Here is a 49,396-nt window from a genome sequence, read left to right as displayed (position 1 = left end):
AGGAGCTGATTAACAGTTAACAAAAATATAGAAATATGTAGATAATTATAGATAAAAATAATAATTAAGCTTATTTAGAAAGTTAAACATGGAAAATAAGCTTTGATCCAATGTTTACTTGTTTTGCTTCGTCTTCTTATATAAACTTATGTTTGTATTCAAGGAGGTGAAGCAATGATTAAAACACAAGTAGTAAAGCTAAAAGTTAATAAAACCATGCGAAAGCATCTTGATGCTTTGTGTGATTATCGCAGATATTGCTGGAATAAAGGCTTAGAAACTTGGCAATTGATGTATGAAGCTCATACATTAAATAAAAAGGATAATCCAAGCCCCAATGAGCGCCGAGTCCGTGATGAATTAGTCGCAAATAAAGCTGATTGGCAATATGCTTTGTCTGCTCGATGTTTGCAACTAGCTGTTAAAGACTTAGCTAATGCTTGGAAGAACTTCTTTGATAAGGCTCAGCCTGATTGGGGTATACCTAGTTTTAAATCTAAGAAAGATCCTAGACAAGGCTTTAAGACTGACAGAGCCAAGATTGTTAATGGCAAACTTCGGCTTGATAAGCCTAGAAGTGTCTCAAAGGAAAATTGGTTTGATTTAAAAAGCTATGAAGCTCTAAAGATGGATGAGGTCAAAGTAGTAAGTATCTTCAAAGAAAAAGGCAGCTATTACGCGGCTTTACCTTATGAAGAAGAGATTTCAGCTAAGGCTAAAACTCAACAAAAGACAGCAGTTGACGTCAATGTTGGTCACTTCAACTATACAGAAGGTCAAATCAATGTTTTGCCTGCTAAATTGCAAAAGCTTTACAAGCGCATCAAACATTATCAAAGAACGTTGGCAGTCAAAAGAAAGGTTAATGGTAAGTTAGCTATTAAAAGTAATAATTACTATGCAGTGAGAACCAAACTGCAAAGAGATTATCGTAAAGTAGCTAATATCCAAAACGATCTTTTACAGAAGTTTACTACGCAGCTAGTTAATGATTACGACCAAATTGTAATTGAAGACTTAGCTGTCAAAGAAATGATGATGACGCATGTTGCTTCAAAAGGTATGCAGAGATCAGTATTTAGTAAGTTTAGACAAATTCTGACTTACAAATGTGCTTGGTATGGCAAAGAATTGATCTTAGCTGATAAAACCTATCCATCAACACAAAGATGTGCTGAGTGTGGCTATGTCAAAAAAGGTGATGAAAAGATCACTTTGCAAGGCAACCAAAAGCATGGCACTAAACACAACGAGTATATCTGTTATCAGTGTGGATATACAAACGATCGAGATGAAAATGCAGTATTAAATCTTTTAGCTTTGGCAAAATAAAAAGAAAATAAACGGGGCTGGCTAGGTCCTTAAGCTGTAAGAGCTGGTCAATGTGATTACTCCCAGGTGGAATATCAGAATACTAGTGAAGACGACAGTAAATGAAACAAAGAAAGGAAAAATATATCTTTCTGATATGTAGGAAATGCGTATTCTTCTACATATTTCCATGTTTTATATAGCAGCATTTCCCTAGACATTTGATAATCTATTGATTTAATACCTTGATGATCGAATCATCGATTGAAACCTTTTCTTTTGAGGAGACTTTAGCTTTTAGATTTTTATCTTTAATCGAGATAGCAAAAGCTGCCCCTGCTTGAGAAATATTTGAAGCAAGCATACCTGGTCCAAGGATGTTTTCACTCTTGGCAGGTCCGGTAATTCCTAGTGTAGCAAGTGGTACCAAAGAAATATGCATCCCCACCATTACCAGTAATGGTATAAAAGCACCCATCAAAGTAGGTACAAGCCATGGGATGTTCTTATTTGAAAAATTGATAATTAAGTATAAAATATCGCCAAGCCATGAACCGATTGGTCCAATTACAATCAAGGCAAGTGGTGCCATGATTAGCAGAATCAGTAATGGCTTTAGCATTGTCTTAATTACATTAGGGGATACCTTTTCTACGAATTTCTCAACATAGCTCATGATCCAAACGATCAAAATAATCGGAATAACCGATCCACCGTAACTTACTAAAGAAAGAGGTGCTCCAAACAAATTAAGAGGTTGTTTAGCGACAATTAATGACTCCAAGTTGGGTGAAGCAAAACACCTGCTAAGGCCATCGCTAAAAACTCGTTAGTTTTGAACTTTCTAGCTGCCGAAACTGCTAGCATGAATGGCAAGAAGTAAAATACCGAATCACTCATAAAATTCAAAATCACATAGTTTTGGGATGTTTTATCAACTAATCCAGTAGCAGTTAAAAGAGAAACCACTACCTTGAACATACCACCACCAATTAGAGGCGTAATAATTGGAGCCATAATTCCAACAAGGGTATTGATTAGTCTCTTAAATGGATTTTTCTCAGTTGTCGCAGCTTGACCATCAGAATTTTCTTCAAGCTTATATGCCTTATTGATCGCTTGGAAGTATTCCCCAACCTTACCACCAATAATTACTTGTGATTCTTCACCTGATTGAATTGCCCCTAAAATTTCAGGTTGCGTCTTCAAAAAATCCAGATCGAACTTCGACTTGTCTTTCAAAGTAAAACGAAGTCGCGTTGCACAATGATATAAACCGGTGATGTTTTCTGAGCCACCGAGGTGTTTAACGATGAGTTCAGCCATTTCAGCATTAGATCTCATTTCATTCACTCCAATCTAACAATTAATAAGTTAAAACGCGATGGATATGGATAATCAGATATGCTAATTCTTCTTTAGTAATTTATTTTTCATACAAAGTGTAGATCGTTTTCTCAAGTTTCAAGCCAATCTGACTAGCTTCTTGGTAGGATTCAAATACATGTTCTAGGAGAGTCGGATCATCAGCTAGCATATTACCACTAATATATCGCTCACTAAAAAACTTGATGTGCGTTACGAATCGATCATAGTTGATACCTTCTTGCTTGATCTTGCCATGAGTTAAAACTCTTAAGGTCTGCAAAATATTGTCAACTAAGCTAGATACCTCAAGTACATTTGAATTATCTACACTATTTGATGCGTTGATAATGTGAAAAACAATATTTGCTGCTTCTTCTTTAGGCAATTCAATATCTAAGTTATTCTTGATAATCGATAAAGCATGTACTCCAATCTGGAACTCAGTCGGATAATATGTTTTCATTTTCCAAAAAACTCGATTACCCAAGGTCAAATTGGAATTATAGCGATCAATCGCAAAATTTAGATGATCTGCCAAAGAATAATAGATGTTTGCTTTCAACTTGGTATCTAAAATAACTTCTGCATATTCAACAATCTGTCTAGTCACTTCAAAGTATTCTGCAGGAATTCTTTCTAAACTGGCAATTAATTCACTTTGACCTACATTGCTAACCGGCGCATATATTTTTGATATTTCTTTTCGATCTATCATGGCGCCAGTTTTTTGATTATTGATATGGCGCAACATCAATTCCCTTATTCAAATGTATTAACACGTTTCGAATATTGCTGGAAATAATATCGTCATCGCTCTTTGGCTCCAGCCAAGCAGTTACTGCCAGCTTGGTAAACTCTGGCAACTTGTCAACATTAAACACATCGCCAAAATTATGATAGCCAGTCTTCTTCAAAGTAACCGTCAGAACTTTAATATCGGATAAATTATTATCAAACTTCTGATACAAATCTTTCTTAGCAAGAGCGTGCTGCTTGGTGTCATAAATATTAACCCCGCCATTTAAGACATCGACTAAAACTGAACCAAATTTGTTTTCAACTTTAAACATGCCATAGTTATCAAGCTTCTTGATCGTTAAACACTTGCTAGTAATATCATCTTGCACTGTATCGATTAGCTCAGAAAGACTATCTGCTCCCCTTGCTTTGCGGTAATTATCCTCTGAGTAACTCAGATATGCCATCAGCATTTCATCAGTAGTATCCAAGGCTGCTGGAGTTAATTTCTTTGAACTGCTCTTCTTACTTTCAACCGATGAACTTGTTGATGAATAAGATTGCTTATCTTTTGACTTATCAGTTTCGGTAATTCGATCAGCTACTTCTTGAACTCGTTTGTTTTCCTATAAGCGGTAGATTCCCACAGCTATAATAATTCCAGCTACCAAAATAACCGCCGCTCCGCCCCATAGCACCTTAATCTTGCTGCTAGTTTTTGACTTAACTGCTTGTAAATTATTGCCGCACTTTGGACAAAACTTATCGGTTCGCTCTACGCTTGTCCCACATCTGGGACACTTTTCTTACTCATGATTCTTACCTACATTTCCATTACTTCATTCTTTATGCTTTTCAAAAGATAAATTACGATAGATCAGATATCCCACCAAACAAGTTAATAGGTCACTCATTGCTTGGGCCCAAATAATTCCATGATAGCCAAAGATTTTTTCCAAAATCGTCAATGAAATAAAGTAAAAAATTCCCTGACGGGTGATGGCCATCAGCAAAGCGCCCCAGGCATTGCCGATCGATTGAAAGACAGTGGTGTAAACTAAGATAATTCCTACAACCGGCGTAGTTATCAAGATAGCAATCAACATATAGCTGCCGGCACTGACGATTTCTGCTTGATTCATAAACATCGCAGTAATCTGTCTTGAAAAAATCATCAACACTCCGCCACTGATCACGGCATAAACCACTTGAACCAACATATCAAAGCGCAAGATTGCCCGTAGACGCTCCCAGTTTTGGGAACCATAGTTATAGCCAATTAGCGGCTGAGATCCAAAGGCAAAACCAACGATCACCAAGATGACGATGCTATAGATCTTTTGCGTAATCCCCATCGCAGCCACTTGATTAGCCCCATACATGGCTAGCGAACTATTAAGCAAAGCCATGCTAAAAGTTTGGGCAAAATTGGTAATTGAACTTGGGATACCGATTGCAACAATTGATCTAATTGACTTACGATCAATTTTCATCAAGCGCGGATTAATGCTGAGGTACTTGGACTTCTTCCATAAGAAGTAAAATAGCAGAATATCTGTCAGCAAATAGCCCAAAATATTGGCAATTCCGACGCCAGTGGCGCCCATCTTTAATCCAAAAAGGAAAATCGGATCTAAAATAATGGCGAAAATCGTCCCACTAACCGTTGAAATCATCGCTTGCAGCGCTAAGCCTTCTGTCCTTAGAAGATTCTGCGGTATAAGCGAACAAATAATCGTAATCGCACCAAGAGCAATCACCCGATAAAAGTCGGCTGCATCGGCATAGGTGCCGGCTTTGGCTCCCATCATCAATAGGATGGGGCGTTCAAATGCCAAAAGCAAAACACTGGTGATTATACCAGAAATAATTCCCAAATAAATACAAAAACTACTTACCCGTTTACTTAGTTCATAATTATGCTCGCCGAAAAGACGCGAAATCAAGGTACTCCCACCTAGACCGAAGATATCGGCTAAGGCAATTAAAAACATCGAAAGCGGAGCCGAAATCGTAATCCCCGCCACCAAATTGGCATCTCCCGTTTTGGCAACAAAATACGTGTCTGCCAGATTGTAGATCATGGTGGTGATCATCCCCAGCACCACCGGCAAGGCTAATTGGAAATAGACCTTTTTGATCGGTGCTTTGGCAAATAATTCATTCATCTTCTCTTCCATCCTAATTAGTTCACTTTTTTATTCTTATAATTCTATTTTACTATAGAAAAATCCCACTTCCGTAAGAAAGTGAGATTGTTTTACTATTAAAAACTAGTTCAAAGAAGCGTTAGCTACCTTGATATATTGGTTGAGTCCAACTCGATAGAACTTCTTGCCTTTGATTGTGGTGATCTTGCCCTTGTCTAATAAAGTAATCTTCTTACCCTTCTTCAAAACAACATGCTTGATATCATTCTTCAAAGCCTTGCCTTTTCGACTGTAAATGAATGCATTATGTTTCAAAGTAACATGCTTTATAGTATTGGCCACTTTTACAAAGCCATTATCTGCAATTTGGTAGAACAATTTGCCGTTCATGCTATATTTCTTACCTTGGTTCAAAGCCTTAATCTTGCTGCCTTTAGTAATGAGTTGCTTATTTCCATTGATCATGGCCACAGTTACGCCATCCTTTAGGTAAACAAAGGCATTGTGGGTAAGTTCGAGTTCAAGATAATCCATATTTGCAAGAACATCTGGTTTGACTGCTACTTCTGTTTGTGCAACTTGATAATTATCAGGTCTATTTTCTTCAAGGTGGCTATCTGTTTCATCATCAGATTTGCTATTAGAAGATACTTCAACGATCAAAGTACTCAATGGAGCCAAGTTGGTAATCTTGCTCAAACTCATTTGATCGCTTGATAGCAAAACTTTGGCATTTGACAAGTCTACTTGCGTAAACTCGTTATTTTCATTCTTTACGTTGAAGATTACATAAAGCTACTTGCGATTTTCTTGATATTCAAAAGCAAATAGACCATTTGTACCATTTTCAACAACTTTGACATTTTTAGCAATTTCACCGTAGTTGCTTTGTCTGAAAGAAGAATGGTCCTTTCTAACTTGGAGAAGCTTCTTGAAGTAGTCAACTGTATCCTTGTTAGCAGCTACTCGATTCCAATCGATTTGGTTGATTTCAATTGGTTTGTTGTAACTGTTGTCATCCCCATTCTTAGTCCGCAATGCCTCTTGGCCAGAATGAATAAATGGTACGCCTTGTGCTAGCAAAGCCATTGAAGTTGCTAGTTTGTCTCTTTTAATGATATTTTCTTCTGACTCGTTTGGCATGAGCGTCTTGATCATATCGTATAAAGTGCGATTATCGTGACAAGCGACATAATTGATCGTTTGGTTTGGTGAAAGATATGGATGGTTTTCTAGTTTGCCATAGTCTGCCCCACCTAAAAATCCAGCAATGAACTTACTTGCATTATCGGCATAATTATCTTCTTGGCCATTGCCCTCAACAAGTCCCGGCTTCAAGCCACCAAACTCAGGTCCCTTGATCGCATTGCGAATACCATCTGAGAAAAAGCCAATCTTGTCATCTAACTTGTCAGCATTGTATTGAGCCGCCCCTTGATCATGGTTGGTCTTGCGCATATCCCAACCTTCGCCATAGATCAAGATGCTTGGATCGATCTTGTTTACTTCTGAACGAATTTCGTTCATTGTATCGACGTCAAGAATCCCCATCAAATCGAATCTAAAGCCATCGATATTGTAGTTTTTGACCCAGTACTTAATCGAATCGACGATATATTTGCGGGCCATCTTTCTTTCACTGGCTACATCATTGCCAACGCCAGTTCCATTGGTGGTATGACCTTCGTCATCATATTGGAAATAATAGCCTGGAACAGTCTTGTCCAAAGCTTGCTTATCTGGAGCAAAGACGTGATTATAAACCACATCCATAACAACTCTAATTCCAGCCTTGTGAAGTCGATTGATCATTTTCTTCATTTCAAGAATACGACTTTCAGGGGTGGCAGGGTCGGTCGCATATGAGCCTTCAGGAACATTGTAGTTCTTTGGATCATAACCCCAGTTATATTCTCCCTTGTTTGAGTTTTCATCTAAACTTGCAAAATCATAGCTAGGCATAATCTGAACATGAGTGATGCCAAGAGATTTTAAATAGTCTAATCCGGTTACTTGGCCAGTTTGAGTTTTGCCAGATTCGATCATGCCAAGGAACTTGCCTTTATGCTCAATACCAGAATTTGGATCACTGGTAAAATCGCGCACGCTTGTTTCGTAGATAATTGCATCCGTTGGCTTTGAGAATTCTGGAAGTCGGTCAAAGTTATCCGGCTTGATTGCGTCATAGTCCGCAATCACTGCACGTTCGCCATTGATGGTCACAGCCTTGGCATATGGATCAATTGAGACGGTTTCTTTGCCATTGCCAAAAAGCAAGGAGTAATCATAAGCCCAATTCCTGTAGTCGCCATCTAATTTAAGCGTCCAAACGCCTTTATCGCTTCTGGTCATGGCATAAGTTTTAGTAGCAGTTGCTGAATTATCCAAACTGTTATATAAGTTTAAAGTTACGTTCTTAGCAGTTGGCGCCCAGAGCTTAATTTGCGTACCATTAGCAGCGTATAAAGCACCTAAGTCATTGCCATCATAGTAGTACTTGTCATCAAATTCCTTTGAACGAACATAGTTTCCAATGTCAATGGACTTGTAATTGTCGTTTATTCCGACTTGATTGTCATTTAAAATATCTAAATCTTTTTCAGTAGTCAGCACAAACTTCTTGCTTTCTCCGTTTTCATCCGGATCAACAGCTTTCACATCAACGATTTCATTGTCCTTGAATTGTAATTTATCTTTGGCTTGTTCTTGGTTCAGCTTTTTTCCTGTTTCAATTTGGATAGTATTACCGTTTATCATTGAAGCGGAGGTCAAGCTATCTGAAGCCAGTGCAAAACTTGCTGTGTAGTAAGCAGTCTTATCATCATTAGTTAGATAAATTGAAGTCTTTCCACCAGGCAATGCCGTAAATTCTCTAGTTATACCATCACTACCTAAGAAGAAAATCTTAGAAAATTCCGCACCCGATAGATCCAATGAACCAGTGAATTCTTTATTTCCAGTTAAAGCAACTTCTTTCTTGGTGTCATCACCATCAGTCCAAACTTGACCAGTAATGCTGTTTTCTTTTTCTTCTTTATTGTAGTAGTGAACATCTAATTTAGTTGAATCATATTTAGCTTCTACTTTTTTGTGATTCATCAGTCTTTTCTTTGTAAAAAACTTCCGCCTTACCACTATCATCTACGGTGACAACGCGGTCATTGCCTTCGCCATCTTTATCCCAATTGGATGGATTCTTAATCAAAATACCAACTTCCTGTTCATTGCCAGAAACATTAATGTTGGCATAGCAGCCATTCTCGTCTTTGCCATCCCAGTTGTATTGGCTACCACTGCCGTTAGGCTTCTTGCCCCAGACATATGGTACCCACTTGGTTCCGTCGCCTTGATAGTGAATCACAACTTTTGTTGTATCTTCTACTTGATTGTTTTGAGTTTCTGGTTTATCTTTATTAAGATCTGTAACAGAATCAGTTAGTTTCACATCTTGGTTTGAAGTTTGAGCTGTCGTAATCTCGGATGCTTCAACTTTACTTGATGAATAATTTGCTTCTACACAAAAGGCCAAAATTGTAGCAGAGCAAATGAATGTTACTTTACTGAATTTGTTACAGTTTTTCTTTTTATACATGTTAATCCTCCTAAATTGGTATACTAACATTCTACTGTTAAGCGTTTTCAATAACAATATAAGTAAAAATGTTGTTAACGATAACAATTTGTAAGAAAAAATTACAAAATTGTGCTTTGATATAAGTGAGATAAATAGTATATATTTATATGTAAAATCACCACTATTTTTATAAATCGCTCAATATAGCAATTTTTACGCACGTTTAGGATATGGATAATCTAGCATTTAGATACTTCCAGTGCAGTAAGTTTTTCAATGCAATTAATAACTAGGTAAAAAACAAAAAGATAATTTCAGAATGCAAAATTAGCTTTTTTGATCGGTTTATATATATTAATTTATAGTCTTATATCATTAATTAGCAAAATCCACCGTTAGATCTAGGAAAAATTAAGTATTAGTTCCTAGTTATTTAAAATTGGTTAGCTTAGTAGGAAGATTTTGAAATAGGGAAAATAAAAAGGCCACTAATAGTGATATGAACCCCAAATTTAGGACATATTATTGATTAGCTTTGTTCAGAACCATATTCCGAAATTCTATCGGGGTATGTTTTTTTTAATACCGTTTTGATTCTATCATTATTGTAGTAATGAATGTAGTCTTTGATTGCTTCTTCTAGTTCATTCATATTCTCTTTCATCCTAATTTAGTTCACTTTTCATACTTGTAATTCTATTTTACTATAGAAACATTTTATCTTCGTAGCTAGTTAAAGTTTAACTTCTATGGAAGTAGGATGTTTTTATATGAGGTCGAAAATGGGATTAAAAATCGAATATATGAATTATTTTACATTGCTTAATTATTATCATGCCAACAACTAAAAATATTATAAATTGAATTATTATTAAAGTGTTTAAATTCACCGATTGTAAAATTAAATTGGACCATATCAAAATATTTTTAAAATTGCGATGCACAAAAATTCTGTTAAAAAATCCATTTGAGCTTGAAAAAAATACATAAATCAGTATAATTTAATATATTGGAGGGTCATTATGGAATTAATTAAAATACTTAATTATCAAGGAAATAAGGCTGCATTGATGCCATTTATCAGTACCAACCTTCGAAAATATGTTTCTCCAGGAGCAAAAATATGTGATATTTTTGCTGGATCTGGAAGCGTAGGAGCATATTTAAAAGACGATTATTCTGTAATTGCTAATGATGCTGAACTCTATTCATCCATCATCTCTTCCTCTTTGTTAAACATCCCATCAACTAATTCGCTACTTAAAACTAAAAAAATTTTTTTCAGAGGATATAAAACAAATTTTAAAGCACTTCTTTCACCTCATGAGATATCTGTTGCAAAGGAAAGAAATTTTCTTTTGTTAAATTCTACAACTGGTTTAATCTCGTTATACAAAAATTTTCCGACGATATGGAATGGAATAGATGCCCGCGTTAATTATAAATTACTCGCTGAGAATAACAAATACAATTTATTTCTATACTATTATTCAGGTACTTATTTTGGAATTGAGCAGTCAATTCAAATTGATTCTATAATAAAAACCATTCATGAAATTGATGATATTGAAATCCAAAATGTTTTATTCAGCTGTCTATTCTACGCCATGAGTGAGACTGTATTTTCGAAAGATGGGCATATGGCTCAACCTTTAAATATCACAAAAAATAGTTCTCGACACCTTAAGCAACGTAAAAAAGATATTTTCGAATACTTCAAAAATAAACTTGATGAATTTATAGAAAAAAGTACTAAATCATCTGATATTCAAAAAAGTACAGTATTTAACGAAGATATGTCAATTCTTCTAAAGGATGAGAAATTTAATCAACAACACGTGGATTTAATATACGCTGATCCTCCTTACACTGATATGCAGTACTCTAGATACTATCACTTATTGAATGTTGCGGCTAAATATAATTACCCTAAACCAACTATTTCAAGAGGTAAATTTACTAAAGGACTGTACACCGAGGGCAGAAATCAATCTGATTTAAGTAAAAAGAGTAAAGCAAAAAAACGCTTAGAGGAATTATTCAATTACTGTCACGAAAAAGGGATAGTTCTTGCTTTGAGCTACGCTTATCCAAAAGATGAAGCAAATCAAAAGACCGACAGATACACCATTTCAATTGAGGAATTAGTAGAAATGGCAAAAAAAATATTCGGTAACAAAAGAGTTCAAATTGAGTACAAAGATTATCAACACGCTAATAACCGAAATAGCTCAACAAAAGAAGTGCTTGAATATCTGATACTTTGCGGACAAGAAGTTCATAAGTCTCAATATAACCTAATCAAGTTAAAAAAAGAGATCAAATCACTTACTCCCACTTCTAGAAATCCTGTGTACAATACTCATTTATATTGGTCTCAAAAATCTTTCAATGTAATTGATTCTCTAATAACCCACTTATCTTCTAAAAATGACATAGTATTTGATCCATTTATGGGCTCAGGAGTTACTGTGCTTGAAGCAGTAAAAAATAATATGAACAGAATCGGTATTGGTTGTGACGTGAACGAAATGTCAAATTTTATCGCAAGTAGCATTTTGAAAAATATACCTAGCACAAATTTAGATATTTTGTTTAACAAATTTGAATGTAAATTAGATGATTTACTACAATACTATAAAACTGAATGTGATAACTGTAAAAACATTGGTATTATTTCAAAAGTCGTTTTTGACAAACCTGATAGAAATACAAATAATTTCGAGATTAAAGCCATTTCTTATACTTGTCCTAAGTGTGGAAAACGTGTTAAAGATCCAAATGTTGATGATTATTCGAGATTTATGACTGTTAAAAACAACAGATCAGTAAAAAATATACATCTTATACAAAATAGTAAAATTGCTGTAGGTGTCGATGACAAGATTAGCGATATTTTTACACCTCGTAATTTTTCTATCCTTAATGATATTGTTGAGTATATTCAAAACATTGATGATACTAATGACAAAAACGTTTTAAATTATTTGTTAATGTCTGTTCTTCATCTTGCAAAAATTACTGATACCCATTCAAATTCGCAATGGCCATTATGGATTCCTAAAAGTAACTGTGTTGAAAAAAACATCGTAGATCTATTGCATCGTCGTATGAAAAATCTAGCTAAAGCTCAAAATTATATTAAGCAACAATATTCCAATAGTGCTTTGGCTCACAATTTTTCTGAACTCAAAGAAAATAATGCATTAGTATTAACCAAAGGTAGCCAGTACATCACCAATAGAGAAATTCCTGATGATTCTGTATCACTTATAATTACAGATCCACCATACATGGATCAAGTACTCTATTCTGAATACATGCAATTATACAAACCGTTTATAGGTGTTAATTTCAACTTACAAGACGAGATTATCGTATCATCTGCTCCAGAAAGAGATAAGGGAAAAGACGAATATTTTTCACTTTTATACCAAGTCTTTGAAATGTGTAAAATGAAGCTAAAAGAGAACAACATAATGTGCTTATTTTTTCATGATAGTAATCTTGAAGTGTGGGTTAAATTAATACAGATTCTTGAACAAAATGGCTTTAAATTTATATCGCAAGAACATATAAAAAAATCTAAGACAGTAAAAAATATTCTCAGCCCCAAAAAATCATTAAATGGTGATGCTGTACTTTTTTTTGAAAATACTCGTCATAAGTTACCACAATCTATTACTTCGATATCTGTAAACGATATTGAAGATTCAGTTGTTAAAGAAGCAAAAAAGCTTCTTGAAAAATATGGTGATCTAAGCACTCCAGAACTATATGACATGGGAATTATGGAAATGTTGATTGAAAATGGGTGGCTAGAACAATTATCTAAAAAATATAAATCATTAGTCGAAATTTTCGAAAAGTATTTTATTTGGAAAAAAGCTTCAGCTAAATGGCACTTACAAGTTAAAGATGTCAACTTGCTATCTGAAATATAATAGCAATACTAAATAGCTACTGAATTAAGTTTATGACTTCAAAAATGAGTATATATTCTTAATTAGCTTCATTTGGAACTGTGCTTTGATATTTTATCGAAGTACAGTTTTTATTTATCTTTGGATATAACGTTTGATTGTTTGTTGAGCTCCTTCATATTTGAAAGGTCTTTAAAAACAAGGTGTTGACATGCTAATATTGATCAACCTATCCAAAATAAAATGTTTCCCGTATGCATCTTAAAACATATCTGTTGACTTGCCCTTGATTTTTATAATTGCTCTGCTTATGTGTAACTAATTATCTTAAGTATAACTTGTAGAACAGAGATAGTCACCTACCTCCAAGTGAAATTTCATACCGTATCAACACATATACTATTCGAATAACTCCCTGCCCCATATCAACTTTCTCAAGTCACCAAGTTGTCATCACTATCTTGATCCAACATATTATTGCTACAAAACAAACGAAAAAAAATAGGTTGTATCAGGACAAAACTAACAATTAGGTTGATTTTTATGATTTAACTAAATAGCCGCGTAAACTAGTTCTTCGATTTTTACTTTCTATTCTTTTAAATCTGATTATTATCATTTTTCATGGGTAGGCTTACGAGTAATATCATTATCTTACTTGACGTATTTGTAGTATTTGTAAATCTAATCATAAATAACATTCGGATATAGCAACCAGACTCTGATGAAACTTAGTATGTTAGCCATGATCGAAATGAATTCTCTTGAGAATTTTTATTAGAATGTATAATGCTAAATTTTACCAGAATCAACTGTACGTTTTGCTCCTGACTATCTAGATTATTTTCCTTGATATTTTTATTTTTTAATATAGTTGATGATAGATGATATAAGAAAACCTCGAAATTTTTGGCCAAATTTCGGGATTCACATCAGAGTAGGTTGTTATTTGCATATAAGTTATTTTGGCTGGCGATTTTATTAAGGAGTTATATTTACTCTAAATTAGAATTATAATATTTGCCTGGGAAATATTGATTTAACTTTATCAGTAATTCTTTGCCATCTACAAGTTCAACGTTTTGTAACTGTGCAATCTTTTTAGCATCCTTCGAATAACCAGATGTAGTATAACAAGCAATTTTATCAGCATCAAGACGTTCACGTTCAGAAATCAGTCTCTGTATTGGCGTCGCATCCACATTACTTACCCATCGTTTGCATTGCACTAACCAGGTTTCGCTAGTATTACCATTGAACCATTTTGCAACAATATCTACTCCCAAGTCACCGCTACCACCTTTACGATGGACATCAGCATAATTTTCATATTCCAACAGAGATTTACACAATTTTTCGAAATCATATGGATCCATTGTTGCTACATCAACCGCATCCTCATTAAAATCTTTTGGCACCTGTTTCTTAATGTAGTATTTTCCATCTGGGCTTCTATCCGCTTTATCAGCTATCAACTCATCTATTAGCTTAATATTATCATCGTTTAGTAAATCATATAGCGTTTGATTATTTCCGTCAGACAATTCATCGATTAATTCAACATATAAATCCTCAAGAACAAATTTTCCCTTCTTCTTCAATAATTTGCCAACATAAAAAGGAACCAACTCATAAATTTTTTTAAACAGGGTATCTTTATCTTCCTGATCTAAATAAAGTTTTGTTTTATCTAATTGAATATCCTGGCCATCAACATAAAAGTTGTCCTTGATTACCTTAACGATTGATCGTTGAATTTTTTCATCAAAATACACACCTTTAAGTTCCCTTTTAGCATCAGCTACAGCCATACTTAAAGTGTAAGGAGTATCTTTAGCTTTCTTCAACGCCTTATAAATATTATCAACTAATTTATTTTCATAATTTATATTATCTATGTATAAATATCTTTTATCTTCTGGAAGTTTTTCAAATCCAATAATAACCTCATTAATAAGAGTATTTTTATATGCTGATTGCTTTCGTAATGTCGGATCATTTTTTTCTACACCTACTCGAAAAGTATATTCGAACCCATTTTTTCGTGCATAATCAATAATATGTGCAAACACATTAAAGTATTTTTTCAAGCCTAGCTTGGTAAAAATAACAACAGGTGATCCCTCTTTTAGATGCTCAGAAAAAGTCTTAAACATCTTGTCCACATCATGGTAGTAATGATTTAAATCTTTTCCCTTTCTCTTAGTTGCATTAGTTACTACCATTTCATTATTTAACATTTTGTCGGTCAATTCAAAGTATCCATTATTATCGTCAAAATGGTTCAACCATATTCTAAACATCTGATTTCTTTCCAAATATGGTACTTGATCTGTATATGGAAAATCTGTAACAATAGCGTCGAATGTTAAATCTTTATTCTTTTGTAGATATTCATAATAATCGTCATTAACAACTTGATACTTAATTCCTTTGCCAAAGTCGTTCGTCAATGTTTTTTTGTATTTATTCTGGAATCTGATAAATTTTTTGTACCTGGTTTCAAATAAATACCATACATTCATATCCTGATCTTTTTCATTAACAACTTGGTATAAAATATCAGTAGAGCTGCCATACATCGCTATTCTCGCAAGGCTAAGTGAAGCCACTAATACCTGTTGCAGGAATTCTTTCTCTTTCGATGTTGGTAACTTAGAAATTTCATTCTGAACCATTAACAAAGCTACCTTATTACGATGAGAGAAGATTTCACCATACTTATCTGCTCCTGTTGATTTTGTGATATTTATGCGACTATTTTCGAAATAGACATCATTAGGAAAATCACTTGCATCCATTTCATTAACTTCTTGAATTTTATTCCAATCTAGTTCATCAAATTTTTTTGCTTCATTACCATTTGGAGATTTGTACATCAAAATAATATTGCAATCATTTTTAATTTCTCGATTTTTCTTTGGATTGAAATAACCATCCTTACCATTTTTACGGTCAAACAAAACTTTTTTAATATAGTTCTTTTCACCATCACATTCTGTCTCATAAAGATACATCACTTTATTCTTAACTCGATCTTGTATTTGTTGAAAATATTTATCTAATATTTTTGAATCAACTTTTTCAAATAGAGTTTTATCGACAGAATATGTATAATTATCTAGTTCTATACCTAAAAATTTACGATCAACCTTCTGGGAAGCAATTAGCGTCATACCACTACCTAAAAAAGGATCTAAAATATAAGCATTCCTGTCTGTCAAAGCCATGATCACTTTTGTCAAAATTTCAGGAGCTTTGCGGCCTTTGAAAGTATATGTTTCTTTGATAAATCGTGGAACAGAATTTTTAGTATCTGCCAATGCAGCATTAACTTTATTTGAAATGTCTAGAGTTTCAATTTTTTTCCTCATTTGCTTACCTGCTTTCTAATATCTGATATTCCAATAACTTTTTATCTTACTGCAAATTTTCCTCTACGCAATAATTTTTGTTCCGTCGGCTCATCTCTTTCTATGACTATTATTTTATGTCGCTAAGAATTTTAACGAAGATTGCTGACAATTATAAAATCAATTATAACCTTTTTTATTGATTATTTCGTACTTTTTCTGGTCTGTACTCTTTAACTCAAATGATTTAAGCTCTTCATTTAGGATAATATCCGCAACCTGCTCAATTGCTTCTTACGTTAGCAATTTTTTTCTAAATAGCACATTCCACGTCCTTATATCCTGAAATCGCTATTGGCTTGATCCCTGTCTGATGCAAAACTTTCGCAAAATTCCCTTCCACTCTCCACTTTATCTGTCAACCAGGCATAGAAAAAGGTTGCTATTATATTCTAGTATTCGATAATACATAATAAATAGCCCACATAAATCTGACGTTAGTTGTAATAATTATTGATTAAATATATTAGTCCGTCAATTATCAATACTAATTATACAGAAATTGATATATTAGATCATTTCAGCAAATTTTTTCAAAAAAGTCGTAGAGTGAATCCCAATTTTTTTCGCAGATACGGCATAATGAAGTTGTAAAGAAAAAGTTATTTGTATAAGGAGAATGATATGAAAGTTTTTTGTGTTTTAATAATTTTGCTATTGTTGCTCCAAACAAAAAACAGTCCCTTAACAAGGGACTGTTAAAGCACTACTATTAAATTCAATCGATAATCGTTATGCTGCTAAGATGATCATCACCTCATTATAACCATCTCTGCAACTTACTCATCACCATATACCATATTGTACAACTCGCTACCAAACACCATTTCAAAGTGGTCTTCTTTGAATAAATCCATCAGGATTCTCATAAGATGTTCTAACCAAACGCCATGTGTAGCCATGTTACGCCTGTTCAGATACTCAGGAATCTCTTCACCCTCTGCATTTGGTGATGGAATGTACCAGTTGTACGCATCGTGAAGACCGCCAGCTACTTTCAAATGCCAGCTCTCGTATTCCTCATCGTATAAAGCTTCGACAAGTCTTACTCCATTGTAGCTAACTAGCGAGTGGAATAAGTCCCCGTCTTTTTTGATAGTCTTGATGTTGTACTCAACACCGTAAATAGTGGCTTCGGCTTCTTCAGCCTTTTCGTTTTGTCTAATTGGCTTATATAATAACGGCATGATAAATCTAGCCATATCAAATCACTCCTTTTACGCTACATTCTTGCTTAAAGATTCTGCAAAGTCTGAGAACGTCATAAACTCATATACTTGGTAATCAACAAGCTCTTTGATTGTCTTGTCCAAGTCCCCCTTTTGTGTTTCTGAACCCTCCTACTTGCTGAAAGTAATTTCTGTCCATATTTGACGCAAATACATATGTAAGCTGAACGGCGGGAGGTAAAAAGTTCTCGTCTCCTTAAAACGGAGAAATAAATAGATCTGTTATCTGATAACTAATGGTGATTTTTTCCATATCTTTCTCCACACCGTACTATGTATTCATATCCATTATGAACTTTTGGCGTGCAATTTAATAGCATAAATTACAAAAATTCTTATATTGCCATTCGCTAATACTAATAGTAATGATTGATAACTTCTAATACGTGTTTGAAGTTTTTCTTTTGCAATAAAAAAGTCGCCGTACTTTCATACGGCAACTCAAAAAGGGATGTCTATTATTCTTTATTCCAAGCTCCAATCCATTCAGGACTTGTTCCGTCGACATTGAAGAATGAGAAGCCAACTGCATAATATTGTCTATCAGTCTGAGTTCCATTTGATCTACCAACAAAATAGCGAACACTTAACGCACCATATGCATGTTGCTCCTTATCACCTTCAAAGAAATAGTGCCAAATTGTATCACTCTCTTTGACAGTATTAAATATTGCATCTGCAACCTTAATAGGATTACGTTCTTGATTATTCAAATATGCTCCATTGACATCACTAAACAAACTTTTATGAATTAAACCCATGCTCATGTTCATACCCAATTTGACCAAACCTGGAGTATATTGACCAACAGTCTGAACATTTTGAGTCTCAAGACTTGCTCTCTTAGCCAATCTTTCCCATTCAGGCGTGCCTGGCAACAAAGAATTGTAAGCTAATTTATCCAACTCGGCATTTCTCTTATATCTTGGATAGCCCTTAGATACACGATAGTTTTGAATATCTTCCCAAAGTCGATCTTCAATTTGCTTAACTTGATCATCGGTAAAGTAGATATAACCCGCTTTACCATTTTTTCTTGCGTGCACTTCTTCAGTTGCTGTCAAGACAGGGGTATATTCTGAAGAAGTTCTAGTCAAATTATATCTTTTGCCATTAGTAGGCTTAGTTTCACCCGCCTTCTTACTATTAGAATCCGAATTGTTTGAGCTATCCGATTTGTTATTGCTTTTATTTGAATTCGAATTATTAGGGCTACTGTTGTCCTTTTTCGTTAAACCATACTTATCATCAAATCCAGCAACTGGAAAGCCTTGATGGCTATATAATCTTCCATTTTTAATAATATACTTTCCATCTGGAGTCAGCTGTGACGATCCACTTGTCAAAGACTTAGACTGATTGAAGTTAGCTGCCTTGACATACTTTCCATTGCCAATACGATAGATTTTTTGCCTGCAATCTTTTTAGTAGATAAGATCTTGATTCTTTTGCCTTTTAAAAGCTTTCTAGCCTTAAGCTTCTTGCCTTTAGCTGAGTAAACGTAGGCATTACGGGTTAGAGTTTTGTAGCTGCTTGCTTCTGCTAGTTGACCTTGAGTAGTTAAGCCAACTGTCAAAAGACTAGTTGCAGCAACTAACAATGCGAATTTTTTCATTTTTCTTCTCCTCATGGTGAACGATATTTTACTATCTATAGATATTTTAAAAAATCGCAGAATTATTTACAAATTGTCTTACTTATCGGTCATAGTGCATATGGCGTACTCTAACATATTCATAGTGCGTTCCATCAGCGTACGCTTTTAGGCCAAGCTAAGAAGATTGGAAAAGCCACGCTGAGGGAAGAAAATACTTTTAATTTCTTATATGATCCAACCATAGTTGCATCATTTTTAGCATGGCTTTTAACCTTTGCCTTTTTCATAAATAAAACTCCTTTGTATAAATTCAGATTTCAACCTGTCCTTAAATAATAATATAACTTTTTACATCAGTACTTATCCTCTAAATAATGAAAAAAACTCATTACTTCTAAATAAGAAATAAAGAGTTTTATCAAAATTTTTCCTTAATTACCATTACCAATAAAGATCTGCAACTAAGATTATTTGTTGGTGGCCTTTTACAAGAGCAAATCCAACAGATACTGCTATTTGCGTATATGGGTAGCTCTTGGAAAGAAGTGCATCCCTGTGTCTCCAATTAGCATGAGCGTCGTTGAAAATCATTCCATAGTAGCGTAATTGGGCAAAGTTTTCCGGAGACATAGACAAATGATTCCCTGTTGCATACCCTAAAACTTCTCCTGAATGATACTCACTTAACCCAAATTCAGGATATACAGTATAAAATTTGTTGCTCCCATTTCTGTTATGTAAATTCACCGATGTCGTTCCAGTTTCAAGAACCTTGTCTATAATTTCCGATAATCGTTTATCGGCAATATTCTGTAATTTTGAATTAGATGTCTGCAATGGTGCAAGACCACGTTTAATTCTTAAAGAATTTACTTTTTCAATAAATGATTTAGCAGCTTGCTGAGCCCATTCATTTTTTTCCGCTTTGCTATCTGATACAGATGCCGTTAGACCTTTTGCTTCAATAACATTAGTAGCAACTTCCAGTTCATCCCCGTCATCGCCTTCCTTCCAAAGCAAAAGACCATTTTCGTAATTTACATAGTTCCAAGGATTTTTAATAGCACCAATAATATCCCCTTTGTGGTAATAGCCTTTATCAGTATATTTGTTAAATTCAGCCTCGGTAATACCAGTTGCCTTCATAACTTTGCTCTTAAAGGAATCAGCTTTTGCATTTTGCGATTTACTGGTCTTAGTATTAGATCCATTTACAACTGCATTGGCATATCTAATGTAGCCTCCACCAACTAGCTTAAAGTACTTTTTGCCCTTAATCTTTTTGGTTCCATAGGCTGAGTAAACTTGGTCAGCAAATAACTCAAAGCCAGTCTTCTTCCCCTTCTTGTTGTACACGTATGAATTCTTCTTCAAATAGATTTTATATTTAGTAGCAGCTTGAACTTGAGTTGGTTGAACGGCTTCCTTTGTTAAAGGAGTAGCTAAGCCAACACCAAGAAGCAATGTTGATGCGAGTAATGCTTTAATAGATTTGTGTTTCATGATTAATACCTCACTTCTTTTATCTGTAACTTAATTATTGCATTAATAAGGACAAAATACCTTTTGCGCTCTACGACATTAAGATTCAATTACCAATATAAGTTTGCAACCAAGCAGGCCCATGTTCTCCCATTAACCTTTACAAAACCAACTGATACAGCAATTTCTGAATATGGGTGTGTTTTAGATAATAGATCATCCCTGTGGCCCCAATTTGAACCTGCATCATTAAACATCATGTTGTTATATCTAATTTGAGCAAAACTTTCTGGACTCATACTCTGTGGTGTCGCTGTTGTCATTCCTACTTCTTCTCCAGCGCGATACTTGCTTAAACTGTATTCCGGATAAATAGTATAATACCTCGATCCATTCGGTCTGGTATGGCCACTTAAATCGTCTAGTCTAGAAATTTGTTGTAGCTCTTCTTTCAATCTAGCATCAGCAATTCTTTGAAGTGCTGAATTCGAATTAGTTAGAGGAGCTAATCCTTTTTAACCCTTAAAGCATTAACCTTCTCAATAAACAACTCTGCCGCTTGTTTTTCCCATTCTGCTTGTGTAAGCTTTGGTTTTGAAACAACATTTTCACTGTCATCAACAGTATTTGACTTATTATTTACCACAGCTTTTTTCTTTGAAGCCAATTTAACTTTGCCTTTAACAGCATTAGTAGTCCTTACATATGCATAAAAAGGATAATTATATACAGCCATAGGATCTTTAATTACATAATACTTCTTGCCAGCAATAGTCTTGGTACCATAAAACTTAACAGAAATACCTTTTTTCCAGCTCACATTTAATCTGTGGCCCTTACTATTGTAATCATAGCTCTTTTTGATAAATGTTATGTAATTTGCTTTCTTAGCAGCTTCAACATTGTCAGGCCTGTTCACCGCAAACCCTAGCCCTAACAACAAAAACGTCGAAATAATAATTCCAATCTTTTTCATTCTTAATTCCTCCACTAAACTTCCACTTAATAATCAATCCTCACATCACTATTGTGAAGTATTGACAAATAATTGTCCATTCTCAACAAAACTGCTATAATAACTATAGAAAAAGGAGAGCTATTGGTGTAGCTCTCCTTGCACAGATCCGTTATAAACGGTGGTACAGTATTATTTAACAAAAAGTCGCACAACACTGGCCAAAGATATGAGCGGCTTTTTGTTTGCCTATTTTTCTCAAACCGCAAAAGCCACTGCATCTAATACCGGATGTGCAACTTCCGGCTATCCTGCTTAATTTGCCAAAACTCCGCAAAATAGTTCTTCATCCCTGGCAAATTTTTCACTAACAGCTGGTATGGCCGACTAGTTGCCAAATTTTCCTTTTCTTCCCGATTATAAAGCGACATTCCTACAAAATAGTTATAATTCATCTTAAACATAAATTCATGAACTGCTGGCACATCAGCTTGATCGAAGCGTTTAGTCGAATTTTGCGCATTGTCAGTTTCTCTAAAAACCTGGGTCAGATACTTGTTAAAGTTATCAATACCCAGGCTTTTTTTCTCACTATCAGTCAGATAATCTGTTATTTCTAACGTCTGGTACTGATAGTCTATCCCCTCATTTGAAAAAATCGCCTCGCCATAATTTGTTTCTGCCACGCTGTAGGCACCTGTAGCAATATCAACTGCCGGACAATCATTCATTGGACCAGCAATGTTTTGTGCGTGAATATGGCCAGTGAAAGCCAATTTAACCTGGTACTTGGCAAACAGTTCCTGCAATCTATCTGCATTATCAAGCACAAATCCGCGGTAAACCATCTTATGGTGAGCATATAAATTATGATGCATGAAATAAACTACCCTTTGATTCTGTCTTTGAGCATCAAGCAGTTCATCTTCAAGCCAGGCAAATTCAGCTTCGCTTAGGCGTCCATTAGTGTTGGGCGCCGAAGTCGACGCCTGCTCGCCATAAATGCAAGAATCCATCAAGATCAAACGGTAATTATCATTAAGCAAAACCGAATAGCTCAAGCTGCTGTCATCTTCATGATATGCCTTGTCATATGACGCTGAAAAAATCCTCTTCCAATCTTCTGGACTAATCTGCTTGGTAAGATATTGCCGCTCCTGTGAAAATTCCCTTGCCCAACCATCATTAATATCATGGTTGCCTGGAACCGGCAAAAGTGTAATTCCATGCTCAGTTAATGGCTGAAAAATCTCTGCTAGTCTTTCAGCCGACTTCAATTCCCCGTTAAAAGTCAAATCGCCAGTTATGACAATCGCATCAGGCTTGTCAACAATTGCCTTTCTGACTAAGGCAGTCAAAGCATATTCTTGATGATCCAAATCCTTGCCTGCAGCCGTATCCCTCATCTTTTGAAAGGCTGGTCCATCCAAATATAGGTCTTGGCTAATCAAGTGTGTATCTGAAATAACCCAAATCTTGGGCTTATCTGTCGAAGTTAGTTTCTTATCTATCATAATGTAATTTCCTTTAGATTTTATCTTGTATCAACCTTACTGCATCTTCAAGCAAAAGACCAACGATTTAACTAGTTATTAAAAATTTCCCTAAAAAGTAAAAGAACTAGGCGCACTCTATTACTGCCAGCTTAGACTGGCTAACTGAGTGCGCCTAGTTCACTAAAAAACTAGTATTTTGCATATTTCTATAAATCTTATCTTCAACTCAAAATTAATTATTACTTACAGGATTTCAACTATTTAATACTATGCAGCATTATCGTACAAGTTTTCCAAACTGTTAATGTCGAAAGCACTAATCAAACGGGGATTCTTGACATCAAGGCTTGGGTACATTACAGAACGGGTATTACTTGTGTGAGGTAAGCCCATTGCGTGTCCTAATTCGTGCTCCACCACGGATTGACGGACTGTATCATTGAAGTTCTTTAAGAAGTAATCATTCAACTTTACACGAGCTGAAACAATTTTTCCTCCTCTTCTAGTGATGACTGTTTCTCCAACCCAGTCAGTTTTACCATAGTCGTCATTTATGATGACAATCTTAGCAGCACTTTCACTTGAAACTAACGATAAGTCAGCAGCTCCAGTTCTGTTCCATGACTTAATACCATCTTCAGAAGCTTCGGTATCATACCTACGGGTAGTTCTGATGCATACGGAGAAAGCAGGTGCTCCACCACCATTAACTCCGCTTGATGGGTCAACCATTGCAGCTCCACCTGCTGATTGACTACCAAGTTTCACGGTAACTTTCTTAGCCTTAGCTCTCTTGGTGCTCCGAACCATTTGAGCAACTTCGACTTCTTCGTTAGTCTTGGCTGATGATGTGATAGATGCGCTACCAACCATGCCTGTAACAAAAAACAACACTACAACACTTTTCCACAATCTGTTTTTCGTTATCATTTTGCTTGCCTCTATTTCCAGTAGACAAAGCGTTGGTTATTTAATTTTTTATTTCAATGTACTCCCCTGTATCTTAATTACAGGGTGACTATTAAATAACCAACACTGAAATTACATGTGATACATTTCTAAACATCTTTACGGTCATTATTATAATCGCTTTCAAAAATCTTGTAAAATTCAATAACGCAGTGTTATTTTTGCGTAAGATCAACATTCTCTTGATTTAGGGGGATTTTAAATATTGAAAAAATATAAAATAACTCGATTTTTAAAATTCTGATATTTGCTTATGTCAAGCGAAAGCGCTTGATAATCGAATATTTCATTTATATATTTGTATATAAATGAAATATAAATCAACCGGTGTCATTTGGCTTCATAGGTCGTATTTATTTAATTAAATACGTATATTATTTTTAAATTTATTATTTACGTTCGTATTTATTTAGTGGTCTAGATAGCAGTTCTCTTTTCTTAGATGGAAAATAAAATCGTCCCCCTCTTTTAGATTTTTACTTTCTAAAAATCTATACTTTATGAAAGCGCTATTACGGTATTTTGGACACTTGCTTTTCACAATCAGGAAAGTCCTGTAGTACAAAAAGATATTAATGTCAAATAAAACGACTCAGAATAACGAACTTTCTTTCTATCTTATCTTTCAAACTGATTATCCAAACATCAGAGCGAGCTTATTCAAATAAACTAGTTTCAGGCATAAAAAAATAGAAATCTATTTTAACTAGATTTCTACCTTAATTTTCGACTTCAAATAAAATATAACCCGATTTATCATAGCGATCTCGAGTCTCAGATAACTCAAATGGACGACCATCTTTTAAATAAGCTAGCTGGTGAACTGACAAAACGGCATCTCCTGGCTGGCAATTCAAATATTCGATATCATAAGCATCCACCTTGTCAGCAGTAATGACCCGGTTAGCCTTGCCGATCTTGAGACCAAGCTTTTCTTGAATATAACTATAGATAGAATCGTGCAAAATCTCCTTCGTCAATCCCGGAATCACCTTAACTGGCATGATCGTGTATTCTAGCTTCTCAGGCTGGCCATTGATCAGGCGCTGGCGAATGATGTCATAGACCTGGTCGCTTTCTTTTAATTTGAGCTTTTCAGCTTCTTCAGGCTCAGGCAAACGAATATCAAAGGAAATAACATGACTTTGAATCTTCCCCTTGCCAGCCATACTATGGTAGAAACCGTCATGCAGATTCGACAGCTGGGGCATGCGCGTATTTTTATTTTTAAGATAGATGCCACTACCCGGCACTACTCTAACTAAATTCTTCATTGTCAGCAGTTTTAAGGCCTTTGAAATAACTACCCGGCTAGTCTGGTATTGCTTAGCTAATTCGGCCTCCTTAGGCAATTTATGGCCGTATTTTCTTTGTAAAATGGCCTGGGTCAAATCTTCAGCAATCTCAATATATTTGGTCATTTGTGCTCCTTTGTAAATATATATCTTTACAAATTGATTCTTGTGTTTTTATTTTAGCATACTCCCTGCTTATAATAGTAGTAAAGATAACGTTTTCAAAAACATAGGAGGCTTACATATGACTAAGTTTTATTGGGGCAATTCCGTTTCCAGCATGCAAACTGAAGGTGGCTGGGACGAAGGCGGCAAGAGTTTATCCGTTTATGATATTCGAAAGGCTACTGAAACTTTGAGCGACTGGCATTTTGCTAACGACAACTACCATGAATTCGATCAAGACCTAGACTTGATGCAGGATTTAGGAATGAACATGTATCGCTTCTCTGTTTCTTGGTCAAGAGTGATCAAGGATGGCGACGGCGAAGTTAATGAGGAAGGCTTAGCCTTTTACGACCGCTTAGTCGATGGACTCATAGCGCGCGGAATCGAGCCAATGATCTGCCTTTACCACTTCGATATGCCACTACATTTAGCTGAAGAATATGACGGCTTTTTAAGCAAAAAGGTCTGCGAAGACTTCATCAGATACGGCAAGATCTTAGTTGATCATTTTTCTGACCGAGTTAAGTACTGGATTACTTTCAACGAGCAAAATCTCTACTCACAATCCTTTGCCAATACTATCAGCGGCGTGATGAAAAAAGACTTTAGCTTGCAAGACCTTTACCAAATCACCCACAACGTAATGTACTGCCATGCAGCCTTTGCTAATTACGTTCACCAAAACACTGACTGCAAAGTTGGCGGTATGCTAGCATATGCTGAAGTCTACCCCGCAACTTCAAATCCAAGCAATATCTTGATGACCAATCGCTTTGAAGAATTCATGAACAACAACTTGCTTGATGTCTTCACTTACGGCAAGTATTCAGCTGCTTGGCTACACTTTATCAAGCACAATCACTTGAATGTTGAAATGACTGAGAATGAAATGCAAGAAATTAGTCGATGCCGCAGTGACTACCTTGCCTTTTCTTACTACCAATCAGCAGTCTTAGATTCAACCAAGGTTCCAGTTGGTACTGCACCTAACTATTATTTGGACAAAGGAGCCGCTCACAACCCATATCTGCGCGAAAATGAATGGCACTGGTCAATTGATCCACAAGGCTTTAGAGACATCTTAAACAAGCTCTATTTGCGTTATCACTTACCTGTTTTTCCAATTGAAAACGGATTGGGCTTACGCGAAGAATGGGATGGCGAACACGAAATTCAAGACGACGAACGTATCCGCTACATGCGCGCTCACATTGAACAAATGCAAGCTGCCATGAATGAAGATGGCGTTGAAGTACTAGGCTACCTAGGCTGGGGCTTGATCGATATCCTTTCATCTTCAGGCAACATGGATAAGCGTTACGGCGTTGTTTACGTCAACCGCACCAACCATGATTTGCGCGACATGAAGCGCGTGCCTAAGAAGAGCTACCACTGGCTCAAGCAAGTAATTCATTCAAATGGAAAAATGCTTTAAAAATTAACATCGAGAAAACGAATGGCGTGTTTTTGACTTAATTTAACCGTCATTCGTTTTTATTTGCAAAAACGCCAACATCTTTTTGTGGAAATTAATATTTTTAAGCATAAAATATTGACAAAGCGCTAACATATCCTAGAAAATTAACTTAAGAAACTTTCCTAGAAAAGTGGGGAATCTTATGACACTATCTTTTAGTAGTTTTATTCAAAGCTTGAGTAATCCTGCAATGCTCCTAACGGTAGTACTTACTTTGGGGGTTATTTTTGTAAACGGTTGGACTGATGCACCAAATGCCATTGCTACAACTGTAACAACTAGAGCAATGAGAACTAGACCAGCAATTATCATGTCGGCCTTTTTCAACTTCCTTGGTGTATTGGTTATGACCACCATCAACAGTTCGGTTGCCGAAACTATCTCCAATATGGTTGATTTCGGTGGTGACACTCATGCATCAATGATTGCCTTGAGTGCTGCCCTATTTTCAATTGTAGCTTACAGTGTTGGAGCGTCAGTTTTTGGTATTCCAACTAGTGAATCACACTCACTGATTGCCGGACTAACCGGTGCAGCGATTGCCATTCAAGGTGGTACCAAAGGGGTTAACTGGAACGAATGGATTAAAGTTTTATATGGTCTTGTACTCAGCCTGGTGCTTGGTTTTGTCTTAGGTTGGGTAATTTGTAAAATTGTGGTGTTTATTTGTCATGACATGGATCGACAAAAGACCAACAAATTCTTTACCAATGCTCAAATCGCCGGTGCAGCTGCTATGAGCTTCATGCACGGCGCTCAAGACGGTCAAAAGTTTATTGGTGTGCTCTTATTGGGGATGGCCTTTGTTAACGGACAAACTTCAGCTGGAAGCATCATCATTCCTGTTTGGTTAATGCTATTATGTTCTATCACTATGGGTGTTGGGACCAGTGTTGGCGGCGAAAAGATCATCAAGTCTGTTGGGATGGACATGGTTAAACTAGAGAAGTTCCAAGCTTTTTCATCAGACCTTTCTGGAGCAATCAGTATTTTGCTATCAACCTTATACGGTATTCCAATTTCAACCACGCACGCTAAGACCAGTGCCATCATGGGGGTTGGTGCATCTAAGCGCTTATCTGCGGTTAATTTTGGCGTTGTTAAGGACATGGTGCTTACCTGGATCTTTACCTTCCCAGGTTGTGGTCTAATCGCTTATCTGATGGCTAAATTGTTCTTGGCAGTATTTTAAAGGGGAAACAACATGAGTAGAAAATCCGACAAATTTTATTTTGATACTTTTATCGAATGTGGCGAATACGCAGTCAAAGGCGTTAAGTTATTGAACAAGACCTTTGACCACTATCACCCTAGTCGCTTGCATGACTTAATTGAGGAAATGCATACTTTGGAACACGAAGCTGACAGCTTGAAGCACAAGATGACTCAAGAATTGGCTCGAGCATTCGTTACTCCAATTGAACGTGAAGATATCGTTGAACTTGCTCACCACATCGACAACATGGTTGATAACATTGAAGATGTTATGATGCGTTTGTACTGCGATGATATTACTGAAATCAGAGAAGATGTTTATCCAGTAGTCAGCCTTTTGATGGACAACTATGATGAAACTTTGAAATTGATCAAAGAATTCGCAGACTACAAGCACTCAAAGAACTTGAAAGAACACATTATCAAGATCAATGGTATGGAAGGTGAAGCTGACTTAATGTTCATCGAGAACATGAGACGCTTGCACAAGGAAGTTAGCGACCCAATTCAAATCATTGTGTGGCGCGATATCTACACTTACCTTGAAAGATGCCACGATGACTGTGAAGACGTTGCAGCTAACATCGAAATGATCATTTTGAAAAATTCATAAAAAACACAGGGACGGAAAAACCGTCCCTGTTATTTTTCCTATCTTTCTAGTACATATTGATTAAAGTCATGCAATTGGCCATCGATTAACCGGCTATGTTTTTCAAGTTTTTGATCAAATTTAAAGCCAGCTCTTTTTGCTACATTGCAACTAGCAATATTTTCGACTGCTGCTAGGAGATAAATCTTCTCTAAGCCATATTCTTCAAAACCAATCTGGCAGATTTTTTCAACTGCTTGATGCATAAAACCTTTGCCTCTAGCATTAACAGCTAAAAAGTAGCCAATTTCTGCAGTCTTCTTTTCTGAATTGAGCTTATTGAAGCTGATCTTACCAACGATCGCATTCTTGTATCTAATAAGTAGATCAAGCCTCTTACCTTCTAAGTATGCTTGCTGACTCTCGTTCAAAAAATCAGCTAATTGTTCTTTGGTTTCAGAATAAGCCCAAATTAAATATCTAGCTAGATCTTGGCGATTTTCATCGATCAATTGATAAAGTTTATCCAAGTCCTTTTCTGGGTCCTGCAAAGTTAATTTTAAATTTGCGCTAATAGGATATTCTTTCATAATTACCCCTCCCTAAGTCGAAAATTTTAATCCTATTATAACAAAAAATCGGGATTAAATTCCCGATTTTTCCAACTATTTACGATTGCTATAAATATCATCGATAATTTCAAAGCCCTTATTTTTCAAAGCTTGTTCAACAAATGACCGATCTTCACCGCTGGTTTGGTTTTGATGAACGCGAGCTGCATCTTTTTGATCATAGGCTTGGGCTTTTGGCAACAAGTCTTCCGCATCTTCGCGTGGAATAACGACTACTCCATCTTCATCCCCAACAATAATATCGCCTGGATTAATGCTTCGATCGCCAACTGTTACTGGCACATTAACTTCGCCCGGACCTTCAGTATAAGGACCTTCTGGCGTAGTTCCAGTTGCATAGATTGGCATATCGAAATTCTTCAAGCTATCAATATCTCTGATTGGACCATCTATGACAATTCCGCCAAGTTGATCTTGATACTTAGCATACGTTAGCATAACTTCGCCAACAATCGCTCTTGAATAGTACTCACCATCTGTACTTACCACGATAATATCGCCAGATTTAGCATAATTCAAAGCAGCTTGCACAGCTAGGTTGTCACCACTTCTAGCCTTAACGGTCAAAGCTGGGCCGCACATAATCTTATTAGGTTTGCTCATCAACTTAATTCTGGCATTCATCCCGGCATTACGGCTCATACAGTCATCTATCGTAGCCGATGGCAACTTGCTGAAGCTTTCGATCAACTTCTTATCTGGCAATTCTCTTTGAAGAAAAATTCTCTTTCCTGTTGGCATTTTATCCCTCTTTTGAAAAAACTATTTTTGACTTCTTACAAAGGATATTGTACTACCTTTTTTAAAACATTTAAAATAATAGGTTTGTTTTTTAAATATTTAAAATTGCTAAACCTGGAAAACAAAAAAATCTCGAAATTTTTGAACTTCGAGATTTTTTAAGCTTAATTAGATATCAACATTAGCCATCTTGATGTAGCTATTTTCGCCAATTTGGTAGAAGCGTTTGCCGTTAACAGTGATTGGCTTCATTTCGTTCATCAAGAAAATGCTAGTTCCTGCCTTGATCTTGACTGGCTTCAAACCTTTTCTGATCGCCTTGCCTTGAGAGTTGTAAACATAGCTATTATGGCGAATCTTAGCCAGGATCATTGCATCCCCTACTTCGACATACTCGCTATTGTTGATTGCATAGTAAGTCTTGCCATTTTTGACAAATAAGCGATTATCGTGATTAATCTTGAATTCCTGACCACGATATGCCATCTTGCCGGTGGCTCTGCCTAAATTATCTAGAATTGGGCTAGCCTTGATCATCGCGATCACATTGTTGTGATCAGAAATTGTGTTTACTAACTTGATATACTTGCCAGCATCAATTTGATAGTATTGTTTGCCATCAAGGACAAAAATCGTAGTACCTGCTACTGGTTCAATCTTAGTGCCAGCAGGAAGCAATTTGCTACGGTCGGCTTTAAGTAAACCTTGTTCAAGCAAGTAAACATAGGTATTGTGGGTCAATTCAATTGTAGTTGTAGGCAAAGTTGGCGTTTCAACTGCTGGAACTACTACTGGATCAACAGAAGGCTGAACAACGTCATCAGACTTTGGTTGACCAGGTTTATCTGGAGTTACTGGTTGATCTGGTTTAACCGGCTTATCAGGCTTAACAGACTCTTCGATCTTGCTCCAATCAATCTGACTTGGTTCCTGATCCTTAACTGTTTCATACTGATTATTAGCACGATTATCGTTGTAGTAGCCTGTTTCAGTATTAGCAACTAAGTATAAGTCACTAAGCTTGCCTGGAGTTGGAGTAAATTCGCGTACAAGCGTATCAACGCCAACTGGAGCAATAAAGATCTTGCTAAAATTATCACCCTTAAGCTCAAGTGATCCAGTCTTAAATCCGTCTGTATCACTTAAATCAACAGTTTGCTTTTGATCGTTAGTATCAGTCCAAACATTTACCTGCTTAACTGCATCAAATCCCTTGTAGTTAATCTTAACAGAAGCTTGATCGTACTTAGCTGGCGTTTTTTGGTCGTTGTCATAGCCTTCTTTGAAGAAGACTTCAACTCGGCCATCTGGATCAACTTGGAACATTCTATTTTCGCCAGAACCATCTTTATCCCAAACGTTGAGCTTCTTGATCAAAATACCGACTTCTTTTAAGTCACCAGTTAATTCGATCGTGACAAAGTGACCATTTTCATCTTCACCATCCCAGTGGTATTGCTTACCTGGCTCTTCTGCTCCTTCACTCCAAACATAAGGCTCCCAAACTTGGCCATTTCCTTGGTAGTGGATTACTACTTGCGTCTTGTTCAATTCTTCTGGCGTCTTCATCCGCTGAACAACCAACGTACTTAATGGCTTCAAAGTAGTATTATTTGCTAAAATGGTATTGCCATCGCTATCGATTAACTTGCTTCCCTTGCTTAAATCAACATTTAGTTGTGCATCATTATTATTCAAGTTAAAGGCAACATACATCCATCTGTTGTCTAAGCGATATTCAAAGGCCAAGACTCCGTCTCTACCATCTCTGATTGTCTTGATGGTCTTGTTGATTTCGTCATAGTTTGTTTTGGCAAAAGCATCCGCGTTTGACTTACGTACGTTGACTAAATCCTTGAAATAATCGACTACTGCTTTGTTTGCCTTGATTCTATTCCAATCAATTTGGTTAATTTCAATTGAAGCATTGTAGCTATTTTCATTATCGTGCTTAGTTCTTAAGGCTTCTTGACCTGAATGGAACAATGGAATACCTTGAGCTAGCATTACCATTGAGGTAGCTAATTTATCACGCTTGATGATATTTTCTTCAGATTCGCCTGGCATAACGTGCTTAATGAGGTCATACAAGGTCCTGTTGTCGTGTACTGCAACATAGTTGACAGTCTGAGTTGGGGCCTTGTAGTGGTGGCGCAAGTTTTGACCGCCTAAAAAGGCATCAATAAACTTCTGAACATCGCTAGGGTTTCCTTCAACTAAGCCTCGAGTTACGCCACCGTAATCTGAACCCTTGATGGCATTTCGAATATCATCAGAGAAGTAGCCAATATTATTGTCCATTTCCCAAGCATTTCTTTGAGCAGCACTATTTCTTTCATGAACCTTGCGCATTTCCCAGCCTTCGCCGTAAACCAAGATGCCAGGGTCAATTTTATTAAGTTCAGATCTGTTCTTGATTATCGACTGAATTTGCGATAGAGTTATCTTGAACTATAGTAGACGAATCATATTTTGTATTCACTTGAGTTGAAGGCACATCTGTATTTGGTGATTCTGCTGCCTTAACTTGATCCGAAACACCTGCTCCAAGCCAAAGCCCTAAAATGGCTGAAGCATAAACGAATGCATACTGATACCGTTTATTATAGTTTTTTATTTTTACCATATTATCTTTCTTCCTCCGATTTTTTCTTTACTTCACAAGTCTATAATTAAGCGTTTTCAAAAGCAATGATATTTGTTTTTCTGTTAACGATAACAATTAAAGTATATGCTTTATATTCTCGCTTTCAGGCATAAAAAAATGGCGCTAGCTTCTTGTCAATGCTAGCGCCGGCGAATGTCGATTATTTATTTGGGGAAGCCTGGTTATTTTAAAAGAGCCAGTATAATTTGATCTATGTTGCGTGAAAAAGACTTGTCTTTAATAATATTTAACAGTAGAGTTTACAAAAAGTTTCATAGATCTGTAGGAATAAGACTTTGAAGAAATAAAAGCTCAAATAACCGAGGTAACGATGGGACAAATCGAACATTCTAAAGAGGTAAAAGATTGGGGATCAAATTTACCCCTCTATTATATATATACGCAAAAAATGCGAATTATTTTTTTTGAATTGCAAATTTTTTCAAAAAATTTTTTTGCAAGCAGAAAAATGCGGTAATATCGCTTAAAAATCACCCTCATCTGCTGGTGTAAAGCCTAATTCTTCAATGATTTCATCATCATAGGAATAGTCATTAACAGTTTCATTAGTGATTTCCCAGCTTCCATCTTCTCTGACCAAAAAACCCAATTCAACCGATCTAAGAATTTCATTTCCTGGTTCATATTCATCGTATTCAAAAGTAAGTGTCCCACCTGCTTCATGCAAGATTTTTTTAACTTGTTTTAGGGCATCTTTTTTGCTGTTAAGCACATCATAAATCGTATTCTGCATTTCCCATCTACCAGCGCCTTCAAACTCAGCCTCGCTTTCACTCTTAGACATAACATAGATGCCATATTCATCAAGTCGTCCAGCGTTTAACTCATCCCATAGTAGATCAAAGACCTTATGATGATTTTCGTATACTGCATCATCAACATAAATTCTTCCTTTTGCTTCAGCTATATTTGCCATTTTTTCACCTCTAGAATCTAACTCTTTATGTTATAAATTACTATCTAATTATAATTTTTCCATATCAAAAAAGCAGCCCCAATCTTTTAGTGAAAAAGAGCAAAAAAATAGCAGGTAACCCTACTTTAGAGTTATCTGCTATCTTGATTTTATATTTTATAAATTAGTCTCTCTTGCGCTTACCAGCGTAAAGACCAGTTGCTGCAAGCATTCCTAAACCAATTAAGCTTAACAAGCTGCTATCCTTTTCGCCAGTTTGTGGCAATTGTTGATCAGTAGACTTTTCACTTACTGTAGTTGCTGGAGTTTCGCCGTTTCCAGTGTTAGTAGTGGTGTTAGTGTTGTTGTCGCTTGGCGTGTTAGGAACATCAGTATCCTTGTTTGGAGTAACTGGCTTGTCTGGAGTGTAACCATCAATAGTTGGTGAAGTTTACTGCTTGGAAAGTTTGAGCTAGTGACCAGCTACCCCAAATTACAATACCAGTTGAGTCGTCTCTTACACCAGTTCTAGTGAAGATAAGTGGAACAGCTACAAAGTCATCGTGTGCCTTAGTACCATCTTCGTATACGTAGTGGATAGTTTCAGTCACTGTCTTGCTTTCGGTAACGATGCTGGTAGTTGATTCTGGAGTTGGAGTTGGAGTGTCAGTGTTACTTTTTGGCCGAGCTTTCAAGTAAATAACAGTATTGTTAGACATTGAAGCAATTGTTGGCATGTAGCCTGCAGCTGAAGTACTTGGGTTATATACAAGGTTGAATGTATCTTTGTTACCTAAATCGCCATTCTTTGGATCGTATCCGTGAGTCTTGATAAAGTTGTAGTAAGTCTTGTCGTCAATGTTAGCTGTATCAACGTCAGTGTACTTCAAGCCTTCCTTACCGTCAGTGCCCATGTGGTATTCATGGGTTACGTATACAACATCGTATTTATCATCACCGATTTGTACAGTCTTTAAAGGTAATCCATTGACCAATAGCTTTCCTTCTTTATATTCTGCAGAAATATTCAAACCCTTGAGAAAATCTTCTACAGTAGTGCTAAACTTTGGATCAAGATATTCAGTAGTACCCTTATCATTGTCTCGGGTATAAGCGTAATAAAAGCTTTGATCAACTTCAACCTTACCACTTTTAATTTCCTTAATATTTCCAGCATCATCAACTAACTTAAAATCAATATTGAAATTATGGTTGATATCTTGCCCCTTAGTTTTATCTACATTATTTGGATTTGTAGGCACATCGGTAGGATTTGAAGAATAGATAGTCTTATCATCCTTAGATGCTAACTTACGGTAAATATAAGTGATATTACCATCTTTGTCTGGAGCTTGTTCATCAGCTTCATAACCTTTTATAAATGGTGCTTCCTTAAATCCATCCAAATTTACTGACTTAGCTGCTTCTGTACCGTCTTCATACACAAAGTAAACCTTCTTTGTATCTGTACTTGGAGTAGTAGGAGTAGTGTCCTTCTTCTTGGTTACAGCAATAGTATCTAAAGTATCAGCTGAGATCATCTTAGTAGTTGATTCATATCCATCTGGAATTTGTGCAACAACAGTTGGATATTCAAATTTATCTGTACCCTTAATTTGTACACCGGTAATAGTTTGGCTATCTACTTCCTCACTACCATCCATAAACTTAACAGTCTTAGTAGGTGCAACATCGTAAGTTTGATCAGCCTTATTAGTCTTTTCAGCACCTTCTGCTGGAACAGTATTAGCATCTGTATCAGCTGCTTGAACTTGCTTGTTACCTGTTACACCTAAAATAGTAGTAGCAAGAGCAACGCTAGCTAGGCCCACACTTAATTTTCTAAAACCAAAAATTTGCTTTTTTTCTTTTATTTGAAAATATTCCTCTTAAATTAAAAATTAACGTTTATATATACATAATTTTATTGTAACATACTTATTTCTTCAAACGTTTACAATTCTTTTACTACGCCTAAATCGTTACTCTTTTCGATTTAATATTTAGTAACAAACTTATTCAAACCTATGATAGTAAAAATAACCACCAGGCACATCACCTGATGATTACAGCTATTATTCAATTACTAGCATTGACTTGATTGCTTCACGCTTATCCATCGCTTCATAAGCTGCTTGCACATCATCCAAACTAAAGCTCTTAGTAAAGACCTTACCTGGATTAATTTCACCATTCAAAACAGCATCCAATAAGCCATGGTCGCGATCGTGAGTAGTTACTGAAGCAAGTCCTCCGCGCAAGCCAACGTTCTTCCAGAATAAATTATTAGATTTTGGTTCAACTTCTGGAATACCTACACGGCTGATGATTGCGCCAGGTATTGCTAATTGACCAGCTTGTTCAATTGCACTAGTTGCACCAACACATTCTAAGACTGCATCAGCACCAACGCCATCAGTTAATTCCATTAACTTCTTCACAGCATCATCCCCGCGCTCACTAATGATATCAGTTGCGCCAAATTCTGTAGCAAGTTTTGCCCGATCTTCGTGGTGTGATAAAGCAATAATTCGCTTAGCACCAAGCAATTTAGCACCAATTACGCCGCATAAGCCAACTGCCCCGTCACCAATGACTGCAACAGTATAGCCTGGCTTGATTTCAGCGTTATATGCTGCATGGTAACCGGTCGCCATAACATCTGACAAAGTAAGCAAGGACTTCAATTGATCTTCGCTGTAGTCGCTTGGCTTACCTGGAACTTTTACCAAGGCCCAGTTAGCGTTAGTAAAGCGCAAGTATTCTCCCTGATAGCCACCGTTTGCACCAGATTCACGGTTTAAGCAATTGCCATCAAATCCTGCCTTGCAAGCAGCACAATAACCACAGCCGTGCGTAAATGGAGCAATTACAAAGTCGCCTGGCTTAACGTTGGTTACCTCGCTACCTACTTCTTCAACAATACCAATAGCTTCATGACCAGTGGTTGATCCAGCTTCACGTTTAGAAATTCCGCGGTACCACCAAAGGTCTGATCCACAAACACATGCTCTAACAACGTGGATAATGGCATCAGTCGGCTTTTCGATTACTGGTTTTGAAAATTCGCGAACTTCCATTTTCCCTGGTTCAACAAAAACTGCTGACTTCATAAAATTCCCCCTTCATCGGTAACTTACTATTACTACTAATTCAATTATAATTGCTTTTTAGATGATAGTACTAATTTGCGCTCTATTTTTCCAAATTATTACTCTTAAGCCAAGAGTCAACTCTACTGTCATTAGCTGTGATTCTCAAGCCTGTCTTAGTCTTTGCACCATCTGCTTTAGCTAGTTGGTTAATCTTAGTTTGTGAAGCTGACATTGGAGTTGACATACTAGTAGTAAACGGAATGATCGTCTTGCCACTAAAATTATAATCATCAAATAAAGTATCGATAATCATTGGTGGTTGACTCCACCAAGTAGGATATCCAATTAAAATAGTTTGGTACTTGTCAAAATTAGGAATTTTATCTTTAATAGCTGGATGAATATTATTGCGTCTTTCTTGGTCTCCTCGTTTAACGTATCCATCATAGTCGCTAGGATATGGATCTTTTGCTTTAAGCTCAAAGACATCAGCGCCTGTTTGGCTTTGAATATACTTAGCAGCCGCTCTAGTCGTGCCACTCATTGAGAAGTAGATAATCAGCACTCTATTATTCCCCTTCTTGTTTGTTACTTTCTTCTTTTTCTTAGTCTTTGTTCTCTTGCTACTACCCTTTTTAGTCTTCTTGGCCTTATTGACCTTAACAGTTCTACTTGATTTTGCGTAGCCTGAACTAGTTGAGGTATTGGCACAAGCTACCAATAAACCTAAAACTAAAGTTATGATTGTAAAAATTTTCAACTTTTTAGAAAGCACTTAAACCAGATCCTCCACCTGTAACGATCGCTACTTTTTGCTTTTCCATTAAATTGCCTTCTTTCATTTCAACTAATTAATAAACAGGTCTAGTAGCTCCTTGAGTGGCTGGATCTGCAAAACCGATACTTTCCTTATTGAAGAGATCAAAATCCTTAACAATTCTGACTACCACATCAGCTACGCTCTTTCTTGAAACTGAAACACCAATGTATTCTTCACCCTTATAAGTAACAGTATAATTAGTATCTGGATGATCATTCAACCAAGCTATTCTCATTACAGTGTAATCAAGATCAGAATTTTCAATCTCACGGTCTGAAACTACTGCTGGATTATCTTCTGTCACCTTGCCGCCAAAGCAAACTTCACGATTGTAGCGACCAAATTCACCAGGTACTTCATCGTAAATACCCAAGATATTTGATGAAATCAACCGCTTAACTCCTGCTTCGTCCATCAACCTAATCACATTCTTAGTTAAAGTTGCACCTGCACCGTGATCAACAAAAGAAACGTAAACTAAATCTTGTCCTTGGATTGCTTTCTTTAAATCTTCAAGATTTTTAGCATCTCCATCAATAATTCTTACTCGAGGATTGTCAGCTAAATTAGCCAAACGGTTTGAATTTCTCAATAATAAAGTTAGTTCTACATCAGTTTCAGCCAATAAGCGTTCTTCAACTAGATGAGCGATTTGACCGTTTGCACCAATAATTGCTACTTTTTTCATATTTTCTCCTATCTTAAAAAATTTCTACTTTCTCAAAGCTCTCAAACTTGAACCAAAGATTGATTCGATTGCATTAGGATCACGGTGGCTAAAGAATTGACTTTCATTCTTGTCAAGAGTTGCCATCAACTTCATGTCTTCATCGCTCAATTCAAAGTCAAAGATGTTGAAGTTTTCAGCCATTCTTTCCTTGTGAACTGACTTAGGAATAACTACGATTCCTCTTTGAAGTAGCCATCTCAAGATAACTTGACCGTTGGCCTTGCCATATTTCTTGCCGATTGAAGCAATTGTTTCATTAGTGAAAATGTCATGCTTTCCTTCCGCAAATGGAGCCCAAGCTTCAACTTGAACGCCTTCTTTTTGGTTGAAGTTTACGTCTAATTCTTCTTGGTACCAAGGTGAAACTTCGATTTGGTTAACAGCTGGCTTAACGTTGCTCATCAATTCCAAGTTCTTTAATTGATCTGGGTAGAAGTTAGAAACACCGATCGATTTAATCTTGCCTTCTGCTTGTGCTTCTTCCAAAGCTCTCCAAGCACCTGCAATATCACCGTAAGGTTGGTGAAGTAAGTAAAGATCCATGTAATCCATGTTGAGCTTTCTTAATGAGTCTTCAATACCTTCCTTAGCCTTTTCATAAGTGAAGTGATCTACCCAAAGTTTAGAAGTTACAAAGAATTCTTTGCGGTCAATTCCACTTTCATTAATTGCCTTGCCAACTGCTTCTTCGTTGCCATAAGCTGCTGCTGTGTCAAATAAACGGTAGCCAACTTCGATTGCATCCTTGACTGCTTGTTCAGCTTGAGCTAAATCCCTAACTTGAAAAACACCGAAACCAAGTTGGGGCATCTTTTTCCCATCGTTTAAAGTTATGTATTGCATATGTGTTACCTCTTTTTTCTAATCTTAACTTGTTGAATTTAGTTTAAAACTTAATAAAGCTAGTTAAAATTACTTCTTAAACATGCTAGTATACATATAGTGCATAGTAAGGAGGGAGTCTTATGCTTGATCTTGAATTGCTCAGTCAATTAGTAGCCTTTAACAAATACAAAACTATTAGCGAAACAGCTGAGCACCTATTAATTACTCAGCCTAGCGTTTCAAGAAACTTGAAAAAACTTGAAGAACAACTAGGTGTTAAACTCTTTAATCGGAGTGTTAATCGCATTAGCCTAACCGAAACCGGAAAGTTGGCTGCTAAAGAAGCAGAAGCCCTGCTAGAAGCTAGCGATAATTTTTTGACAACTGTTCAAAATTTTGATCAGAGAAACAATCAATTAGCTATTTCTACTGTCCTTCCAGGTCCTCTGCTTTGGCTTATGCGTCATTATCAAACACTGGACTGCAACTATAATTTTAGTTTTCACGAGCAACTACTTGAACCTGAACAAATTGTCCAAGAGCTGCTTACTTTGAAGAGCAAGATCGTGATTACCACTGAAGAAGTAAATGACGATCGACTTGAGTCCTTTTATTTAGGGGCGGAAAAAATATTAGTCAGAATCGATCAGTTTAATCCTTTAGCCAGCAAAACCTCAGTCACCTTCAAAGAGTTGGAGAGACTTAGTTTTTTGGTTTATCAAGATATCGGTCCTTGGCGACAACTAACAGAAAAACAAATTCCTAATGCTAAGTTTTTATATCAAAAGGATATCGAATCTCTTGATGAATTAACTAAGTACTCGAACTTTCCAGTCTTCAGATCTAATTTGACCATTGCCAGTCAAGCACATGAAGAAAAAGATGACCGCGTTCCAGTTGCTATTGATGATCCCAATAATCGAATCGATTTTTATGCTACATATCTAAAAGAAAAATCAAAAAGCCTGCGACCTCTGCTTAAACAGATTTCACAAGCTTTTAGTAAGTTATAAATATTTGCTGGCTTCGCGTTTACTTAAGGGGCTTAATTCTGGATGAGTTTCAATAAACTGACTAACCCAATCTGGATTAATCTTGGAATAATCTCTTAAAGCCCAGCCGATTGCTTTATTGATAAAAAATTCTTGACTGCCAAGATTATTGATAATAATTTGACTAAGTAAATCTGGCTTAGTCTGATCCTTTAAAGTCAATTGATGTTCAATTGCTGCTCGTCTCACCCAGAAATTATCATCTTTAGACCAAGCCAGCATTTCATTGCTTAGATCAATTTGTGTGCTAAGCATTCCGATCGGCTTAATCAAGGAGTCAATCGTATCCCACCATGATTTAGCCACGATTAACTTTTTGATCTTAGCTAAGTCTGACAACTCGATTCCCTTTGCCCTTAAATAATCGCAAGCAAAATATTGAAACTCCCGATGCCCATCGCTCCAGGCCAGATCAACCAGCTCCCAATCAAGAGGAGCTTTTTTTAATATTTTCAATTCTTCTTTATAGTAAGCCTTTCTTGCTTGAGACTGAATACCATAAAAGGCAAACTGATTGCGCAGATATTTAGACATCAATGGTGCTTTAACCAGATCGGCCTCTTTTTCAAAAGCTGCCTTTACTTGATCAAAAATTTCTTGGGTATTGATTTCGTTCATTTAAACTGCCTTTACAAAAAATTCCTTCTTGCTGGTTTCTAGTAGCATCCTGCTCAAACGCTTGACGCCATCATCGATCTGCTGATAACTAGGACCTGTAAAATTAATTCGCATTCCATTCTTGCAGTCGCGATTTGCATAAAAGTTCTCTGATGGCACGTAAACCAGATGCTCTTTTGGTACTGAATTTTCCCATAACAATTTAGTAGTGTCAATACCTTCATCAAGCTCCAGCCATAGGAAAAATCCCCCTTCAGGATAGCTAACTTTAACACCTGGCAAATAGCGATTAAGTGCCGTCGTCATTTCTTCCATCTTGCCTTGATACAAATCTCGCAGGCTTTGGATATGTTCATCTAGATCATTGTTTTTTAGATAATATTCAATTGTAGCCGATGGCAAATAAGGTACTTCTAAGTCTTCTGCTAGCTTTAGTTTAGTCAGCGCTTGAACGACTACTGGACTTGCAACTAGCCAGCCGATTCTAAAGGCAGGAGTCAAAATCTTAGAAAAACTCGACAAAAAGATCACTCTGCCTTCAGTATCAAATGACTTCACGCTAGGCAAACTTTGACCCAGATAGCGTAAATCTCGATAAGGCGTATCTTCAAGAATAATGAAGTCATATTTATTTGCAAGTTCAACTAAGTGCTTGCGCTTGGCAATCGACATGGTAATCCCTGTCGGATTGTGAAAATCAGGCACCGTGTAGAAGAGTTTGATTTCAGGATGAACTTGTAAAAGCTGCTCGAATTGCTCAAGATCGGCTCCATCATCTTGCATAGAGACATTGTAGTAAGTTGGTTCATAATTATCAAAAGCAGCTAAGGCTCCAACATAAGTTGGTGCTTCAACTGCCATAGCATCCCCTTTGTTGAGCAACATTTTAGCCACCAGCTCGATTCCCTGCTGTCCGCCAGCTGTCAGCATCAGTTGACTATCATCAACGTTTTTTATTCCAACTAAGTCTTTTGCTCGCTTAAGCAAAAACTGTCTTAAATATTCTGGTCCGCGAATATCATGATACTGGAAAGCATGTGCCCCTTCTTTTTGAACGGCAGCTTGATAAGCTTCTTTCAACTCTGCAACTGGAAATAGTCTTTCTTCTGGTGCACCACCACCAAAAGAAATATTGTCTATGTAATGCGTTTCTGGGAATAACCCAACTAATCTTGATTTTCCATCTAACTTTACTCGACTTGAAAATAAATTTTCTAACATATCTAAGCCCCTTTTCTCTCTTGCTAAAAAATATTATAATTCCAAGAGTAGATATAATAAAATTCAACTTTTTCTTTTTAAATTGAAAAAAATTCATCTAAAGGAGCTCTTATGTTACCCTTTCCTTATTTAGTATTCACCACTGTCCTTGAACAAGGCACTTTTTATAAAGCTGCTAGCGTCTTGAATGTGACCCCTTCAGCTATCAGTCACTCAATCAACCAGCTTGAACAAGAATTGGGCTTTTCGGTTTTCAACCGCTCAAGAACAGGTGTTAGCCTAACTCCAAATGGCGAAAAAATTCTGCCCCTAGTCCAGCAAATTATCAATACTCAAGCTAGAATTACCCAGCTATCGCAACAAATTCAAGGTCTAGATATCGGAATCATCCGGATTGGTGCCTTTTCATCAGCCTGCATCAATTGGCTGCCGCCGGTTATTCAAGCCTTCAAAAAAATATATCCGCAAGTGGAAATCACCGTTAAACAAGCCGGCTTTTCAGAAATTACTCGCGACGTAAAAAACGGCAACTTGGATTTAGGAATTACCATGCTCCCAACTAAAGAACCCGGCGTCATCAGCCAAAAACTAATCGAAGATGAAATCTACTGCATCGCACCAAGTGATTTTAAGATTCAAAACGGCCAAAGCGTTAGCCAGCAAGATTTGGAAAATTACAATTTCATTTTGCAAAAAGGCGACTACGACTGGGATACCAAGGCAGCCTTGGACCACTACCATATCTCGCCAACTGCCATTCAATTCTCAATTGATGACCAGTCGATTATTGCCATGGTGGAAGCTGGTCTGGGTCTAGGAATCCTGCCTGCACTAGCTTTGCAGAAAAATACCGGCAAGGTGCAGATTATTCCGTTTGAAGATGCTTTTTACCGGAAAATCGGTTTAGTAACAACTAACTCTGCTAGTTTAACACCATCAACTAAAGCCATGATTAAAGAACTGCAAACTTTCATTGCTGAAAAATACCCTAGTCGCTTGTTAACGATCTAGATGGTCTCAAACTTTTCAATTTGGAAGCCGCACCAAGCAATCAAGATCGCCAAGAATAAACAGATCAAAATCACGCTCTGCCAAGTTCCAGTCATAGTATAAAGCCGGCCAAAAATCACCGGACCTAGACTAGCTAACAAGTAGCCTAAGGTTTGAGCAATTCCAGATACTGCCACAGTTTCCCTACTACTGGCAGTTTTTTGCGTGAAAAAGATTACCGCCAAGTTAAAAGAAAAGCCAGAAGCTACTCCCACTAGCAGAGCAAGGATAATTCCAACGATTAAATTGTTGCTGCCCAAACATAAACCTACTACGCCAAGACCAAAGCCTACGCCAATAACTGAGATCAAGAAGCGCTTGCCTAGGCTATTTCTAGCAAAAATTGGCGTTAAAAGTGCACAAAATAGGCAGCTTAGCTGCAAGATAGTCATCAACAAGGCTTCTTCTTTAGTTGAAAAGCGATCCAACTTGAGCAATATCTGTCCATACCAAGTAGTCAAAGAATAGTAAAGCAAAGCCTGAAGGCCAAAAAAGAGCGAAATTAGCCAAACCAATTTATTCCTCAATAAAGCTGGCAAGTTAATTGCTTCAGTTGCAGTTTTAATGGTATTTTCTTTTAATAATAAACTACCCACGATCGAAAGAAGCGAGAAAACAAATAAGCCCTTCATGGTTGTTGCTAGTGAGAATTTCATCGCCAAGCCAGCTAAAAATGCCGTACCTAGGGAACTAGTCAAGATCATTGATGTAGTATAAAGACTAACGCCGAGTAAAACTTGCTTTGGCAATTTTGCTTTAATTATAGCTGGCAACAAAACATTGCCCCCATCAATTCCAAGGCCAATCAACATCGTTCCCAATAATAGCAGCCCAGGCCTGAGACTCATTCGTAATAAAGTACCTAAGCTTAAAATGAATAAATTGATTTTTTATTTTTGCCATTGACATTCATCACCCTTACTAAAGCAAGTTGATAGTTGCCTTCGTGAGCTAACTTGGACATCGTGGAAAAAACTTATTTTTTAGTATTTTTATGTTGATCTGAATTTATTTGAATAGCTATGGTAGATTCGGGGATAGTTTCATCGTCATATTCTTTGATAATATGACAAGCGAAACTGCGGCAATTAAAATTATAAGTATATTTTTACTTGAACGAAACATTTTTCTCTCCGAAATATTGACTTAATATTGGTTATATAACTTATCGTCACCTATCAACATAATAATCCTAAAAAATAGATACAGCCATAAAAATTCGAAATTTCGAAATTAAATTGGAAATTTATCTACTATATTCTGCAAGCCACTTCTAATCAAAATAGCACGCAAATCTTTCGCATATTCGACATTTCCTTCAGCTATATCCTCTAAATACTTAGCAATTATTTTTTAAATGCAAATATTTCATTAGCCGGCAAATCCTTTATCAATTGTAAGGCCCCATCAATATAATCCTTTTCTTTTCTGATAAGAATAACATCGTAAAGATAATTGATACACAAGTTGGATATTCTAATCTGAACGCCTTTTGGAAAGGTATTTATATTCTTATATCCACGTATCAATTGATCCATTCTTAAAATCATGGTATTTTTATCGAACATCGGAATAGAATTTCCAAAAATCACTAACATTTCTGTGTTATCTACCCACTTAGCTGACTGATAAAGATATTTATCAATTTTACTTTTGATCATCGGATCCAAAGTCATCATATTATCTTTAAAATCAGCCGCAATTAAGATGGATGAGTAATATAAACTTTTAGGAGCATATGGCAATTGCTGTACCTGTTTTCTAATCTGCTCAGCCTTAGTATAATTTGCCTCATTAAATGCTTTATATAATTCTCTTGAAAGAAATTCGATTTTTTCTTCTTTTTCATCTACTATGTATGCATCCTTTACTGAATCAAAAAAATCACCCAAATTCACATGATTTGACTTAAGAAGTAAAATTAAATCTTCACTGTCAATGTCTGAACTTTTACCATTATGCTTATAACCTGACTCAATCTCAGAATAATGAGAAACTGACATATCTATTTTTTTAATCCATTGTGCCTGAGTCTTATGTTGTGCTTTTCTCTCTTCTTAAAGCTTCCCCTATTGTCATTCAAATCCCCTCTTTACATCCCTAGCATAATATAAAATAATCCTCTGTCACGTTTACAACATCACTTAAATATTACCCTTTTTTACTAAAAACTGCTATAACAGCAATAGAAATGAAAAAGGAGAGCTACGCCAATAGCTCTCCTTGCACAGATCCGTTATAAACGGTGGTACATATTGATGACAAAAAGTCGCTCAATCCTGTCCAAAGTTATGAGCGGCTATTTGTTTGCTTATTTTTTCCAACGAAAAAAGCTTACCCACTTTATTGTGAGTAAGCCTTTTATTTGCCATATTTAATTACCGCTTTTTCTTAGGGTCATATAGCATCCCTGCAAGTAGGCTCAATCCTAGCCATGCCAAGATAGTGCCTAATACACCTGATGTTTTCTTTTCACCAGTTTGTGGCAAAATGTGATTAGTAGTATTTTGGTTAGTGTTTGTAGCAGTTAGTTTAGTTGCTTTATTGTTTGTAGATTGGTTGTTCTTCAAAACAAGATGTTTAACAGAAGTGGTGGTCTTACTATGTACCTTCTTAGGCAAAGGCTTGTAGCCAGAGATAATTGTCGTCTTTTCAACATCAGTTGTTTGACCAGGGTTAACATCTGGCAAGTCAGTGATAGGTTCCTTTGGTAGTGGAGCTAGAGGATTATCGGAAGGATCATCTTGACTTGGCACGACTGGTGTTGAAGGTTTTTTGTCATCAGGTTTTTTGTCATCAGGTTTTTTGTCATCAGGTTTTTTGTCATCAGGTTTTTTGCCTGGAGCTAGAGGATTATCGGAAGGATCATCTTGACTTGGCACGACTGGTGTCCATGGAATAGATGGATTACTGCTATCTGCCAAATCCCATTCATGGTTTTCAGCTGCAATTGTTACTTCCTTAGCGATAATATTTCCATCAATATTCTTGCCGACAAACAACTTGGCATCAGTTGCCAAAACGCTACCCATAATCTTGTCATTATTGATGCTCAATTTCTTGACGTTGCTACCGAAATTCCAAATAACGTGGTTTTGGTGAGGATGAGTTTCAGCTGCACCCATTGATTGACCACCGTAATTGAATTCACATTTAGCCATTACATCAAGTTGATCGCCTGAAGATTGAACATTCAAGATAACAGTAGTCTTCTTGCCGTCCAATGATTCTAAACGATTCAGCTTCAAAACAGCATTACCGTTCTTAATGACACTTTCTGGAACGGTAACATAAATATGGTTGTCGCTGTCAGCAGTCATTTCATTAATATTGATATCGATGCCGTTCATAGCATTTGTATCAATTTTTAAGCCTTGCTTTTCTTGCCAAGCAACAGACTTCTTAGATAAATCGTCTAAAACGCCGGTAACATCAAGATAAGCACCGTCTTCTTTTTCGGTTTCAAGCTTGTTGCCATCTTTACCATTATGGAAATCGTTCATACGAGTTTCATGTTCTTGGTCAAAAATTACCACAGCATTTTCGTCTGTACGAGTTTGCTTGATCTTAGTATCTTTTCCAAAAACAATATGTTCGCCGTGAACGCCATTAGCTTGACCCATTTGGCAAAAACTGTAATCTGATAAGGTTGCATGACGAATGTAGTTAACGTCGCTAGTGGCATTGTTGTTAACTTCCTTACCGCGAGTTCCAAAGCGATAGCTAGAATTAGTATCTAGTTCATTAGTTGCAATACTTGAGTTAACATCAGCACGTTCGGTTACCGTTACCTTTTCAGCAAAAACGCCAAAACCACTAGCAATGCCAAGATCATTTTCGTTATTTAATTTCTTAGCCCATTCACCAGTAGTGGTCTTGTTGCCTTGACCATCAGTAATTTCTGTTGGATCTTCAGACAAGCCCTTGAAATGTTCTGTTGATGAAACACCACTTTGGTTTTGATCTGAACTTTCAGCTTTGCCGCTAGTTTGAACAGTTTCAGAAAGTTCACTATTTGTTTCAGTAGCATAAGCCGGTGTGACTAATAATTGGCCCAAAATTGCAGCTGAAACAGTAGCAGTGGCAGTCTTAGCCATTAATTTTCTAAACGAAGTATTCGTCATTTTATCCCTCTTAATTACACAATTCGATATCCAAAAATATTTACGTATATTTTAGCATGCATTTTCTGAAAAATATATACTTTTAAAAGTAAAAATAATTAACTTTTATTTTTAACATAAAAATTTTTCTTCGCTGAATCAGTGTCCTTAGTATAACACTTAAAAATTAACTAATGCAATAATAACTTTTTATCTATGGAATTTTAGTATTAATCAAGCTCGATATTACCACATTCTTGAAGGTAAAAATTTTTTGGTCTAATATGTCATACGTTTGACATTTGTGAAGTTAATTAAAGACTGTTTCCGCATTCAATCCACTTATAATAATAGATTTTTTATTCTTCACTGCAGAATTTTATATAACATACTTAAACTTCCCACTTGCAAAAGTGGGCTTGTACCTTGAAAATTCAATAGTTTAGCCAATAAAAAAGCACAAGGCCTTTGTTCGCTTGATATAATTTAGTCAACCACAACATCATCAATATCAAACGAAAGGCTTGTGCTATGTCTAGTTTACCATCATTCGATACTGAAAATGAACCTAAAATCGCCCGTTCTGTTGAAAAGTTCTTCAAGGACTACAAAGTTATGGAGCTTCTCCGTAGATGTGGGCTCCGCAAGTCAAAAGGAATCCCTCTTTGGTCGATCCTTTCATACATCTTCAGTAATGTGTTTCGAGACAGAAGCATGTACATGCAACAGAAGTCTGGCAAGTGTACTGCTGGCTTCTCCAAAAACACCTACTATCGATTCATGCAGAACCCACATATCAACTGGCTCCGCTTCACTATTCTGCTAGCTGAGAAGATCGTCAATGGGCATCTGAAAGATCTGACCTCTGACCAACGTGCGGATTGCTTCGTCTTTGACGATTCGCTCTACTCCAGAACTGGATACAAGAAGACTGAGCTGGCTGCCAAAGTATTCGACCACGTTTCGATGACCTACAAGAAGGGCTTTCGGATGATGACCATGGGTTGGACTGATGGATCCTCCTTCGTCCCAATCGCTTCATCTCTCTTGTCCTCAAAGAATGATCAGAATGTCATCGGGACAACCAAGAAGATCGACAAGCGCACAATCGCGGCCAAAAGACGAATTATGGCCCAATCAAAGGGGACCGATGTAGTTATCCAGCTACTCGATCAAGCTTTGAAAGCAGGGCTTACTGCTAAGTACGTCATGTTTGACACTTGGTTCTCCAATCCTCATCAGATCGTCCAGATCAAGCAACGTGACCTAAACGTAATTGCCATGGTGAAGAAGAGTTCCAAGATCACATACGAGTTCGATGGTAAGCGGATGAACGTCAAGCAGATCTTCAGCGCATGCAAGAAGCGGCGAGGTCGTTCAAGATATCTCTTGTCCGTCCCTGTAAAGGTTGGAGATCCTGCCAAGGATGGTGCCCAGGTTGATGCCAGAATAGTCTGCGTAAGAAATCGCTCCAACCGCAAAGATTGGATCGCTCTTATTTGCACGGACATGATGATCGATGAAAATGAGATCATCAGAATTTACGGCAAAAGATGGGACATCGAAGTCTTCTTCAAGACCTGCAAGAGTTTCTTGAAACTTGGTACTGAATACCACGGCCTCTCATATGATGCATTGACTGCCCATACGGCTTTCGTCTTTCTGCGCTACATGTTCATGTCAGTTGAGAAGCGAGATGATGAAGATGATAGGACAATAGGCGAGCTCTTTTACTGCATGATAGACGAGCTTGCGGACATTACTTTCCATCACTCCCTTCAGATCCTGGTGGAAGCCATGTTCGAGAGCGTGAAAGAGATCTTCCAACTGACAGAAGAGCAGATGGAAAGGTTCACCAAAGCTTTCATTTCCCGCCTCCCGAAGTACATGCAAGAGGCTATATCGCCATCACTAGCAGCATAATTGAATATTTACTGGTTAAACTATTGAGTTTTCAAGGCTTCATAGTTCTTTTTGGTGTGGGAAGTTTAAGT

At 36.6% G+C, this 49,396-nt stretch carries 43 protein-coding genes and 2 pseudogenes; 8 read left to right on the top strand and 37 right to left on the bottom strand.

Going from position 1 to position 49,396, the window contains the following annotated elements; genetic code table 11:
- Positions 1 to 174: 174 nt before the first annotated feature.
- A complete protein-coding gene (locus BN53_RS02680) occupies positions 175 to 1,332 on the top strand; it encodes an RNA-guided endonuclease InsQ/TnpB family protein (RefSeq protein ID WP_009558961.1) in 1,158 nt (385 codons plus the stop codon).
- 208 nt (positions 1,333 to 1,540) lie between these two features.
- On the opposite strand, the gene BN53_RS10080 is transcribed toward BN53_RS02680, so the two are convergent.
- The 10 genes and pseudogenes from BN53_RS10080 to BN53_RS09380 form a co-directional block, all read right to left on the bottom strand.
- Positions 1,541 to 2,059, bottom strand: coding sequence for a PTS transporter subunit EIIC (locus BN53_RS10080; protein WP_009559370.1), 519 nt, complete (start codon positions 2,057 to 2,059; stop codon positions 1,541 to 1,543).
- Positions 2,060 to 2,082: 23 nt separating this feature from the next.
- Positions 2,083 to 2,655, bottom strand: a complete 573-nt coding sequence (locus BN53_RS10075) for a PTS transporter subunit EIIB (RefSeq protein WP_009559369.1) — start codon at positions 2,653 to 2,655, stop codon at positions 2,083 to 2,085.
- An 82-nt stretch (positions 2,656 to 2,737) separates the two neighbouring features.
- Positions 2,738 to 3,430 carry a PRD domain-containing protein gene (locus BN53_RS02670; protein WP_133286411.1) on the bottom strand — a complete coding sequence of 231 codons (693 nt, stop codon included), beginning with the start codon at positions 3,428 to 3,430 and terminating at the stop codon, positions 2,738 to 2,740.
- Positions 3,411 to 3,884, bottom strand: a complete 474-nt coding sequence (locus BN53_RS02665) for a hypothetical protein (protein ID WP_133286410.1) — start codon at positions 3,882 to 3,884, stop codon at positions 3,411 to 3,413. The genes BN53_RS02670 and BN53_RS02665 overlap by 20 nt, the downstream gene beginning before the upstream one ends.
- A 159-nt stretch (positions 3,885 to 4,043) precedes the next feature.
- Positions 4,044 to 4,214, bottom strand: a pseudogene (locus tag BN53_RS10070) (zinc-ribbon domain-containing protein); the annotation flags it as partial.
- Positions 4,215 to 4,256: 42 nt separating this feature from the next.
- Entirely contained in the window at positions 4,257 to 5,585 is a 1,329-nt protein-coding gene (locus tag BN53_RS02660; protein WP_009559366.1) for an MATE family efflux transporter, read from the bottom strand.
- Between the two features lie 105 nt (positions 5,586 to 5,690).
- Positions 5,691 to 6,308 (bottom strand): SLAP domain-containing protein, encoded by a 618-nt coding sequence (locus tag BN53_RS09875; RefSeq protein ID WP_009559365.1) that lies wholly within the window; start codon positions 6,306 to 6,308, stop codon positions 5,691 to 5,693.
- 54 nt (positions 6,309 to 6,362) lie between these two features.
- On the bottom strand, positions 6,363 to 8,666 hold the full coding sequence (pulA, locus tag BN53_RS02655; RefSeq protein WP_009559364.1) for a type I pullulanase: 2,304 nt from the start codon (positions 8,664 to 8,666) through the stop codon (positions 6,363 to 6,365).
- On the bottom strand, positions 8,641 to 9,159 hold the full coding sequence (locus BN53_RS09870; RefSeq protein ID WP_009559363.1) for a pullulanase-associated domain-containing protein: 519 nt from the start codon (positions 9,157 to 9,159) through the stop codon (positions 8,641 to 8,643). The genes pulA and BN53_RS09870 overlap by 26 nt, the downstream gene beginning before the upstream one ends.
- A gap of 504 nt (positions 9,160 to 9,663) precedes the next feature.
- Positions 9,664 to 9,799, bottom strand: a pseudogene (locus BN53_RS09380) (IS3 family transposase); the annotation flags it as partial.
- A 364-nt stretch (positions 9,800 to 10,163) separates the two neighbouring features.
- Here BN53_RS09380 and BN53_RS02650 point away from each other — a divergent pair.
- Positions 10,164 to 13,085: a DNA methyltransferase gene (locus BN53_RS02650; protein WP_009559361.1), complete on the top strand. Its 2,922-nt coding sequence runs from the start codon at positions 10,164 to 10,166 to the stop codon at positions 13,083 to 13,085.
- A 974-nt stretch (positions 13,086 to 14,059) separates the two neighbouring features.
- On the opposite strand, the gene BN53_RS02645 is transcribed toward BN53_RS02650, so the two are convergent.
- The 11 genes from BN53_RS02645 to BN53_RS02600 form a co-directional block, all read right to left on the bottom strand.
- A complete protein-coding gene (locus BN53_RS02645; protein WP_009559360.1) occupies positions 14,060 to 16,438 on the bottom strand; it encodes a restriction endonuclease in 2,379 nt (792 codons plus the stop codon).
- An 818-nt stretch (positions 16,439 to 17,256) separates the two neighbouring features.
- Entirely contained in the window at positions 17,257 to 17,679 is a 423-nt protein-coding gene (locus BN53_RS02640; protein ID WP_009559359.1) for a hypothetical protein, read from the bottom strand.
- A 485-nt stretch (positions 17,680 to 18,164) separates the two neighbouring features.
- Positions 18,165 to 19,052 carry a hypothetical protein gene (locus BN53_RS02635; RefSeq protein ID WP_009559358.1) on the bottom strand — a complete coding sequence of 296 codons (888 nt, stop codon included), beginning with the start codon at positions 19,050 to 19,052 and terminating at the stop codon, positions 18,165 to 18,167.
- Positions 19,049 to 19,321: an SLAP domain-containing protein gene (locus tag BN53_RS02630; RefSeq protein WP_009559357.1), complete on the bottom strand. Its 273-nt coding sequence runs from the start codon at positions 19,319 to 19,321 to the stop codon at positions 19,049 to 19,051. Before BN53_RS02630 ends, BN53_RS02635 begins: the two co-directional genes overlap by 4 nt.
- Positions 19,322 to 19,455: 134 nt before the next feature.
- Entirely contained in the window at positions 19,456 to 19,590 is a 135-nt protein-coding gene (locus BN53_RS09975) for a hypothetical protein (protein ID WP_009559356.1), read from the bottom strand.
- Between the two features lie 154 nt (positions 19,591 to 19,744).
- Positions 19,745 to 20,806, bottom strand: a complete 1,062-nt coding sequence (locus tag BN53_RS09225; protein WP_009559355.1) for an SLAP domain-containing protein — start codon at positions 20,804 to 20,806, stop codon at positions 19,745 to 19,747.
- Between the two features lie 89 nt (positions 20,807 to 20,895).
- Positions 20,896 to 21,240 carry a hypothetical protein gene (locus BN53_RS09560; RefSeq protein ID WP_009559354.1) on the bottom strand — a complete coding sequence of 115 codons (345 nt, stop codon included), beginning with the start codon at positions 21,238 to 21,240 and terminating at the stop codon, positions 20,896 to 20,898.
- Between the two features lie 50 nt (positions 21,241 to 21,290).
- Positions 21,291 to 21,761: an SLAP domain-containing protein gene (locus BN53_RS02615; RefSeq protein ID WP_009559353.1), complete on the bottom strand. Its 471-nt coding sequence runs from the start codon at positions 21,759 to 21,761 to the stop codon at positions 21,291 to 21,293.
- Positions 21,762 to 22,021: 260 nt separating this feature from the next.
- Positions 22,022 to 23,254, bottom strand: coding sequence for a metallophosphoesterase family protein (locus tag BN53_RS02610; protein ID WP_009559352.1), 1,233 nt, complete (start codon positions 23,252 to 23,254; stop codon positions 22,022 to 22,024).
- A gap of 249 nt (positions 23,255 to 23,503) precedes the next feature.
- A complete protein-coding gene (locus tag BN53_RS09220; RefSeq protein ID WP_009559351.1) occupies positions 23,504 to 24,166 on the bottom strand; it encodes a matrixin family metalloprotease in 663 nt (220 codons plus the stop codon).
- Positions 24,167 to 24,924: 758 nt separating this feature from the next.
- Positions 24,925 to 25,626 carry a GntR family transcriptional regulator gene (locus tag BN53_RS02600; protein WP_009559350.1) on the bottom strand — a complete coding sequence of 234 codons (702 nt, stop codon included), beginning with the start codon at positions 25,624 to 25,626 and terminating at the stop codon, positions 24,925 to 24,927.
- A 118-nt stretch (positions 25,627 to 25,744) separates the two neighbouring features.
- Here BN53_RS02600 and BN53_RS02595 point away from each other — a divergent pair, with 118 nt between their 5' ends.
- From BN53_RS02595 to BN53_RS02585, 3 genes are all read left to right on the top strand, one after another.
- On the top strand, positions 25,745 to 27,103 hold the full coding sequence (locus tag BN53_RS02595; protein ID WP_009559349.1) for a glycoside hydrolase family 1 protein: 1,359 nt from the start codon (positions 25,745 to 25,747) through the stop codon (positions 27,101 to 27,103).
- Positions 27,104 to 27,287: 184 nt separating this feature from the next.
- Positions 27,288 to 28,337: an inorganic phosphate transporter gene (locus tag BN53_RS02590; RefSeq protein WP_009559348.1), complete on the top strand. Its 1,050-nt coding sequence runs from the start codon at positions 27,288 to 27,290 to the stop codon at positions 28,335 to 28,337.
- Positions 28,338 to 28,349: 12 nt separating this feature from the next.
- Positions 28,350 to 28,973 (top strand): DUF47 domain-containing protein, encoded by a 624-nt coding sequence (locus tag BN53_RS02585; protein WP_009559347.1) that lies wholly within the window; start codon positions 28,350 to 28,352, stop codon positions 28,971 to 28,973.
- 38 nt (positions 28,974 to 29,011) lie between these two features.
- Here BN53_RS02585 and BN53_RS02580 read toward each other — a convergent pair whose 3' ends face one another.
- From BN53_RS02580 to BN53_RS02535, 11 genes are all read right to left on the bottom strand, one after another.
- A complete protein-coding gene (locus BN53_RS02580) occupies positions 29,012 to 29,542 on the bottom strand; it encodes a GNAT family N-acetyltransferase (RefSeq protein ID WP_009559346.1) in 531 nt (176 codons plus the stop codon).
- A gap of 75 nt (positions 29,543 to 29,617) precedes the next feature.
- A complete protein-coding gene (locus BN53_RS02575) occupies positions 29,618 to 30,325 on the bottom strand; it encodes an RraA family protein (RefSeq protein WP_009559345.1) in 708 nt (235 codons plus the stop codon).
- 168 nt (positions 30,326 to 30,493) lie between these two features.
- Positions 30,494 to 32,677: an SLAP domain-containing protein gene (locus tag BN53_RS02570; RefSeq protein ID WP_040537277.1), complete on the bottom strand. Its 2,184-nt coding sequence runs from the start codon at positions 32,675 to 32,677 to the stop codon at positions 30,494 to 30,496.
- Positions 32,678 to 32,726: 49 nt separating this feature from the next.
- Positions 32,727 to 32,951, bottom strand: a complete 225-nt coding sequence (locus tag BN53_RS02565) for a hypothetical protein (protein ID WP_009559343.1) — start codon at positions 32,949 to 32,951, stop codon at positions 32,727 to 32,729.
- A 505-nt stretch (positions 32,952 to 33,456) separates the two neighbouring features.
- Positions 33,457 to 33,909, bottom strand: coding sequence for a hypothetical protein (locus BN53_RS02560; protein ID WP_009559342.1), 453 nt, complete (start codon positions 33,907 to 33,909; stop codon positions 33,457 to 33,459).
- Positions 33,910 to 34,072: 163 nt separating this feature from the next.
- Entirely contained in the window at positions 34,073 to 34,327 is a 255-nt protein-coding gene (locus tag BN53_RS09970) for an LPXTG cell wall anchor domain-containing protein (RefSeq protein WP_081495915.1), read from the bottom strand.
- On the bottom strand, positions 34,323 to 35,762 hold the full coding sequence (locus tag BN53_RS02555) for a mucin-binding protein (RefSeq protein WP_081495914.1): 1,440 nt from the start codon (positions 35,760 to 35,762) through the stop codon (positions 34,323 to 34,325). Before BN53_RS02555 ends, BN53_RS09970 begins: the two co-directional genes overlap by 5 nt.
- Before the next feature lie 201 nt (positions 35,763 to 35,963).
- Entirely contained in the window at positions 35,964 to 37,001 is a 1,038-nt protein-coding gene (locus tag BN53_RS02550) for a zinc-dependent alcohol dehydrogenase family protein (RefSeq protein WP_009559339.1), read from the bottom strand.
- A gap of 82 nt (positions 37,002 to 37,083) precedes the next feature.
- Entirely contained in the window at positions 37,084 to 37,758 is a 675-nt protein-coding gene (locus tag BN53_RS02545; RefSeq protein ID WP_133286407.1) for a flavodoxin, read from the bottom strand.
- A 76-nt stretch (positions 37,759 to 37,834) separates the two neighbouring features.
- The gene (locus BN53_RS02540; protein ID WP_009559337.1) at positions 37,835 to 38,491 is read right to left on the bottom strand and encodes an NAD(P)H-binding protein; all 657 of its coding nucleotides are present in this window, start codon (positions 38,489 to 38,491) and stop codon (positions 37,835 to 37,837) included.
- 24 nt (positions 38,492 to 38,515) lie between these two features.
- Positions 38,516 to 39,376, bottom strand: coding sequence for an aldo/keto reductase (locus tag BN53_RS02535; protein ID WP_009559336.1), 861 nt, complete (start codon positions 39,374 to 39,376; stop codon positions 38,516 to 38,518).
- A 122-nt stretch (positions 39,377 to 39,498) separates the two neighbouring features.
- On the opposite strand from BN53_RS02535, the gene BN53_RS02530 reads away from it, so the two are divergent.
- Positions 39,499 to 40,371 (top strand): LysR family transcriptional regulator, encoded by an 873-nt coding sequence (locus tag BN53_RS02530; protein WP_009559335.1) that lies wholly within the window; start codon positions 39,499 to 39,501, stop codon positions 40,369 to 40,371.
- Here the strand turns inward: BN53_RS02530 and BN53_RS02525 are convergent.
- Together BN53_RS02525 and BN53_RS02520 are read right to left on the bottom strand one after the other, a co-directional pair.
- Positions 40,366 to 41,028 carry a DNA alkylation repair protein gene (locus tag BN53_RS02525; protein WP_009559334.1) on the bottom strand — a complete coding sequence of 221 codons (663 nt, stop codon included), beginning with the start codon at positions 41,026 to 41,028 and terminating at the stop codon, positions 40,366 to 40,368. The genes BN53_RS02530 and BN53_RS02525 overlap by 6 nt on opposite strands.
- Entirely contained in the window at positions 41,029 to 42,249 is a 1,221-nt protein-coding gene (locus tag BN53_RS02520) for an aminotransferase-like domain-containing protein (protein WP_009559333.1), read from the bottom strand. It abuts the gene before it with no gap.
- A 111-nt stretch (positions 42,250 to 42,360) separates the two neighbouring features.
- Here BN53_RS02520 and BN53_RS02515 point away from each other — a divergent pair, with 111 nt between their 5' ends.
- Complete coding sequence (locus BN53_RS02515) at positions 42,361 to 43,260, top strand: LysR family transcriptional regulator (protein WP_009559332.1); 900 nt, start codon at positions 42,361 to 42,363, stop codon at positions 43,258 to 43,260.
- Here the strand turns inward: BN53_RS02515 and BN53_RS02510 are convergent.
- From BN53_RS02510 to BN53_RS02500, 3 genes are all read right to left on the bottom strand, one after another.
- On the bottom strand, positions 43,257 to 44,174 hold the full coding sequence (locus BN53_RS02510) for an MFS transporter (protein ID WP_269082233.1): 918 nt from the start codon (positions 44,172 to 44,174) through the stop codon (positions 43,257 to 43,259). The genes BN53_RS02515 and BN53_RS02510 overlap by 4 nt on opposite strands.
- Before the next feature lie 471 nt (positions 44,175 to 44,645).
- Entirely contained in the window at positions 44,646 to 45,302 is a 657-nt protein-coding gene (locus tag BN53_RS02505) for a hypothetical protein (protein ID WP_009559330.1), read from the bottom strand.
- A gap of 375 nt (positions 45,303 to 45,677) precedes the next feature.
- On the bottom strand, positions 45,678 to 47,423 hold the full coding sequence (locus BN53_RS02500) for a hypothetical protein (protein ID WP_009559329.1): 1,746 nt from the start codon (positions 47,421 to 47,423) through the stop codon (positions 45,678 to 45,680).
- Between the two features lie 510 nt (positions 47,424 to 47,933).
- On the opposite strand from BN53_RS02500, the gene BN53_RS02495 reads away from it, so the two are divergent.
- Complete coding sequence (locus tag BN53_RS02495; protein WP_009558959.1) at positions 47,934 to 49,325, top strand: IS4 family transposase; 1,392 nt, start codon at positions 47,934 to 47,936, stop codon at positions 49,323 to 49,325.
- The last annotated feature ends 71 nt before the right edge of the window (positions 49,326 to 49,396 follow it).

The sequence above is a fragment of the Lactobacillus pasteurii DSM 23907 = CRBIP 24.76 genome, assembly GCF_000297025.1.
Taxonomy (GTDB): Bacteria; Bacillota; Bacilli; order Lactobacillales; family Lactobacillaceae; genus Lactobacillus; species Lactobacillus pasteurii.
The sequence above is the reverse complement of the archived record's forward strand: the minus strand, read 5'-3'. Positions and strand labels throughout refer to the sequence as shown.

Excerpts from the sequence above, each read along its gene's own strand:
- BN53_RS02680 (WP_009558961.1), top strand. The coding sequence starts at position 175 with ATGATTAAAACACAAGTAGTAAAGCTAAAAGTTAATAAAACCATGCGA.
- BN53_RS10075 (WP_009559369.1), bottom strand. The coding sequence starts at position 2,655 with ATGAGATCTAATGCTGAAATGGCTGAACTCATCGTTAAACACCTCGGT.
- BN53_RS02670 (WP_133286411.1), bottom strand. The coding sequence starts at position 3,430 with ATGTTGCGCCATATCAATAATCAAAAAACTGGCGCCATGATAGATCGA.
- BN53_RS02665 (WP_133286410.1), bottom strand. The coding sequence starts at position 3,884 with ATGGCATATCTGAGTTACTCAGAGGATAATTACCGCAAAGCAAGGGGA.
- BN53_RS02660 (WP_009559366.1), bottom strand. The coding sequence starts at position 5,585 with ATGAATGAATTATTTGCCAAAGCACCGATCAAAAAGGTCTATTTCCAA.
- pulA (WP_009559364.1), bottom strand. The coding sequence starts at position 8,666 with ATGAATCACAAAAAAGTAGAAGCTAAATATGATTCAACTAAATTAGAT.
- BN53_RS09870 (WP_009559363.1), bottom strand. The coding sequence starts at position 9,159 with ATGTATAAAAAGAAAAACTGTAACAAATTCAGTAAAGTAACATTCATT.
- BN53_RS02650 (WP_009559361.1), top strand. The coding sequence starts at position 10,164 with ATGGAATTAATTAAAATACTTAATTATCAAGGAAATAAGGCTGCATTG.
- BN53_RS02645 (WP_009559360.1), bottom strand. The coding sequence starts at position 16,438 with ATGAGGAAAAAAATTGAAACTCTAGACATTTCAAATAAAGTTAATGCT.
- BN53_RS02640 (WP_009559359.1), bottom strand. The coding sequence starts at position 17,679 with ATGGCTAGATTTATCATGCCGTTATTATATAAGCCAATTAGACAAAAC.
- BN53_RS02630 (WP_009559357.1), bottom strand. The coding sequence starts at position 19,321 with ATGAAAAAATTCGCATTGTTAGTTGCTGCAACTAGTCTTTTGACAGTT.
- BN53_RS09975 (WP_009559356.1), bottom strand. The coding sequence starts at position 19,590 with ATGAAAAAGGCAAAGGTTAAAAGCCATGCTAAAAATGATGCAACTATG.
- BN53_RS09225 (WP_009559355.1), bottom strand. The coding sequence starts at position 20,806 with ATGAAACACAAATCTATTAAAGCATTACTCGCATCAACATTGCTTCTT.
- BN53_RS02615 (WP_009559353.1), bottom strand. The coding sequence starts at position 21,761 with ATGAAAAAGATTGGAATTATTATTTCGACGTTTTTGTTGTTAGGGCTA.
- BN53_RS02610 (WP_009559352.1), bottom strand. The coding sequence starts at position 23,254 with ATGATAGATAAGAAACTAACTTCGACAGATAAGCCCAAGATTTGGGTT.
- BN53_RS09220 (WP_009559351.1), bottom strand. The coding sequence starts at position 24,166 with ATGATAACGAAAAACAGATTGTGGAAAAGTGTTGTAGTGTTGTTTTTT.
- BN53_RS02600 (WP_009559350.1), bottom strand. The coding sequence starts at position 25,626 with ATGACCAAATATATTGAGATTGCTGAAGATTTGACCCAGGCCATTTTA.
- BN53_RS02595 (WP_009559349.1), top strand. The coding sequence starts at position 25,745 with ATGACTAAGTTTTATTGGGGCAATTCCGTTTCCAGCATGCAAACTGAA.
- BN53_RS02590 (WP_009559348.1), top strand. The coding sequence starts at position 27,288 with ATGACACTATCTTTTAGTAGTTTTATTCAAAGCTTGAGTAATCCTGCA.
- BN53_RS02585 (WP_009559347.1), top strand. The coding sequence starts at position 28,350 with ATGAGTAGAAAATCCGACAAATTTTATTTTGATACTTTTATCGAATGT.
- BN53_RS02580 (WP_009559346.1), bottom strand. The coding sequence starts at position 29,542 with ATGAAAGAATATCCTATTAGCGCAAATTTAAAATTAACTTTGCAGGAC.
- BN53_RS02575 (WP_009559345.1), bottom strand. The coding sequence starts at position 30,325 with ATGCCAACAGGAAAGAGAATTTTTCTTCAAAGAGAATTGCCAGATAAG.
- BN53_RS02570 (WP_040537277.1), bottom strand. The coding sequence starts at position 32,677 with ATGCGCAAGGTTCATGAAAGAAATAGTGCTGCTCAAAGAAATGCTTGG.
- BN53_RS02565 (WP_009559343.1), bottom strand. The coding sequence starts at position 32,951 with ATGGTAAAAATAAAAAACTATAATAAACGGTATCAGTATGCATTCGTT.
- BN53_RS02560 (WP_009559342.1), bottom strand. The coding sequence starts at position 33,909 with ATGGCAAATATAGCTGAAGCAAAAGGAAGAATTTATGTTGATGATGCA.
- BN53_RS02550 (WP_009559339.1), bottom strand. The coding sequence starts at position 37,001 with ATGAAGTCAGCAGTTTTTGTTGAACCAGGGAAAATGGAAGTTCGCGAA.
- BN53_RS02540 (WP_009559337.1), bottom strand. The coding sequence starts at position 38,491 with ATGAAAAAAGTAGCAATTATTGGTGCAAACGGTCAAATCGCTCATCTA.
- BN53_RS02535 (WP_009559336.1), bottom strand. The coding sequence starts at position 39,376 with ATGCAATACATAACTTTAAACGATGGGAAAAAGATGCCCCAACTTGGT.
- BN53_RS02530 (WP_009559335.1), top strand. The coding sequence starts at position 39,499 with ATGCTTGATCTTGAATTGCTCAGTCAATTAGTAGCCTTTAACAAATAC.
- BN53_RS02525 (WP_009559334.1), bottom strand. The coding sequence starts at position 41,028 with ATGAACGAAATCAATACCCAAGAAATTTTTGATCAAGTAAAGGCAGCT.
- BN53_RS02520 (WP_009559333.1), bottom strand. The coding sequence starts at position 42,249 with ATGTTAGAAAATTTATTTTCAAGTCGAGTAAAGTTAGATGGAAAATCA.
- BN53_RS02515 (WP_009559332.1), top strand. The coding sequence starts at position 42,361 with ATGTTACCCTTTCCTTATTTAGTATTCACCACTGTCCTTGAACAAGGC.
- BN53_RS02505 (WP_009559330.1), bottom strand. The coding sequence starts at position 45,302 with ATGTCAGTTTCTCATTATTCTGAGATTGAGTCAGGTTATAAGCATAAT.
- BN53_RS02500 (WP_009559329.1), bottom strand. The coding sequence starts at position 47,423 with ATGACGAATACTTCGTTTAGAAAATTAATGGCTAAGACTGCCACTGCT.
- BN53_RS02495 (WP_009558959.1), top strand. The coding sequence starts at position 47,934 with ATGTCTAGTTTACCATCATTCGATACTGAAAATGAACCTAAAATCGCC.